Here is a 56,339-nt window from a genome sequence, read left to right as displayed (position 1 = left end):
TGCCGGCGAGGTCGAGCTGACCGGGCCGCTGTCGGTTCAGCAGGTCGTCGCGGCCGCGGAGCTGGCGCAGAAGGCGGAGCTTCTGCGCGGGAAAAGCTGAGGCTTCGCGCTCACGAAAACTCGCTGCCGCGTGCCTTCTCCCCGGCCTCCAGCTGCCGGTAGAAGTAGGTGGTGGTGCAGAGCCCACCCTGCGGCAGCAGCGCATAGCCCGGAATCGCGCCGACGCGTTGCCAGCCGAGCCGCTCGTACAGGCGTTCGGCGGTGTCGCTGGCAGTGTCGAGCACCAGCAGCGACTTGCCGCAGTCGCGCCCCATCTGCTCGGCCGCGCCCATGAGCGCTTCGCCCCAGCCCCGGCATCGCGCGCGCCGGTGCACCAGCATCTTCGACAGGTCCGCGCGGTGCGGCTGGTTGTCCGGCTGCGCCAGCACCAGCTGCACGGTGCCGACGATGCCGTCGGCATCCTCGGCCACCAGCAAGGCGCGTTCGCCCTCGGCGACCTCCTCGGCGACGCGGCGCCAGAACGCCATCGCCTCGGGCAGCGGCAGCGGATGCATGAAGCTCACCGAGGCGCCGCCCTCCACGCAATCGATCAGCAGTTCGGCCAGGGCGCGCAACTGCGCATCGGAGACCGTTTGAAGGCGGCGGATGTTGCGAACGGGGGCATTGGCGTCGGTTGTCATGTCATCTCCAGGCAGAGGGCAGGGTGGCGATCACGACGGCATAGCGCGTGAGGCTGCGCGTCGGGTTGTGGTAGCTCACGGGACGGTCCAGCACGTGGGCCAGGCAGTCGCCGGCCTCGAGCCGATGGACCGCGTCGCCGACCGTGACTTCGATCGTGTTCTCCAGCACCCACACCTGCTGGTGGATGCGGGGTTCGCGGGCGCCGCTCTCGTAGGCCACCCGCGCCTTCGGCGGGAAGGCCACCTCGACGATCTGGATCGGCGACGACCCGCCGGCGGGCGAGACGTTGCGGCGCACGTAGCCCGAATGCGGATCGCGCCACAAGGGTTGGTCGGCCAGCCGCGCGACGGGGTCGTCGCTGGCTTGCGGCGGCTCGAACAGCGAGGCCAGCGCGACGCCGAGGCCGGTGGCGAGCTTCTCGAGCAGCACCGCGGTGGGGCTGCTTTCGCCGCGCTCGATCAGCGAGATCATCGAGCGGCTGACCCCGCAGTGCGCGGCCAGCGCGTCGAGCGACAGGCCGCGCGCCGCGCGCAGTTCGCGAACCCGCGCGGCGATGCGATCGTTCAGGCTGTCCGCTTGTTCCGTCATGTTGGAATTATTGTCTGACATATTGGATGAATCGTCCAGTGCCTCGGCGATCGCGGCTTGGTTAGCATCGTGGCGCGCGGGATGCGATCCCGCCGATGATGGAGAAGGAGATCCCATGCGATACCTGGAACTGCCCGGCGGCGGGCGGATGCCGGCGCTCGGCCTCGGCACCTGGAAGATGGGCGAATCCGCCGGCCGCCGCGTTGCGGAAGTCGCGGCGGTTCGCGCCGCCATCGAAATGGGCTACCGGCTCGTCGACACCGCCGAGATGTACGGCGAAGGCGGCGCCGAGGAGGTGGTCGGGCAGGCCGTGGCCGAGGCGCTGCGCGCGGGCGACGTGAAGCGCGAGGAGCTGTTCATCGTCAGCAAGGTCTATCCGCACAACGCCAGCCGCGCGGGCACGCCGGCGGCCTGCGCGCGCAGCCTCGCGCGGCTGGACCTCGACCACATCGACCTCTACCTGCTGCACTGGCGCGGGGAGCATCCGCTGGTCCAGACCTGCGAGGCGCTGCGCGCGCTGGTGGCGCAGGGGCGCATCCGCCGCTGGGGCGTCAGCAATTTCGACACCGACGACCTGGAGGAACTCGCCGCGCTGGGCAGCGACTGTGCCGCCAACCAGGTCTATTACTCGGCGGCCGAGCGCGGCCCCGAGTTCAGCCTGCTGCCCTGGCAGCGCGCACGCGGCATGCCGCTGATGGCCTACAGCCCGATCGACCAGGGCGCGCTGGCCGCCGATGCCGGCCTGCAGAAGATCGCCCGGCGCCTCGGCATCAGCGCGGCGCAGCTCGCGCTGGCGTGGGTGCTGGCGCAGCCCGGCGTGGCCGCGATTCCGAAGGCGGTGCGCGAGGCCCATCTGCGCGACAACCTCGCGGCGGCCGGACTGACGCTGGGCGCGGACGTGCTGGCCGAGATCGACCGCCTTCATCCTGCCCCGCGGCGCAAGAAGCCGCTGGCGATGATCTGACCCATGAACCTTCAGCTCGGCCTTGTCCTTGCGCTGCTGGCGAGCGCCGTGGCGATGTTCGCGATCGGCCGCCCTCGCACCGACGTGGTCGCGCTTCTCATGATGGCGGCGCTGCCGTTCACCGGCGTGATCAGCATGCAGGAGTCGCTGGCCGGCTTCGCGGACCCCAACATCGTGCTGATCGCGATGCTGTTCGTGATCGGCGAGGGGCTGCTGCGCACCGGGGTCGCGCAGCGGCTCGGCGATCTGCTGGTGGCGCGGGCCGGCGGCAACGAGGCGCGGTTGATCGTGCTGCTGATGGTCATCGTGGCCGGCGTCGGCTCGGTGATGAGCTCGACCGGCGTGGTCGCGATCTTCGTGCCGATCGTGCTGCGCATTGCGCGCAACACCGGCGTGGCGGCCGGGCGGCTGATGATGCCGCTGTCCGTCGCGGCGCTGATCAGCGGCATGATGACCCTGGTGGCGACGGCGCCCAACCTGGTGATTCACGCCGAACTGGTGCGCAAGGGTTTCGAGGGCTTCCACTTCTTCAGCTTCACGCCCTTCGGCGTGCCGGTGCTGCTCGTCGCCATCGCCTACATGCTCGGGGTGCGGCGCTGGCTCGGCGGATCGAAGGCCCCGGCCGGGCCCGCAGGGCAGAGGGCGGGGCTGGGCCAGTGGATCGACGAATACGCGCTGGCCGAGCGCGGGCATCGGTTCCGGGTGCTGCCCGGATCGGCCGCTGTCGGCCATGTCTTCGAAGCGGTCGAGGCGGGCGCCGTCCCGGGCGTGAACCTGCTGGCCATCGAGCGCCAGCGCCGTTTCGCGAAGGACCTGCTGCCCCCCGGAACCCCGATCGAGACCGGCGATGTGCTGTTCCTCGACGTCTCGCGGCCGTCCGCCGATCTCGATGGCCTGAGCCATCGTTTTGCGCTCGAGCGGCTGCCGCTGGCCGGCGCCTACTTCTCCGCGCATGCGCAGGACATCGGCATGGCCGAGGTGCTGATCCCGCCGGGTTCGGGCCTGATCGGCAAGACCGTCGTCGAGGCCCGCCTGCGCGCCAACCACGACGTCTCGGTCATCGGCCTGAAGCATGGCCGCTCGGCCGAGCACGACGACATCCTCGACGAGCCGCTGAAGGCCGGCGACACGCTGCTGGTGGTCGGCATCTGGAATGCGATCCGAAGACTCCGGTCGGACATGCACCTGATCATCTTCAACCTGCCGTCGGAGTTCGACGAAGTGTCGCCCGCCGCCTCGCGCGCGCCGTTCGCATTGCTCGCGCTCGCGCTGGTCGTGGTGCTGATGGTCGGCGGCTGGGTGCCCAACGTGCAGGCGGCGCTGATCGGCTGCCTGCTGATGGGCCTGTGCGGCTGCGTCGACCTGCGCAGCGCCTACCGCGCGATCCACTGGCCGAGCCTGGTGCTGATCGTCGGCATGCTGCCGTTCTCGCTCGCGCTGCAACGCACCGGCGGCGTCGATCTCGCGGCCCAGATGCTGATGGGCATCGTCGGCGACGCCGGACCGCGCACCGTGCTGGCCGTGATCTTCGCGGTCACGGCGGTGCTCGGCATGTTCATCTCCAACACCGCGACCGCGGTGCTGATGGCGCCGGTGGCCCTGGCCATCGCCAAGGAGCTGCAGGCCTCGCCGTATCCGTTCGCGATGACCGTCGCGCTGGCCGCCTCGGCCGCCTTCGTGACGCCGGTCTCGTCGCCCGTGAACACGCTGGTGGTCGGGCCGGGCGACTACAGCTTCATGGATTTCGTGCGCGTCGGCCTGCCGCTGGTGCTGCTGGTGCTGGCCGTGAGCGTCGCGCTGGTGCCATGGCTGCTGCCGTTCTGAAGCCGAGCAGTTAGACTGCGCGCCTTCGGGGAGGGACTCGCTCGCGCCGCGGCGGGTGTCGCCCATGGGCCAGCCGCTTCTGTCCTCCCTGGAAATTCGCAAGAACCAGAGACCCCACGGAGGATTTCCATGTCGATCGGAAACAAGTTTCTTCTCACCGCAGGTGCCATGGCCGCGGCCATGGCGCTGCTCGTCACGCCCGCGCAGGCGCAGCAAAAGTCCGTCGCGGTCACGGCCATCGTCGAACACCCGGCACTCGATTCGATACGCGACGGTGTCAAGGACGCGCTCAAGCAAGCGGGCTTCGAGGCCGGCAAGAACCTCAAGTGGCAATACCAGAGCGCCCAGGGCAACACCGGCACCGCGGCGCAGATCGCGCGCAAGTTCGTCGGCGACCAGCCCGATGCGATCGTCGCCATCGCGACGCCCTCGGCACAGGCCGTGGTGGCAGCGACCAAGACGATGCCCGTCGTGTACTCGGGCGTGACCGACCCGGTGGCGGCCCAGCTCGTGCCGTCGATGAAGCCGAGCGGCAGCAACGTGACCGGCGTGTCGGACATGCTGGCACTCGACAAGCAGGTCGACCTGATCCAGCAGGTGGTGCCGGCCGCCAAGCGGGTCGGCATGGTCTACAACCCGGGCGAGGCCAATTCGGTGGTGGTCGTGAAGGAGTTGAAGGAACTGCTGGCCAAGCGCGGCATGACGCTGGTGGAAGCGGCCGCGCCGCGCACCGTCGACGTCGGCTCGTCGGCGCGCAGCCTGATCGGCAAGGTCGACGTGATCTACACCAACACCGACAACAACGTGGTGTCGGCCTACGAAGCGCTGGTCAAGGTCGGCAACGACGCGAAGATTCCGCTGGTGGCCTCCGACACCGACAGCGTCAAGCGCGGCGCGATCGCGGCTCTGGGCATCAGCTACTACGACCTGGGCGTGCAGACCGGCAAGATCGTGGTGCGGATCCTGAAGGGCGAGGCGCCGGGCGCGATCGCTTCCGAGACCACCGCCAAGCTCGAGCTGTACGTCAACCCGGGTGCGGCTGCCAAGCAGGGCGCCAAGTTGTCGAGCGCGCTCATGGCCTCCGCCGCACACGTGGTGAAGTAGGCCGCTTGCCTCGCACGGCCTGACCCGCCGCCCCGCCGCGCTTCGCAGCGCGCCGGAGGCGGCAGCGGCGGGCCATCAGCCCAACCGACGGCTTCAATTCCATGTCCTTGTATTCATTGTTCGGCGCGCTGGAAATCGGCTTGATTTTCAGCCTGGTGGCCCTCGGTGTCTTCATCTCCTTCCGGCTGCTGCGCTTTCCCGACCTGACGGTCGACGGCAGCTTCCCGCTCGGCGGGGCGGTGGCCGCGGTGCTGATCTCGCACGGCCTCGACCCCTTTTCGGCGACCGCGATCGCCACCGTCGCGGGCGCCTGCGCCGGCCTCGTGACCGGCTGGCTGAATGTGCGGCTGAAGATCATGGATCTGCTGGCCAGCATCCTGGTGATGATCGCGCTGTACTCGATCAACCTGCGCATCATGGGCAAGCCGAATGTGCCGCTGATCACCGAGGCGACCGTGTTCACCGTGCTGCAGCCCGACTGGCTCGCCGACTACATCGCGCGGCCGGTCATCCTGGCCGTGGTGGTGGTGCTGGCCAAGCTGCTGCTGGACTGGTTCTTCACGACCCAGACCGGCCTGGCGATCCGTTCCACCGGCTCCAATCCGCGCATGGCGCGTTCGCAAGGCGTGGCGACCGGCACCATGATCCTGTGCGGCATGGCCTTGTCGAACGCCCTGGTGGCCCTGGGCGGCGCGCTGTTCGCGCAGACCCAGGGCGGCGCCGACATCTCGATGGGCATCGGCACGATCGTGATCGGCCTCGCGGCGGTGATCGTCGGCGAGAGCATCCTGCCGTCTCGCCGGCTGGTGCTGGTGACGCTGGCGGTGATCATCGGCGCCATCGTCTATCGCTTCTTCATCGCGCTGGCGCTCAACAGCGACTTCATCGGCCTGCAGGCGCAGGACCTGAACCTGGTCACTGCGCTGCTGGTGGCCGTCGCCCTCGTGATCCCTCAGTTCAAGCGCCGCTTGATCGGCAGAAAGGCTGGCTGATGCTGCAAGCCAAAGACTTGGAGATGACCTTCAACGCCGGCACGCCGATCGAGACGCGTGCCTTGCGCGGCATGTCGCTCGAGATTCCGGCCGGCCAGTTCGTCACCGTGATCGGTTCCAACGGAGCGGGCAAGTCGACCTTCCTCAACGCGATCTCCGGCGACATGCCGGTGGACAGCGGCCGGATCTCGATCCACGGCGTCGACGTCACGCGGCAACCGGTGTGGCAGCGCGCGAGCCAGGTGGCGCGCGTCTTCCAGGACCCGATGGCGGGCACCTGCGAAGACCTGACCATCGAGGAGAACATGGCGCTCGCGCAGATGCGGGGCGCTCGCCGCGGGCTGGGCCGTGCGGTCCGGGACTCGATGCGGGCCGGCTTCCGGGAGCGGCTGGCCATCCTGGGGCTGGGCCTGGAAAACCGGCTCGGCGACCGCATCGGCCTGCTTTCCGGCGGTCAGCGGCAGGCGGTCAGCCTGCTGATGGCTTCGCTGCAGCCTTCGCGCATCCTGCTGCTCGACGAGCACACGGCCGCGCTCGACCCGCGCACCGCCGATTTCGTGCTGCGCCTCACCGCGCGCATCGTGGCCGAGAACCGGCTGACGACCATGATGGTGACCCACAGCATGCGCCAGGCGCTCGATGTCGGCGACCGCACCGTGATGCTGCACCAGGGGCAGGTGGTGCTCGACGTCAGCGGCGAAGAGCGCAAGGGAATGGATGTGCAGCATCTGCTGGCGATGTTCGAGAAGGTGCGTGGCGAGCAGGTCTCCGACGACGCTCTACTACTGGGTTAGCTCGCCCCCAGGTTGGGCTCACTTCGTGTAGCCCTCCCACCCCCTACCGGGGGCGCAGCCAGCGGCCCGGCGAAGCCGGTTCCGCGACTGCCCACGAACAGGCGCGCTGCGCGCAGCCGAAAACAAGAACAGCGCCATATTCACCGGCCGGCGAAGCCAGGCCCGTTGGTGAAACACCGCGGAACCGGCTTCGCCGGGCCGCTGGTGTTGCCCCCGGTAGGGGGTGGGCGCCCGGACACGAAGTGCCGGGCAACCTGGGGGCGAGCCTAGTGGGGCGAGCCTAATGCGCCTCGGCCTGCTTGGCCGCGGCGACGATCGCCGCCTCGTCATGCCTGGCGCCGTTCAGGAACAGGTTCAACAACACCGCGCAGATCGACGCCAGCAGGATGCCCGACTCCACCAGCGAGTGGATCGCGTGCGGCATCCACTGCTTGAAGTTGGGCGCCAGCAGCGGGATCATGCCGACGCCGATCGACACCGCGACGATCATCGCGTTGTGCCGGTTGGTCTTGAAGTCCACGCCCGAGAGGATACGGATGCCGGTGGCCGCGACCATGCCGAACATCACCAGCCCGGCGCCACCGAGCACCACCGTCGGCAGCGACTCGACCAGTGCCGCCATCTTCGGCAGCAGGCCCAGCACGATCAGGATCACGCCGCCGGCCACGCAGACATAGCGGCTCTTGATGCCCGTGACCGCCACCAGCCCGACGTTCTGAGAGAAGCTGGTGTAGGGGAAGGTGTTGAAGATGCCGCCGATCAAGGTGCCGAGGCCGTCGGTACGCAGGCCGCGCGCCAGGTCCTGCTGGCTGATCTTGCGGTCGGTCATCTCGCCGAGCGCGAGGAACATGCCGGTCGATTCGATCATCACCACGATCATGATCAGCGACATCGTGAGGATCAGCACCGGGTCGAATTTCGGCAGGCCGAAGTGGAAGGGCAGCACGATGTCGAACCACGCGGCATTGCCGACCTTCTCGAAGGTCATGAAGCCGAAGGCGGTGGCGACCACGGCGCCGATCACGATGCCCAGCAGCACCGAGATGTTGGCGATGAAGCCGCGGGCGTACTTGACGATCAGCAGGATCGACACGAGCACCAGCGCCGCGATGGCGAGCCCGCCCAGGTCGGCGTAGCGCGGGTTCGGCACCGAGGGCACGATCGACAGGCCCTTGGGCACCGGCGGCACGGCCGAGCCGGGCGAGGTGACGTCGGCCAGCCACTTGGCATAGACCGGGTCGACCAGCGCCGGCGCGGTCGGCCCGACCGGGTTGCCGAAGATCCAGTTGATGCCCACGCGCATCAGGCTGATGCCGATCACCGCGATGATGGTGCCGGTGACCACCGGCGGGAAGAAGCGCAGCATGCGCGAGACCATCGGCGCGATCAGTATCGAGATGATGCCGGCGCCGATGATGGCGCCGAACAGCAACTGCGCGCCGGCCTGGCCCGGGTTGGCGTTGGCGATCGCGACCATCGGCGCGACCGACGCGAAGGTCACGCCCATCATCATCGGCAGCTTGATGCCGAACCACTGGGTGGCGCCGAGCGACTGGATCAGCGTCGCGATGCCGCAGCAGAACAGGTCGGCCGAGATCAGCAGCGCGACCTCCTGCGGCGTGAGCTTGAGCGCGCGGCCGACGATCAGCGGCACCGCCACGGCACCGGCATACATCACGAGCACGTGCTGCAGGCCGAGGGCCGTGAGCTTGCCCATGGGCAGGCGCTGATCGACGGGATGGATGGCAGGGGAGGCAACAGCCGTCATGACGAGATCTCCTGGGTCGGCGGGAGGAAAGAGGGATGGGCGAGGGCGATGCCATGTCGCGCACCGTCCACTGTTCTGTACGCGAAACTGTATACAAACGAGATGCCGGGCTGTATGGCGGAAAACCCGCGCCCCGCAAGCGGATGCAACTCGCGGGCCGGGCCGCACGCGGACGCGAATGCCGTGTGCAGCGCCGATGCAAAAATGTAGAAAAAAGTTAATGAATCATCTTGTTACTTAGGAAGTAACTAGGCACAATGTATTACATCGATTCGGTGCCGCTCATCCGGCCCCGACAACAGCAACCCGATCCAACGTTGGTAAGCCATGAAGACCCAGAAACAGGCAGTCAGTGAAGGCTATGACGTCGACCTTTCAGGTCCCGGAAGACCGATGGGCGCCAAGGGCAAGTATCCCGACTTCGAGGTCATTCCCTTGCTGACGGAGATGGAGGCGGAGCTCATCCACACGCTGGGCCTCGTGCGCAACCTGCTGCTCGAAGGCACGCCTTCGCCAGCCGCCCGGGAGGGCGTGGTGCTCGCGATCGACGGCCTGCTGGCCGCCGCGCGCTCCTGACCCCTCATCCCGCGAACCCTATTCAGACAGGAGCCACCTCATGAACACCTATCAGACAGTCAGCCAGGCCAGCGGCGTGGCACGCACCCTGAGCAGGAGCGCTGCCTGCACCATCGTCGTGTATCAGGCCGGCGGCAACCGATTCGTCACCGCCCGGCCGTCCGACGCCGTGAGCGGCCTGGTGATCGGCATCTATCAGAACGGCTACCAGGTGCAAGGCGCCCGCCGCACGGGCTGAATCCGGCCCTGCGCGGCGCCGCAATCGCGCCGCCGCCCCCCTCGCTGCTCAACGCCTGCCGAAGGCGCCATGGCGGCCGGTGCCCTGGGCGAAGCGCCCGGCACCCGTCGCGCCCTCCGCAAAGACGATCGGCACGCCGCGCCCCCTCTTGCCTGAGCGCCTTCGCCAGCGACAGCTCCCATCGAGCGCAGGCCGAACTTGGGTCGCTGCGCATGCACTGCTGCGGGAACGCGGCGATCTCGCGCGCCAGCGCCTGCGCCGAGGCCAGGGCATTTCCGGGGCACCACCACGCAACTGACAAGCCGCCGCCTCGGAAGCGGCGACACCGGCTACCTCGTCGAGCGCACGACCGATCCCGACGATTCGGGCAAGGCGCAGGGTGCGGGCGTCGAACCGTGCATGGACACAGCCTTCCGCCTGAATCGATGGATCCGCTGAGAAGGCGCCCTCAAGCCGGGCAAGGAAAAAGGGCCGAAAGGAAGCCTGTTGCGCCGGCTTTTGCAACGTTTTGTGACGGATTGATATTAATAGATTGGTTTGTTGAATTGAAATTGATTGTCTGGATGGCTGTGGGAAATTTCTAAAAAGACAATAAGAAAATTCTGAAATTGAATTGAATATATAGGCGATCCATGTGTGGATTTTTTCGCAAAGAGAGGAAATATGCAATTCTATAAGTGCTGATGTATTCCGCATTGGGTTTGGATGCGACTTAAAATCGAGACGAAAGCGCGGGTTGAATGCTATTTGATTGAGAAGTGGCCCTCGCGCAATAGCCGTCAGACGGCCCAAACTCATAGCAAGGGAATCCAAATGCATACAGTCATCGTGGTCGACGATCACCCGGCCATCCGGCTCGCGGTCCGCTCCGCACTCGAGGCCGGCGGCGACTTCAAGGTCGTCGGCGAGGCCGGCGACGGCCCCACCGCGCTGGCCGCCATTCGCGATCAGCACCCGGACCTGGTCATTCTCGATCTCGATCTGCCTCGGCTCAGCGGCCTGGACCTGCTCGAGCGCGTGCGGAAATCCCAGCCCGAGATCAAGCTGCTGGTGTTGTCCGCGCAGCAGGAATCCGTTTTCGCCGCCCGCACGGTGCAGGCGGGCGCCAATGGCTTCATGAGCAAGAACGAAAACATGACGGCAGTGGTGCAGGCCGCCCAAACGGTGCTCGCCGGCTATAGCCTGTTCCCCTCGTCAGCGCTGTCCCCGCAGGCCCATCTCAATTCGCCGGCCAGCCCCGACGCCTTGATCAAGACCTTGTCCGACCGGGAACTGACGGTGCTGCAATATCTCGCGCGCGGCATGAGCAACAAGGAAATCGCCGAAACACTGCTGATCAGCAACAAGACGATCAGCAGCTACAAGACACGCATCTTCGAGAAGCTCAGAATTTCCACGCTGGTTGAATTGGTCGATTTCACCCGCGCTCATCGTCTTATTTCCTGAGGGGCCGAAATGATCATCGGCCATCCGGAAGGTCACTGCCTCTGGTTCTATGCGTTCGCCGCGGGCTTCGCGTTGTGCCTCGTCCTGACCACGATTCGTACTCGGTCGTTGCGCATCGAGATGGGGCGCCGGCTGGCCGCGAAGGCTGAACTGCACGACCAGGTCGCCTTCCAGCGGGCGACGCTCGAGGGCATCCCCTATGCCATCTGCGTGCGCGACGCCGAGGCGCGGCAGATCTTCTGCAACGCAGCCTACGAAACGCTCTTCGGCACCACGCGCGAGGCGATCGAAGGCAAGACCGTGCGCGAAAGCGGGCTCGACTTCGTCGATCCGGAGCACATGGCCCTGCTTCACGAGCGCTACCTCGACCTGCTCGCCAACCACGGCACCATCAGCGAGGACGTCGACGTGTCTGTCCACGGCCAGACGCGGCGCATTCTTCACTGGGCGGCGCCCATCGCGCTGAAGGAGGGCGCTGCGGCATCCGCGCTGATCGCCGGCGCGATCGACATCACCGAGCGCCAGCACCTGATCGAGCAGATCGAAACGGCCCTGACCCGGGCCGAAGAGGCGAACCGGGCCAAGTCCAACTTCCTCGCCACCATGAGCCATGAGATCCGCACGCCGATGAACGCGGTGCTGGGCCTGCTCGAACTGCTGGTGCGCGAGGGCCGGTTGAACACGAAGGACCGCGATTCGGTCGAGCTGGCCCGCAGCTCGGCGCAATCCCTGCTCGGGCTGATCGACGACATCCTGGATATCTCGAAGATCGAGGCCGGGGGCCTGGAGATCGTGCTGGCGCCGGTACGACTGCGGCCGATCCTCGAAGATGTGGCCAAGGTGTTCTCGGGCATGGCGCGCCAGCGCGGACTGGTCATCGGACTCGACCTGGATGCGGCGGTCGGTGAATGGCATGTGACCGATGCGACGCGCTTCAGGCAGATCGTCAACAACCTGGTCAGCAATGCCATCAAGTACACCGATGCCGGCAGCGTCACGCTGCGCCTGCGCCACGCGAATCGGAGTGGGGACACCGAGTCGGTCGTCCTCGAGGTCGAGGATTCCGGCATCGGCATCGCATCCGAGGATGTCGCGAACCTGTTCCGGCCCTTCTTCCAGGCCGAGGCCGCCGGGCCGCGTGCCGTCAGCGGCACGGGGCTGGGCCTGCCCATCGTGCAGAGGCTGTGCCGGAAGATGGGGGGCACGATCGAGGTTCGCAGCCAGCGCGGGCAGGGAACCTGCGTCCGGGTCGCGTTCGACCTGTCGGTCGTGGCCGCGCCGCTGGCCGCGACGCTGCCGGCGATCCAGGACGACAGCGAGTCCGGGCGCTCCTGGCGCTGGCACGGCAAGGTCCTGGCGGTCGACGACCATCCGGCCAATCGGCTGCTGCTGCGCCGCCAGCTGGATCACCTGGGCCTGGACTGCGAACTGGCCGAAGACGGCGAGACTGCACTGGAACTCTGGCGCGATGGCGGCTTCGACCTCGTCATCACCGATTGTTCGATGCCGGTCATGGACGGCTACGCATTGACTGCGGCCATCCGTGCGCTCGAGCGCGAGCAGCGCCTGCCGCGCTGCCCGGTCCTGGGCTGCACCGCCCATGTGCAGGAAGCGGAGAGGCGCCGCGCCCTCGAAGTGGGGATGGACGAGTGCCTGATGAAGCCCTTCAGCCTCGATGGCCTGTCGGCGGCGCTCCATCGGCATCTGCGCGCGGATCTTGCGGCACCGCCATCCGCGCCGCCGCTGGAAGCCCCGGCCGGGAGACCGTTCGACCCGCTGGCGCTGCGCAGCCTGTCCGACGGCGATGCCCGGGTCGAGGCGAGATTTCTCGAGGCCCTGCTGCGAGCCAACCTCGGCGACCTGCGGCAGCTCGTCGAACACGTCGAGACGGGCGAGCTCCCTGAAGCGGCTTCCATGGCGCACCGGATCAAGGGCGCGGCACGGATGGTCCAGGCCGAGCGGGTGGTCCAGGCGTGCGAAGCGCTCGAGCTCGCGTGCCGCGGCGACCAGCCGTCGTCACTGACCGGTGGCCTGGCCCTGCTGGTGGAGCGCCTGGACGAACTCAATCGGGCGATCGAAGTGCAACTGGCGGATCTGGGGCAGCCCGCCATGCAGGCCCGGACGCATGGCGCAGCAGCTATCAGCTAGCGGTCGGGCCGCGAGAGCCAGTCCACCGTTCCACGCTGCGCCTCAGGGCGCATGAAGCAGCTCCGGGTCCTCCGGATGGCGCCCGAGCTCGCTGCAGCGCCGGACGCCGAGGATGCGGACCGCGCTCGTGCCGCCGGTGGCGTGGGGGAGCCGGGCCACGGCGCCGACGGTCTGGCCGATAAAGCTCAGTCCCAGTGGCGTCAGGACCGAGACGCGGCGCTGCGAGACGTCGGCGTCGCGCGGACAGACCAGCGTGAACTCGCGCACCTCCCTGCCATCCGCCGGCTCGATCTGCAGCGTCCAGTTGAGGCCGGCGATGTCGCTGCGCGTGCACCCGCGGGGGCGCAAGGTGGCCTGCGACAGCAGCGCCAGGGCCTGCTCGCCGGGGTTGAGCTCCACCTCGCCGAGCCGCAGCCAGTGTTCGGCCGCCCGCGACAGGAGCTGGGCTTCGTCCATCGTGAGCAGGCGTGCGTCGCTCATGAGATCCTCCCGACGGCCGGCGCGAGGGCGCGCTCGGCCTCGATCCGCTGCATTGCCGCGGCGCGTGTCGAGGCCTGGAAGTCGTCGGGCACGATCAGGACGTCGCTGCTCGCCCAGCACAGCACGCGCTGCGCCACGCTGCCGAAGACGAAGTCCACGACCGGCGAGTTGCTGCGCTTGCCGACCACCAGCAGATCGGCGCCCACGCAGTCCTGCTGGATCGCGGCCTGCCGGGCGGGGTCGCCGTGGCCGATGGCCGACATCACGCGGTTGCGGCGGGAGTCGAACGAATCGGTGAGCCAGAAGATGCGGTCGCGCGCGTGGCGCATGCATTCGTGCCTGTAGGCCTTGATGGCGTGCTGGGACACCTCGGCGGAGCGCAGCTTCGCCTCGTTGCGGGTGCTGATGGCGTGAAACAGCTCGACCTCGGCGTCGTCGTCCAGCATCCAGGCCAGCTTGACCAGGTTCTTCGATGCCGGCGTGAAGTTCACGGCGACCAGGATCCTGCCGTAGCGTTGCCGCGGTGCCAGCTTGCTGACCAGGATCGGGCAGCGGCAAAGGCGCGCCAGCCGCTCGGCGGTCTGGCCGCGCAGCAACGCGCCGAGCGTGCGTTCGCGGCCATGGCCGAGCACCAGCAGGTCGGCGCAGCTGGCTTCCTGCGCGACATCCGCAAGGCTGTTCGCGCTCCGGCTCACCGTCCGCACGGTGATGGCGAGCCGGCGGCCCAAGTCCTTGGCGGCGTGCGCCAGCCGGCTGGCCGCGTCGACGGGCGCTGCATTGCCATCGGTGGCGAAAACCATGAGCTTGAGCGTGGCGCGGTGCAAGACCGCGAGCTGGGCCGCACGTTCGACGGCCTGGTTGGCTTGCCGCGAAAAGTCGGTGATGGCCAGGATGGATCGGATGTTCATTGCAGGTTTCTCCTCTTCGCGAGTGACAAGCGCGTGCCTCGGCCGGCCCGCGGCCTCCTTGGGAGGGCGGCGAGTGCACGCAGTGACGAAGCGTGGGGGGGCTTCTAGCCGGCGACGGCGCCGCGGTGTTCGGGCTGGAACAGCACGGCGACGATCTCGGCGCTGCCTTCCTCGCCGCTCGGTGTCTGCCAGCGCGCGACCGCCCCGGCCTTCAGCCCGAGCAAGGCGCTGCCGACCGGCGAGAGCACCGAGACGTAGCCGGCGCCAGGCTCGGCGTCGCCGGGATAGCAGACGGTCAGCTGCTGCCGGCGCTGGGTGTGGAGGTCGACGATCTCGACCTGCGAGTACATCGAGACGATGTCCGCGGGAAGGTCGCGGGAGGGAAGGACCTCGGCCGAGCCGATGAGGTCGGCGAGGCCCGGGGGCAGCTGGCCGTTCAGCAGCCTGCTGAGCCGGACGAAGTCATGGTCGGTGAGCGTGCGCTCGCCGTGAATCGTTGCCTGCATGAAACGCACTCCAGTCGAATGCGGCCTGCCCGATCGATCGGGCAGCGGCCACTACCGCGCGAGGCTGGTGCCCGGCGGTCGAAAGGTCTGCGCTGAAAGGGGGAGAGGAGCGGACCGCCGGGCTTAGGAATCTGCGGGCGTCGGCTGGCAACCCGCCGTGCTCGCCAGGAACTGCGCATGCGCGCGGTCCGCCGCAAGGGGCAGGACTGCGAAGGCAGCGTGGTTCTGGAGCAGCGCGGGGGTTGGCATGCGGCCGAGTCTATCGGCGACCCCTGATCGGCTCAAGCAATGGCCTCACGCGCCTTGCCGATATGAGAACGCCGGGCGAATGGCCCGGCGCTGCGCTCAGAGGCTCAGGCCAGCAGGTCGCTCAGGGTCCGCGCGATGACCTTGGTGGCGCGCCGCAGGTCTTCGAGCACCACGCGCTCGTCGTTGCGCTTGGCATGCGACTCGAGAACGGTGCGCGGGCCGGCGCCGTAGATCACGCCGGGGATGCCGGCTTCGCCGTACAGCCGCACATCGGTGTAGAGCGGCGTGCCCATGGCCTTGATCGGCTCGCCGAAGAGCGCCTGGCCGTGCTTCTGGATCGCATCGACCAGCGGCTTGTTGCCGGCCAGCGGCTTCATCGAATTGGCCAGCAGCATGCGCTTGATGTCGACCGTGATGCCGGGCAGCGGTGCCGCGGCATCGGCGATGACCTTGCGGATGCTGGCTTCGACCTCGACCGGGTTCTCCTCGGGGATCATCCGGCGGTCGAGCTTGAAGACCACCTTGCCGGGCACGACGTTGGTGTTGGTGCCGCCCTCGATGCGGCCGACATTGAGGTAGGGGTGAGTGATGCCCTCGACCTTCGACGTCACCTGCTGGTAGAGCGTGTTCTGTGCATAGAGCGCGTTCAGGATGTGGACCGCGCCCTGAAGCGCATCGACGCCGCTGGTCGGGATCGCGGCATGCGCCATCTTGCCGTGCACCGTGACTTCCATCTGCAGGCAGCCGTTGTGCGCCGTGACCACCTCGTAGCTGAAGCCGGCCGCGATCATCAGGTCGGGCTTGGTGAGGCCCTGCTTGAGCAGCCAGCCCGGGCCCAGGATGCCGCCGAATTCCTCGTCGTAGGTGAAGTGCAGTTCGACGCTGCCATGCGCTGGCTTGGCGACGGCCTCGAGCGCACGCACCGCGAAGGTGAAGCTCGCGAAGTCGCTCTTGCTGACCGCGGCGGCGCGGCCGTAGAGGCTGCCGCCGTCGATCTCGCCGCCGTAGGGGTCATGGCTCCAGCCTTCGCCGGGCGGGACCACGTCGCCGTGCGCATTGAGCGCCACCGTGCGTCCACCGTTGCCGTACTTCCGGCGCACGATCAGGTTGGTGATGGATTCGAGGCCGTAGTCCTTCACCTCCTGTTCGGGCACGGCGTGCTTCTCGGCCTCGAAGCCGAAGGCCTGGATCAGCTCCGCCGTGCGCTCGGCGTGCGGTGCGTTGTTGCCGGGCGGCGTGTCGGTGGGCACGCGCACCAGGTCCTGCAGGAAGCGCACCTCCTCGTCGAAGTGGGCGTCGATCCAGGCGTCGAGTTTCTTGTAGTCGGTCATGGTTGGGTTTGCTCGTTGGCGAGGTTGTCCAGCAGGATTTGCAAGGCAAGAACTGCCAGCTGCATGTCGTCGTTGGTGCTCGATTCGAGCGGGTTGTGGCTGATGCCCGAATTGATGCCGCGCACGAAGAGCATGGCTTGCGGCATCACCTCGTGCAGTTTCATCGCGTCGTGGCCGGCGCCGCTCGGCATGCGGAACAGCGGCACGCCGAGCGTGTCGACCGCCTTCTCCCAGCGCTGCTGCCAACCGGGCGCGCTGGGCGCCGCGGCCGCGCGCATCGTTTCCTCGAGCGTGTGGCGCACGCCGCGGCGCTCGCAGATCTCCTTCAGCGCTTCGACGACGTCGGCCGCGAGCGCGTCGCGCTGTTCGTTGTTCGGCGCCCGCAGGTCGAGGCTGAACTTGCAGCGCCCGGGCACCACGTTGATCGAGCCATTCGGCACTTCGAGCATGCCGACCGTGGCGACCGAATCGCCGTCCTTCGCAGCGCGCTGCTCGGCGAACAGGATCAGCTCGGCCACGGCGGCCGCGGCGTCGCGGCGGCGGTCCATGGGGGTGGTGCCCGCGTGGCTCGCCATGCCGATGACCTCGCCGACGTAGCGCACGCTGCCGTTGATCGAGGTCACGATGCCGAGCGGCAGGTCGAGTTCGGTCAGTACCGGGCCCTGTTCGATGTGGACTTCGACGAAACCCAGGTACTTCGAGGGATCGCGCTGCAGCTTCGGGATGTCTTCGTCCTTGAGGCCCGCGTGGCGCCGCGCCTCGCGCATCGTGATGCCGTCGGCGTCCTTCTGGTCGAGCCATGCCGTGTCGAAGTGGCCGATCAGCGCGCCGGAGCCCAGGAAGGTGGCCTTGTAGCGCTGGCCTTCCTCTTCGGCGAAGCCCACCACCTCGAAGGCGAACGGCAGCCGGCGGTTCTGCCGCTTGAGTTCGCGCACGCAGGCCATCGGCACGAAGATGCCGAGCCGGCCGTCGTACTTGCCGCCGTTGCGCACCGTGTCGTAGTGCGAGCCCGTGAGCAGCGCCCGGGCGCCGGGCGTGGCGCCCTCGTAGCGGCCGACCACGTTGCCCACGGCATCGATCTGCACGCTGTCGAAGCCGGCCTCGCGCATGTCCTGGGCGATCTGGGCTGCGCAGGCGCGATGCGCGTCGGTCAGGTAGGTGACCGTGAGCTGGCCCTTCTCGGCGTAGCCCGGGTCGGTGTGGACGGCCAGCTTCTCCTGCCAGTCCCAGACCACGTTGCCGAGCGTCGGGTCGGCATCGAACTTGTCGTCCAGGCGGATCTCCGCGATGCGGTGGATGTTGCGCAGCGCCTCGCCGAGCTCGAAGGCCGGGTGGTGGTGCAGCCGGCGCTCGAAGGTTTCGATGATCTCGCGCTTCAGGAGACCGGTGCCGCGCGGGCCGCGCACCGCGAGGATGAACGGGAAGCCGAACTTGGCGTTGTAGTCGGCGTTGAGCTGCTGGATCCTCGCGAACTCCTCGGGCGTGCAGTCGGTCAGGCCGGCCTTGTTCTGCTCGTTGGTCGATTCGGCGGTCAGGCTCTTGCTGACCATGGCCTTGCCCGCGAGCTCGGGGTGGGCGCGGATCAGGCCGAGCTGCTCTTCGCGCGAGGCGTGGGTCACGGCCTGCACCAGCGCATGCTTGAGGTGCGGGAGCGAGCGGAACGGACGCGATACGAGCGAGCGCGCCGCGATCCAAGGCGAATGCTCGTAGACGCCGTCGAGCAGCGCGACGGCTTGGTCGGCCGATGCCGCATTGAGTTGGTCGATGGTGAGCGCCATGTCAGTTTCCTTGTGAGGCGGCGTAGGGATGCGTCGCTTTCCAGTGCCGCGCGATGTCGAGCCGGGTGCAGATCCAGACGCGGTCGTGCGCGGCGATGTGGTCGAGGAAGCGCTGCAGCGCGACGATGCGCCCGGGCCGCCCCAGCAAGCGGCAGTGCATGCCGATGCTCATCATCTTCGGCGCCTCGTCGCCCTCGGCGTAGAGCGCGTCGAAGCTGTCCTTCATGTACTGGAAGAACGGGTCGGCGTGCGAATAGCCCTGCGGCAGCGCGAAGCGCATGTCGTTGCAGTCGAGCGTGTAGGGCACGATGAGTTGCGGCACCACCTGGCCATCGGTCTTCTGCACCTTCATCCAGAACGGCAGGTCGTCGCCGTAGTAGTCGCTGTCGTATTCGAAGCCGCCGTAGTCGGCCACCAGGCGGCGCGTGCGCGGGCTGTCGCGGCCCGTGTACCAGCCGAGTGCGCGCTGGCCCGTGAGCTTCTCGATGGCCTCCATGCCCAGGCGCATGTGCTCGCGTTCCGTGGCCTCGTCGAGGTTCTGGTAATGGATCCAGCGCCAGCCGTGGCAGGCGATCTCGTGGCCCAGTTCCTTGAAGGCGGCCGCGAGTTCGGGATGGCGTTCGAGCGCCATGCCGACGCCGAACACGGTCAGCGGCAGGCCGCGTTTCTCGAACTCGCGCAGGATGCGCCAGACGCCTGCGCGCGAACCGTATTCGTAGATCCCCTCCATGCTGATGTGGCGTTCGGGGTAGCTCGCGGGGTTGAACATCTCGGACAGGAACTGCTCGGAGCCGGCGTCGCCGTGCAGCACGCAGTTCTCGCCGCCCTCCTCGTAGTTGAGGACGAACTGGACCGCGATGCGGGCGCGGCCGGGCCATTGCGCATGCGGCGGGTTGCGGCCGTAGCCGACGAGGTCGCGCGGGTAGGGCAGGGTAGTGTCGTAGATCATTGCTCGCCCCCAGGTTGCCCGCACTGCGTGTCGGGCGCCCACCCCCTACCGGGGGCGCAGCCAGCGGCCCGGCGAAGCCGGTTCCGCGGCTGCCCACGAACAGGCGCACTACGCGCAGCCGCAGTACAGATCAGCCTGGTTTCCGAATCGGCCGGCGCAGCCAGGCCCGTTGGTGAAACACCGCGGAACCGGCTTCGCCGGGCCACTGGTGTTGCCCCCTTGAGGGGGGAGGCGGCTACACGAAGTGAGCAAGCAACGGGGGTGGGTGTCATGCCAGTGCGAGGGAGATGTCGTGGGTGGGGACCTTGCGGTCGAAAGTGAGGTTGGCCTCGACGTGCTCGAGATGCTCGGTCATGAGTCGCACGGCGCGTTCCTCGTCCTTGGCGGCGAGGGCCTTCACGATGTCGGCGTGCTCGTCGTTCGAGTGCTCGGCCGCGGTTGCGCTCTGGTACATCAGCGTGATCAGTGCGCAGCGCGAGATCAGCTCGCCGAGGATCTGCGCCAGCACCGTGTTGCCCATCAACTCGGCCATGCGCACGTGGAAGTCGCCAAGCAACTCGGTGCGGCCCGAGATGTCCTCGCCCGAGACGGCGGCCTTCTCGAGTGCGACGTGCTCCCTGAGTGCCTTGATCTTGGCCGGCGTGACGTTGCGAACGAAGGCGCGCGTCATCTCGGCCTCGAGCATGCGGCGCACCGCGAACACCTGCTTGGCCTCGTCGACCGCGGGTGCCGCCACGAAGGCGCCGCGCGCCGGCTCGAGCCGGATCAGCTTGTTCTGCGACAGCTGGAACAGCGCCTGCCGCACCAGCGTGCGCGAGACGCCGAAGTGGTCCGCGAGCTTCTGCTCGGCCAGCTTGCTGCCCGGCTGGAGCCTGTGCTCCACAATGGCCTTGGTGAGTGCGTCGACGATCGCGCGGGTGGTGGTCGAGTCCATGTTTTTCATGATAGACCCAAAGCCGATAACTGTATACACTTTTGTCGACCGTAATTTCCCGAATGCACCGAAGGAGAAGATTCATGGGCCTGAGCACTCACGTACTGGACACGATGCACGGCTGCCCGGCCGGCGGCATGGAGGTCGCGCTCTTCACCACCGACGGCACCGCGGAAGACGCGCGCGCCACGCTGGTCAGGCGCTTCACGCTGAACGCGGACGGCCGCAGCGACGGGCCGCTGTATGACAACAGCACGCTGAAGACCGGCACCTACCGGTTGGTGTTCGATGTCGCGGGCTATTTCAAGGCCCGCGGCGTGACGCTGCCCGAGCCGAACTTCCTGAACCGGGTGGCGCTGGATTTCGGCGTCGCGCACACCGACCAGCACTATCACGTGCCCCTGCTGGTGAGTCCGTGGAGCTACTCCACCTACCGCGGGTCATGATGCTCGCCCCCAGGTCGGGCTCACTTCGTGTAGCCCTCCCACCCCCTACCGGGGGCAACACCAGCGGCCCGGCGAAGCCGGTTCCGCGGTGTTTCACCAACGGGCGCGCTGCGCGCGGCCGAGAAAGAAGTGCAGCGCCGGATTTCACGGCCGGCGCAGCCAGGCCTGTTGGTGGGCAGTCGCGGAACCGGCTTCGCCGGGCCGCTGACTGCGCCCCCGGTAGGGGGTGGGCGCCCGGACACGAAGTGCCGGGCAACCTGGGGGCGAGCTACATTTGCCCTTCGCTCAAGGTGTCCAGCTGGAAATGACCGCCTTCGTCCCACAGCCAGGTGTCGGTCCAGGTCACCTTGCCGAGCCGCGAGGCGGCCGGGTAGGGCGCGGCCACGAGCACGGTGCGCTCGATCTCGGCGATCACCTCGGGCGCGTGCGTCGGTGCCCGCATCCAGTGCATCGACAGCACCTTGCCATCCGCATCGAGGTTGACCTGCAGCGTGCCGACCGCGTAGAGCATCGGTGGCAGCTTGCCGCCGTAGATGCGTGCCTTGTTGATCTCGTAGACGTGGCGGGCGGCGTCCTTGCGGTAGTCGCGCGCCGTGGCGGCGCTGGACGCTCGCGGCTTGCCGCGGCTGTTGTCGCCCGGCTCGGGCTTGGCGCTGCTGAGCTGGCCCGGGACGGCACCGCTCGGCGTGGTGCTGCAGCCGGCGAGCCAAAGGCTGGCGAGGAGGGTGGCCGCGAGGGCGAGGCGGCGCGGCAAGGACTGAAAATGCATCGGCCGGTTTATACCGTGCCCGGCCGGGTGCCGCGCAACCGGAGGTATCGTCGGGCCGATCCCATGGAGGTTTCGCAATGAGCGGCGCAGTCGACGAACTGCTCGCGCGCCTGCAGCGCGAAAGCGCAGTGCTGGTGCAGGTCGTTTCGACCGAGGGCTCCGCGCCGCGCGAGGCCGGCACCTGGATGGCGGTCTGGGCCGATGGGCTCACGGCCACCATCGGCGGCGGCCAGCTCGAGTTCCAGGCCATCGACGAGGCGCGGGCCTGGCTGGCCGGCGGCCCGGCCATCGAGGGCGTGCGGCGCTATCCGCTGGGGCCGAGCCTGGGCCAGTGCTGCGGCGGGGTGGTGTTCCTGTCGTACCGCCGCATCGAGGCGGCGGATGCGCAGGCGCTCCAGGCCGAACTGCTTGCACACCTGGAACCCGTGGCGCTGTTCGGCGGCGGCCACGTGGGCGCGGCGCTGGCACGGCTGCTGGCGACCCTGCCGTTCGCGGTGCGCTGGATCGACAGCCGCGACGGCGTGTTCCCGGCCGAACTGCCGGCGCAGATCGAAACCGAGCATTCCGAGCCCGTGCAGCACGCGGTGGGGCAACTCGCGCCGGGCTCGCGCGTGCTGATCATGAGCTTCAGTCATGCCGAAGACCTCGACATCGTGATCGCCTGCCTCAAGCGGCTGCGCGAGCGCGACGACCTGCCCTACATCGGCCTGATCGGCAGCAAGACGAAGTGGGCGACCTTCCGCCATCGGCTGGAGGCACGCGGCTTCACCGCCGAGGAGATGGCCCGCGTGACCTGCCCGATCGGCGTTCCCGGCATCGGCGGCAAGGAGCCCGAGGTGATCGCCGTGGCCGTGGCGGCACAGTTGTTGCAGTCGCTTCCTTCCGCATGAATCGCTCAGGGTTTTCCTGCATGTCCCGTGCCGCAAAACCCCCGAGTCCGCAAGCAAAAGTGTATACACTCCAGTCCACAAGCCGCAGCGGAGCGAGACCTCGACCAGGGTCTGCGTTCGCGGCACTTTCTCTGCTTACAGCGCCCGCAGTGGTGAGCAGGCCGGAACACCGCGGCGCTCCCACGCGCCGACAAGGTTGAGAGCAAATGGAAAGCTATTACCTCGACTGGGCCAACCTGCTACTTCGCTGGGTCCACGTCATCACCGCCGTTGCCTGGATCGGCGCCTCCTTCTACTTCGTGATGCTGGACAACAGCCTGGAGAAGCCGCAAGACCAGGAGTCCCTGGACAAGGGCGTCGGCGGCGAGCAGTGGGCGGTGCATGGCGGCGGCTTCTACAACATGCAGAAGTACGCGCTGGCGCCCAAGCGGCTGCCGGACCACCTGCACTGGTCGTACTGGGAGAGCTACTCGACCTGGCTCACGGGCTTCGCGCTGTTCACGATGTCCTATCTGTGGAACGCGAGCACCTACCTGATCGACAAGTCCAGGATGGACTGGCAGCCGGGCGCCGCGATCGGCGTCGCGCTGGCCTTCTTCGTGGTCTTCTGGATGGTGTACGACGGCATCTGCCAGTTGTTCGGCCGGCGCAAGAACGGCGACACCATCGTCGGCGTGCTGGTCGCCGTCTTCATCGCGTTCGCGACCTGGCTGGCCTGCCAGTGGTTCGCGGGCCGCGCGGCCTTCCTGCTGGTCGGCGCGATGATGGCCACGACCATGAGCGGCAACGTGTTCTTCTGGATCATCCCGGGCCAGCGCAAGAACGTGCAGGCGCTGCGCGAAGGCTTGGCCGTAGACCCGGTGCATGGCCAGCGCGGCAAGCAGCGCAGCGTGCACAACACCTACTTCACGCTGCCGGTGCTGTTCGCGATGCTGAGCAACCACTACAGCTTCACCTACACCCACAAGTACAACTGGATCGTGCTGCTGTTGATCATGCTCGGCGGCGCGGCCATCCGGCAGTTCTTCGTGGTGCGCCATCGCTTCAAGCTCGGCAATGCGCGCAATCCGATTCCGTACGCGTTGTTCGGCATCGCGGTGCTGGGCCTCACCATCGTCTGGATGAGGCCCGAGCCCGCCGCAGCGCCCGCGGCCGTGCAGAAGGTGTCGTTCGGCGAAGTGCAGAAAGTGCTCGAGCAGCGCTGCTACATGTGCCATGGCGCGCAGGTGCAGATGAAGAACGTGCGCCTCGACACGCCGGATCAGGTCGCCGCGCACGCGCAGTCGGTGTACCAGCAGGCGGTGGTGACCAAGATCATGCCGATGAACAACTCGACCGGCATCACGGATGCCGAACGGGCCCTGATCGGCAAGTGGTTCGAAGGCGGGGCAAAAACAAAATAAGCTCGCCCCCAGGTTGGCTCACTGCGTGTAGCCGCCCACCCCCTACCGGGGGCAACACCGGCGGCCCGGCGAAGCCGGTTCCGCGGTGTTTCGCGAAGGGCCCGGCTCGCCTGGCGGCGAGCGGGCGGAGATGGAGACAATGTCCGGGACAAGGTGACGTATGAACACATCGAAGCTGCAGCAAATACCTGACGCGCACTCGGCGCCCCGCGAATTCCTCGCGCACCTCTACCGCGTCGCGGTCGAGCGCGCGCTGCCGCTGGCGAGCATGGGGGCTTACCTGCCCCCGCCGCCGAAGGGGCGCACGCTGGTGCTCGGCGCCGGCAAGGCCGGCGGCTCGATGGCGCAGGCGCTGGAGGCGCTGTGGCCGGCGGAGGCGCCGCTGTCGGGCCTGGTGGTCACGCGCTACGGTCACGTTCCGCCGCGACCCGCGGGGCTGGCCTCCCGGATCGAACTGGTCGAGGCCGCGCATCCGGTGCCCGACCAGGCGGGGCTGGATGCCGCGCAACGGATCCTCGCGCTGACCGAAGGCCTCACGGCCGATGACCTGGTGCTGTGCCTGATTTCGGGCGGCGGCTCGTCGCTGCTCACCCTGCCGGCCGAAGGGCTCACGCTGACTGACAAGCAGCGCATCAACACCCAACTGCTCGAATCGGGCGCCCACATCGGTGAGATGAACTGCGTGCGCAAGCACCTGTCGCGCATCAAGGGCGGGCGGCTCGCCGCCGCCTGCGCGCCGGCGCAGGTCGTGACGCTCACCATCAGCGATGTGCCGGGCGACGATCCGGCTGTGATCGCGAGCGGACCCACCGTGCCCGACGCGAGCAGCTGCGCCGACGCGCTGGCGATCCTCGACCGCTACCGGATCGACGTGCCGGCACCGGTGCGGGCCCGGCTCGAGAGCGGCGCGCTCGAGACGCCCAAGCCCGGCGATGCGGTGTTCGAGGGCCACGTGACGCACGTGATCGCGGCACCCCAGCAATCGCTCGACGCGGCTGCGGCCGCGGCGCGTGCCGGCGGCATCGCAGCGCACGTCCTCAGCGACGAGATGGAAGGCGAATCGCGCGAAGTGGGCAAGGTGCATGGCGCCCTGGCGCGTGCGGTGGCGCTGCGCGGGGCGCCGTTCGCGAAGCCCTGCGTGATCCTGTCGGGCGGCGAAACCACGGTCACGATCCGGCCGCGGCAGCCCGGCCAGGCCAAGGGCCGCGGCGGCCGCGCGGGTGAGTTCTGCATGGGGCTCGCGGGTGCGCTGGCCGGCTGCGAAGGCGTCTGGGCACTGGCCGCCGACACCGACGGCATCGACGGCGTCGAGGACAATGCCGGCGCCCTCGTCACGCCCGACACGCTGCGCCGTGCCGAGGCGGCCGGCGCCAAGCTCGCGAGCCACCTCGACCGCAACGACGCCTACGGCTACTTCGACGCCATCGGCGATCTGCTGGTGACCGGGCCGACCCACACGAACGTCAACGACTTCAGGGCCCTGCTGATCCTGTAGCGGTTGGCCCACAGGCTCGCCGTCGAAGCTGGTGAGAGAATCGGCGACAACGCCGAGCCTCATGAATCCACCCAACGACCTGCGCCCGGCGCCCCGCCCCTTCGAGAGCTGGCAGGTCGAGATCTGGCTTCGGATCCGCAGGCATTTCGTCCTCAAGGTGATCGGCACCACCGCGTTCACCTGGCTCTTCTTCATCGGCTACTTCCATCTGCTGCGCCAACCGGCGAGTCCGGTCGCGGCGATGCCGTTGACCGCGATCGACCGTCTGATCCCGTTCCAGCCGCAGGCGCTCGTCGCCTATTTCTCGCTCTGGTTGTACGTGGGGGTCGCGCCCGGACTCCAGCTCACGTTCAAGGAACTGGTGGTGTACGGGCTGTGGGTCGGCGGGCTGTGCCTGACCGGTCTCGGGTTCTTCTTTTTCTGGCCGACGCAGATCCCGCCGATGACGCTGCCGCCGACGGACTTCCCCGGCTTCGCGATCCTGCAGGGCGTCGACGCCGCGGGCAACGCCTGTCCGTCGATGCACGTGGCGATCGCGATCTTCACGGCCCTCTGGATCGAGCACATCCTGCGCCAGGCAGGCGCGCCGATGGCGCTGCGCGTGATCAACGCACTGTGGTTCGCGGCCATCGCCTGGTCGACGCTGGCGATCAAGCAGCACGTGGTGCTCGACGTGGTGGCCGGCGCACTGCTCGGCGTCGCGTTCGCGCTGCCTTCGCTGCGCTGGCGGCCGCGTGCCGGCGCGATTTTCGCCCGACTGGAGCGGATATCATGAGCCGTCACTGCCCGCGGGCCGGTTCGGCGGCCGTGCCAGGAAGAACTGATTCTCGCGGGACGACATCCACAACAACATTGCCGTTCGCAGGCAGCGCCGACGGCCAGAAATGACGACGGACACCGCACGATGAGTTCGCTGAAGGAATTGCAGGATCTGATTCACGAGAAGTACGGCATCGAAGCGTCGGCACTCGACCCGCATGCCTCGATGCGCGAAAAAGGCTTCGATTCGCTGGCCCTGGCCGAGTTCGTGTTCGCGATCGAAGACCGCTTCTCGATCACGATGCCCGACGACGACCCGAACATCGACACGCTGGCCGCCCTCGCGGCCGTGGTCGACAAGGCCAGGGCGACCCAGACCGCGTGAGCCCGGTTGCCGTCACGGGCCTGGGCGTCGTGGCACCCCACGGCGATGACCACGGCCGCTTGTTCGCGGCGCTGCTGCGGGGCGACTCGGCGCTGGAGCCGGTCTTTCCCGAACTGCCCAAGCCCGCGGTCGCGGCCCGGGCGGCTTTCGATGAATCCCGCTGGTTCACCAAGCTGCAGCTCGCCGGTGTGGACCGCGTGAGCCAGCTCGCGGTGGCCGCCGCCGACCTGGCGATGCGCGACGCCGAGGCGCTCGGCGACCTGGATCCCGAACGCATCGGTGTCTTCGCCGGCTGCGGCATGGGCGGCGCCGCGGCGCTCGAAGCCGCCTACCGCGGCGGCGCACGCGTGCCGCCGCTGACCATCCCGGCTTTCATGCCGAGCGCACCGGCCTCGCACGTGGCGATGCGCCAGCGCGTCCAGGGGCCGGTGTTGACCTATTCGGTGGCTTGCGCCTCCTCGTCGGTGGCCATTGCCGAGGCCGCCAAGGCGGTGCAGCGCGGCGACGTCGACCTGGCGATCGCCGGCGGCAGCGAGGCGCTCGTCGTGCCGGGCGTGGTGCTCGCCTGGCAGGCGATGCACACGCTGGCCAGTGTCAGGCCCGGCGAAGAGGCGACCGCGATCCGGCCCTTCGCGAGCGACCGCAGCGGCTTCGCGCTTGGCGAGGGCGCCGCATTCCTGGTGCTCGAATCGGCCGAGCGCGCCCGCCGGCGCGGCGCGCGGGCCTATGCCGAGCTGGCCGGCTGGGGCCTCAGCTGCGACGCCACGCATCTGACCAAGCCCGATGCCGCCGGCCAGGCGCGCGCACTGCGCCAGGCGCTGCGGCAGGCCGGAATGCAGCCCCGCGACATCGGCTACTGCAATGCCCACGGCACGGCCACGCGCATCGGCGACGCGGTCGAGCGCGACGCGCTGGCCGAGGTCTGGGGCGGGGACCTCGATCGCCTGCGCGTCAGCGCGACCAAGGCGCTGCACGGCCATCTGCTCGGCGCCGCGGGCGCGCTGGAAGCCGTGGTGACGGTGCTGGCCCTCCACCGGCGAGAGCTGCCGCCGAGCATGCATTGCGAGGCGATCGATCCCGCCTGCAGCCTGAACCTGGTGGCACCCGGCCACTCGGCCGCGCCGGAACTGCAAGCCGCCATCAGCAACTCCTTCGCTTTCGGCGGCACGAATTCGGTGCTGTTGTTCAGTCGGGCCTGAACTGAGAGGCGCGTGGGGGCCGTTAAACTCAATTTGGTTTCGCATCCCCCTCACACACGCATTGGAGTCAACATGATCGGACGTTTCGCTGCACTGGCTGTCGCGCTGCTGCTCTCGGCCTGCGCGAGCGTCGGCGGCCCCACGGTCAAGATCGATGTCGATCCGGGCGCCAGCTTTTCGCGCGTGCGCACCTACAGCTGGGTGGCGCGGCCCGACGGCGGCACGCCGCTGATGCAGCAGCGCATCGTCGACGGCATCGATTCCCGGCTGCAGGCGAAGGGCTGGAAGGCGGCGCCCGACGGCGACATCCATGTGTCGGCCCACGTCTCGTCGTCGGAGAAGGAAAGCCTCAACAGCTATTACGCACGGGTCGGCTACGTCGGTTGGGGCGGATTCGGTCCGCCGACACCGAACAGCCCGATGCCGGCCGAGACCTTCGAGGTCGGCACGCTGGTGGTCGACATGGTCAACGCGCAGACCAAGCGGTCGGCCTGGCGCGGCACCGCGAGCGGCACGCTGCACGACGATCCCGCGAAGATGAACGCCTTGCTGCAGACCGCGCTCGACAAGATGTTCGCCGGCTTTCCCGCGAGGTAATCCCACCCCCGAATGCGGCTCACTCCGTGTAGCCGCCTCCCCCTCAAGGGGGCGCGGCCTGCGGCCCGGCGAAGCCGGTTCCGCGACCGCTCACGAACGGAGGAGCCCGGCGCGCCGGGTCCTCGCTGCAGTGAGCTATCCGGTGGTCAATGGTTGTCGCGCGGGATGCCGAAGGTCGCGTGGATCTTCTGGTATTTCACGGCCGGCTTGAGCACCATGCCTTCCGAGAGCTCGTCGACGATGCCGCGCTGGATCTCCTGCCACGGCGTCTGGCTCGCCGGGAACTTGTAGCCGCCGGCCGCGGCCAGTGCGGCGCGTCGCTTGTCGAGCTCCTCGTCGGACACCAGCATGTTCGCGGTGCGCTTCTTGAGGTCGATGCGCACGCGGTCGCCGGTCTTCACCAGCGCCAGCCCGCCGCCGGTCGCGGCCTCGGGCGAGGCATTGAGGATCGAGGGCGAGCCCGAGGTGCCGGACTGGCGTCCGTCGCCGACGCAGGGCAGGGCGGTGATGCCCTTCTTGAGCAGGTACGAAGGCGCGCGCATGTTGACCACTTCGGCCGCGCCGGGATAACCGACCGGGCCGACGCCGCGCATGAACAGCACGCTGTGCGGGCCGATCTTCATCTTCGGATCGTCGATCCGGTGGTGGTAGTCCTCGGGGCCGTCGAAGACCACGGCGGTGCCCTCGAAGGCCATCGGGTCGTTCGGGTCCTCGAGGTAGCGTGCATGGAATTCGGGCGTGATCACGCTGGTCTTCATGATCGCGGAGTCGAACAGGTTGCCCTTGAGGTTCAGGAAGCCGGCGTTCTTCTTCATCGGCTTGGCGTACGGAAAGATCACCTTGCGGTCGCTGGTGAACTTGCCTTCGCAATTCTCGATCAGCGTCTTGCCGTTGGCCGTGAGCGCCGGCTGGATCTTGCCCTTGGCGATCAGCTCGGCGACCACCGCGGGCACGCCGCCGGCATGGTAATAGTCCTCGCCGAGGTACTCGCCCGCGGGCTGCAGGTTGACGATCAGCGGAATCTTGTAGCCGATCTTTTCCCAGTCGTCGGTGGTCAGCTCGACCCCGACGTGGCGCGCGATGGCGTTCAGGTGCACCGGCGCGTTGGTCGAGCCGCCGAGCGCCGAGTTGACGACGATCGCGTTCTCGAAGGCGGCGCGCGTGAGGATGTCGGAAGGCTTCAGGTTCTCGCGCACCATCTCGACGATGCGCTTGCCCGTGAGGTAGGCCATTTCCTGGCGGTCGCGGTAGGGCGCCGGAATCGCGGCGCTGCCCGGCAGCGTCATGCCCAGCGCCTCGGCCAGCGAGTTCATCGTGGAGGCCGTGCCCATCGTGTTGCAGTGGCCGGTCGACGGCGCCGACGAGGCGACCAGCTTCAGAAATTCCTGGTAGCCGATCTCGCCCGCGGCCATCATCTCGCGCGCGCGCCAGACGATCGTTCCCGAGCCCGTGCGTTCGCCCTTGTGCCAGCCGTTGAGCATCGGCCCCGAGTTGAGCGCGATGGCCGGGATGTCGACCGTGGCGGCCGCCATCAGCTGGGCCGGGGTGGTCTTGTCGCAGCCCGTGGTCAGCACCACGCCGTCGATCGGGTAGCCGTACAGCACCTCGACCAGCGAGAGGTATTGCAGGTTGCGGTCGAGCGCCGCGGTGGGGCGCTTGCAGGTTTCCTGGATCGGATGGATCGGGAACTCGAAGGCGATGCCGCCGGCGTCGCGGATGCCCTCGCGCACCCGCTCGGCGAGCACCAGGTGATGGCGGTTGCACGGCGCGATGTCCGAGCCGGTCTGCGCGATGCCGATGATCGGCCGGCCCGACTGCAGCTCGTCGAAGCCGAGGCCGAAGTTCATGGTGCGCTCGAGGTAGAGCGCCGTCATGTCGGCGTTGGCCGGGTTGTCGAACCAGGCCTGCGAGCGCAGCGTGAGCGCCGGCTTGGCCGCGGTCCCGGATTTCTTCTTGGCGGCTGGTTTCATCAGGTCATTCCCTTCAAGGTCTGGTCTGCGTTGGGCAGTGCTGCGCAATCGTCGATGTACTGCCGGACGATATCGGCGAAATTCTCGTGCGGCAGCAGGCCGAGCCGTGCGGCCCGTGCCGCCGTGGCACCGCTGGGCCAGTTGGCGACGATGCCGGCGATGCGCTCGTCGCGTTCGAAGCGCACCAGGGCTCGCACCTTCGGGCCGGCCACCTCCTCGAGCGCGTCGAGCATGTCGGCCACGCGGACGTTGAGGCCCGGCAGGTTGAGCGCGGTGCGGCCACAGAAGGCCTCGCGCGTGGCCTCGTAGACCGCGATCAGGCCGTCGACGGTGCGCGAGGGCGACGACACCGGGTGCGACACCTCGGGCGAGACCGGGCAGATCGATTCGACGCCGGCCAGCGGTTCGCGGATGATGCCGCTGAAGAAGGACGACGCGGCGCCGTTGGGCCGGCCGGGCCGCACGGTGACGGTCATGAGCCGGGCCGCGCGGCCGTCGACGTAGCCCTTGCGCGTGTAGTCGGCGACCAGGTGCTCGCAGATCAGCTTCTGCGTGCCGTAGGACGTCTGCGGCGCCGGCAGCGTGTCGTCGGCCACGAGGGCGGGCAGCGGCACGGCGGGGTCGGGTCCGAAGACCGCGACCGAACTCGAGAACACCAGCCGCGCGACCTTGCCGCCGCCGTTCACATGGGCCCGCAGTGCATCGAGCAATGCCCGCGTGCTGTCGAGGTTCGATCGCAGGCCGAGGTCGAAGTCGAGTTCGCATTCGCCCGACACGGCCGAGGCGAGGTGGAAGATGCCGTCGAAGGCTTCTTCGCGCAGCGCCTCCGTCTGGGCCATCAGCGGGCCGGTGCGGGCCTCGACCCGCGCATCGGCCAGCAGGTCGGCCGGTGGTGGCGCGATGTCGGTCAGCACCATGCGCTCGATGCGCTGGCCGGCGAGCGTGCCGCGCGCGAGCAGGGTGCGTGCGAGGCGCGCGCCGACGAAGCCCCCGCCGCCGGTGATCATCAGTTTCATTGCAGTCTCCTTCAGTGCTTTGCTTTTCGGGTGGGTGCGGAGGCCCCGGCGCGCGCCGCCCGGACGGTGGCCTGGCGGCGCCGGCCGTCGATGACGCCGCCCTCGACCAGCCGCTGCTCTCCGCGGATCAGGTGTTCGTTGGCATGGAGGCGGGCCGCGACCGGGTCGTGGGCCGCGATGGCCTCGAAGATGGCGCGGTGCTCGCGCTGGACCGCGGTCATGAAGTCCGCCCGCCGGGCCTCGTTGCCGCGCGTGATGCGCATGCCTTCGCGCAGGTACTGCTCGAGAAAGCCGAGCAGCAGGCGGAATTGCGGGTTGCCGGTCGACTCGCCGATGACGCGATGGAAGGCCAGGTCCTCGGCGACGCCGTCGCGGCCCTCGGCCACCGCGGTGTCGATGGCCTTGAGGGCGCGGCGCAGCGCCGCGATCTGGCTGCGCGTGGCGCGCTCGGCGGCCAGCGCGGCGATCTCGCCTTCGAGCACCCGCCGCACCTCGACCACGTGGACCACCGACTGCACCGAGGTGAGCACGGCCGGGTCGAAGGCCAGCGCCATGTTGACCGGCCGCGGCGCGACGAACACGCCCGAGCCCTGGCGCGACTGCACCAGGGCCCTGGACTTGAGCTGGTGAACCGCCTCGCGCACCACGGTGCGCGAGACGCCGTGCGCCGAGGCCAATTGCTGCTCGGTCGGCAGCCGGTCGCCCACTTGCAGCGTGCCACCCTCGATCTGCGCGCCCAGCAGCGCCGCCAACCGGTCCGACAGCCGGTCGACGACCAGCGGCTGGGGTTGGGGGGAGGCGGCGTTCCGCACGACGGAGGAGGAAAAAAAGGCGGTTATCAGGTCATCATACAAATATTGCGCGGGTTAATGCCTAACGGTTTGCCCTGATGCGCCGCCGGGTCGCGATGCCAATACTGCGCGCTTGCGGCATGGAGCCCTCCATGGCCCAACGTCGATTCGCGACCTTTCAGGACTTCAGTGCATGGCCAGTGTCACGATCCAGTCAGTCAAGAAGAACTTCGGTGAAGTCGCCATCCTGCATGGGGTGGACATCGACATCCAGGACGGCTCGTTCACGGTGCTGGTGGGGCCTTCGGGCTGCGGCAAGTCGACGCTGCTGCGCATGATCGCCGGGCTCGAGGAGATCAACGGTGGCGAGATCCGCATCGGTGACAAGCGGGTCAACGACCTGCCGCCGAAGGAGCGCGACATCGCGATGGTGTTCCAGAACTACGCGCTCTACCCGCACATGACGGTGCGCGAGAACATGGCTTTCGCACTGGCACTGGCGAAGATGGGCAAGCCGGCCATCGAGGCCAAGGTCCAGCGCGCGGCCGAGATCCTGGCGCTGGCGCCGCTGCTCGACCGCTATCCGCGCCAGCTCTCGGGCGGCCAGCGGCAGCGGGTCGCGATGGGGCGGGCCATCGTGCGCGATCCGCAGGTGTTCCTGTTCGACGAGCCGCTGTCGAACCTCGATGCCAAGCTGCGGGTCGCGATGCGCGGCGAGATCAAGGAACTGCATCAGCGCCTGAAGACCACCTCGATCTACGTCACGCACGACCAGATCGAGGCCATGACCATGGGCGACAAGATCGTCGTCATGCGCGACGGCCGGATCGAGCAGACCGGCAGCCCGCTTGAGCTCTACGACCAGCCGGCCAACCAGTTCGTGGCCGGCTTCATCGGCTCGCCGGCGATGAACTTCCTGCCCGGCACCCTGCACCGCAGCGGCGGCGCGGCCTGGGTCGAGCTGGCCGACGGCACGCAGCTCGATGCGCCGCTGGCGGCCGGCGGCGCCGACGGCCAGCGGGTCGTCTACGGCACCCGGCCCGAGCACCTGACGCTGGCCGACCAGGGCGGCATTCCCGCCCGGGTGGCGGTAATGGAGCCGACCGGCATGGACACTTTCGTCGCCTGCCGCCACGAAGGGGCTGAACTCTCCGCGGTGTTCCGCGAGCGTCACGACTTCGCGCCCGGCACCACGATCCACCTGCAACCCGATCTTCAGCGCGCGCATCTCTTCGACGCCGGCACCGGCCAACGGCTGGTCTCATGAGAACTTGCGGGACAGACCAAGAAACTGCGAAGCAGCTCTTGCTCTGTCCTCGACTGACTGAACCGACATTTCGGCCGTTCAACCACAGGAGACATGAATGAGTGATTTCAATCGCCGCAGGATTCTGAAAAGCTCGGCCGGCATCGCAGCCGCCGCCTCGCTCGGCGTCGGCACCGCGATCTTCTCGCCGCTGGCGAACGCGCAGTCGATCATCTTCAAGCCCGAGAAGGGCGCCAAGCTGCGGGTGCTGCGCTGGAGCCGCTTCGTGCAGGGCGACATCGACGCCTACATGGCCAACGTCAAGCGGTTCAGCGAGGCCACCGGCATCGAGGTGCGGGTCGACAACGAGGGCTGGGAAGACGTGCGGCCCAAGGCGGCGGTGGCGGCCAACACCGGCGCCGGCCCGGACATCATCCTGTCGACCAACGACGACGCCAACCTGTACCCGGACAAGCTGCTCGACGTCACCGACCTGGCGGAATACCTGGGCAAGAAGTACGGCGGCTGGTACGCCGCCGGCGAGCTCTTCATGCGGCCCGACGGCAAGAAGTGGATCGGCCTGCCGCTGGGTGCCTCGGGCTCGCTGATCGTGTATCGCGAAAGCATGGTCAAGGCGGCCGGCTTCGACACCTTCCCGAAGAACAACGAGGACTTCCTCAAGCTCTACAAGGCGCTGAAGGAGAAGGGCACGCCCGGCGGCATGGCGCTCGGCAACGCGACCGGCGACAGCACCTGGACCAACTGGCTGATCTGGTCCTTCGGCGGCAAGCTGGTCGACAAGAACAACAAGGTGGTGATCGACAGCCCCGAGACCCTGAAGGCGCTCGAGTACGTCAAGGAGCTCTATGCCAACTTCATCCCGGGCACCTTGTCGTGGCTCGATCCGAACAACAACAAGGCCTTCCTCGACGGCCAGATCAGCATCACCAACAACGGCATCTCGATCTACTACGCGGCCAAGAACTCGCCCGATCCGAAGGTCAAGGACATGGCCGCCGACATCAACCACGCGGTGTTCCCGGTCGGCCCGGTGGGGGTGCCGACCGAGTCGCACCTGTTCTTCAACCAGATGATCATGAAGTACACGAAGTACCCACAGGCCTCCAAGGAGTTCCTGCGCTTCATGATGGAGCGGCCGCAGTTCGACGACTGGCTCAAGGGCTGCGGCGGCTATGTCGCGCAGCCGCTGCGGGCCTACGAGGCCAGTCCGATCTGGACCTCGGACCCGAAGAACACGCCGTACCGCGACTCGGTCAAGAACCTGCGGCCGGCCGGCTACGACGGCAAGCTCGGCTATGCGTCGGCCGGGGCGGCGGCGGACTTCATCATCCCGAACATGGTGGCCGAAGCCGCCAGCGGGTCGAAGACGCCGAAGGAAGCGGCGGAGCGCGCGCAGAAACGCGCTGAGCGCTATTACAAGGTATGAATCCGGCTCACCCCCAGGTTGGCTCACTGCGTGTAGCCGCCCACCCCCTCGCTGGGGGCAACACCAGCGGCCCGGCAAAGCCGGTTCCGCGGTGTTCCTGGAAGGGTGCACGGGGACCGGGAGGGCTGCGCACGCCATGACACTCCTTGCCCGGCTGCAGAACAGCCGCAACGCCCTCGGCTTCATGTTCATGTTGCCGGCGGCGGTGCTGCTGCTGCTGTTCCTGACCTATCCGCTGGGCCTGGGCACCTGGCTCGGCTTCACCGATGCCAAGGTGGGGCGGCCGGGCGAATGGATCGGGCTCGAGAACTACATCTTTCTCTGGGGCGATGCGGTCACGCGGCTGGCCCTGTTCAATACGCTCTTCTACACGGTGGTTGCGAGCGTGTTCAAGTTCCTGCTCGGCCTGTGGCTGGCGGTGCTGCTCAACAAGAACATCCGCCTGAAGACCTTCTTCCGCGCGGTGATCCTGCTGCCCTACATCGTGCCGACGGCGCTGTCGGCGATCGCCTTCTGGTGGATCTACGACTCGCAGTTTTCGATCATCAGCTGGGGGCTCATGAAGCTGGGGCTGATCGACCACTACATCGACTTCCTCGGCGACCCGTGGAATGCCCGGCTCGCGGTGATCGCGGCCAACGTGTGGCGCGGCGTGCCCTTCGTCGCGATCACGCTGCTGGCCGGCCTGCAGACCATCTCGCCCTCGTACTACGAGGCTTCGGCGATCGACGGCGCGACCCCGTGGCAGCAGTTCCGCCACGTCACGCTGCCGCTCCTGACGCCCATCATCGCGGTCGTGATGACCTTCTCGGTGCTGTTCACATTCACCGACTTCCAGCTGATCTACGTGATCACGCGCGGCGGGCCGCTCAATGCGACGCACCTGATGGCGACGCTGTCGTTCCAGCGCGCGATCTCGGGCGGTGCGCTCGGTGAGGGCGCGGCGATCGCGATCGCGATGGTGCCTTTCCTGCTGGGCTGCATCATGTTCAGCTACTTCGGATTGCAAAGAAGGGCGTGGCAGAAATGAACTCGCCCCCAGGTTGGCTCACTTCGTGTAGCCGCCCACCCCCTTCCGGGGGCAATACCAGCGGCCCGGCAAAGCCGGTTCCGCGGTATTTCCCGCAAAGACACAAGGAGACGCCATGAGCAGGGCCGGCCAGATCGACGTCGTCGGCATGAGCTACCTCGACACCGTGCCGCGCAAGGCGGTCACGGTGTACCTGCCGCTGGTGGTGTTCCTGATCGTGCTGTTGTTTCCGTTCTACTGGATGGCGATCACGGCGGTGAAGCCCGAGGTCGAGCTGCTGTCGCGCGAGGGCAATCCGTTCTGGGTCATCGCGCCGACGCTGGCGCACTTCCACAAGCTGCTGTTCGAGACCGCCTATCCGCAGTGGCTGTGGAACACGGTGCTGGTGTCGGTGGTGTCCACCTTCGGCTCGCTGGTGGTGTCGGTGCTGGCCGCCTATGCGATCGAGCGGCTGCGCTTCAAGGGCTCGCGCCAGACCGGACTGGCGATATTCCTGGCCTACCTGGTGCCGCCGTCGATCCTCTTCATTCCGCTGGCCAACGTGGTCTTCAATCTCGGGCTGTTCGACACCCGCTGGGCCCTGGTGCTGACCTACCCGACCTTCCTGATCCCGTTCTGCACCTGGCTCTTGATGGGCTACTTCCGCTCGATCCCGGCCGAGCTCGAGGAGTGCGCGCTGATCGACGGCGCCAGCCGCTGGCAGATCCTGGTCAAGATCGTGCTGCCGCTCGCGGTGCCGGGCCTGATCTCGGCCGGCATCTTCGCCTTCACGCTGTCGTGGAACGAGTTCATCTACGCGCTGACCTTCGTCTCTTCGTCGGAGATCAAGACGCTGCCGGTCGGCGTCGTGACCGAGCTGGTGCAGGGGGACGTCTACCAGTGGGGGCCGCTGATGGCCGGCGCGTTGCTGGGGTCGCTGCCGGTGGCTTTCATCTACTCGTTCTTCGTCGAGTACTACGTCTCGGGGCTGACCGGGTCGGTCAAGGAGTGAGGCGGCCGGCCGCGGCGGCGGGCGGTAGGCCCCGGGCCGGCCGACGTCACCGGCCGCTTCGCGGCTGCCCTGCGCTGCTCGCGGTACGCGGGGTCTCGCTCAAACTCGCTCCGCTGCGCTCCACTCAAACAGTCGCGAGCCCTGATCCGCGGACCCCGCCTGAAGCGAGCACCGCAAGGGAGCCCGAAGGGCCGGCGCAGTGGGGTCGTCTGGCCCGCACCGCGTGCCGGGCGCGCTTTCAAGCGGAACGAACCCAGCAAGGTCGGTCCTCAGTGGCCTAGATATCCACCTCCACATGCAGCCGCGTACTGCGCGCACCGCGCCGGGTCGCGGTGGCCGAGGGCTCCTGGTCGGTCCGCAGCACGTAGCCCCGCTGCGTGGTCGCACGGCCGAGTGCCGTGACCAGCGTGTCGAGCGGGATGGCGCCCCACTTCTTCTTCAGCGCCATCGCGTGGTCGACCGGGATCACCGCGACGTCGAGCGCCTTCATGCGCTCCAGCCCTTCGGCCCTCAAGGTCGCGTTGTGGCTGCCGTGGTGCCCGACCTTGTAGTACACGGTGCGCGCCAGCAGGTCGGGCCCGGTCACCTCCTTGCCGTCCACCCGCCACTTGCAGTCGTCCCACGACAGCCAATTGCCGACCTGGGCATCGGCGGCGAACAGCAGCACGCCGGCGTCCTCCAGGTCGATCGCCAGCACCAGGCTGGTGTTGTTGGTCATGCTGTCGAGCGCCAGCGCGAGCTCCGAGGCGTCGTCCATCCAGGCGACGTCGATGCGGCGCCAGTCGTCGTCGTTCCAGTAGCGCTGCTGGAAGAAGGGCGTGCTCTGCGCCACCTTGTTCGGAATCCGGGCCGAATTCGAGAACGGCTGCTGCTGCGGGTCGGACAGCGCCTGGCCGACGCTGCGCTCGGCGGCGGCCAGCGCCAGGCCATAGGTCTCGGGCGCGCTGGCGCTCGGCAGCGTCTTCTTCAGCATCTTGATCTCGCGCGGCGGACCCAGCGTGTAGATGCGGGCCCCGAAGTCCGGGAGCGCGACCGGCGCATCCTTGGGGTCGCAATAGCGCGGACGGGCCACCTTGGCGCGCACCAGTTCGAGCGCCGAGGCGGTGGTGATCCGGGCGGCGGCGCCGAAGAAGTCGAGCACCGAGGACAGCAGCCCCGGTTCGCCGCCGCCGTCGACCTGCATCCGCGCGGCGGCGGCCTGCAGCAAGGCCAGGGCGCTGTCGCGCTCGCCGCGCAGCTGGATCGCGTCGGCATCCTTCGGGTCTTCGGTCCAGCCCATCCACACCGCGCCGACCTTGAGCCTGGCGAACGAATCGGCGGCCTGGGCAAAGCCCGACACGTGGTCCCAGTGCTCGTGGGTCACGACCAGCAGGTCGATGCTGCCGCCGGTGGCGGCCAGGATGTCGTCCATGACCTCGGTCATCACGGCGCCGGCGTTCGGCGTGCCGAGGATCACGCCGCAATCGATCAGGATCTGGAAGCGCGCCTTGCGGGCGCCGTACAGCGTCACCAGGTGGCAGTCGCCGAGCCCGTGGCGATAGGTCCGCACCGTGGCGCGCGGCGGCGGCTTCTTCTTTGGCGGGGTCTTCTTCGCGGCGGCCATGGCAGTCCTCATCTCAGTGCGCGCGGTGCAGCAGCGCGAAGGGCTCGGCGTCCTGTGTGGCCAGGCTCGAATAGCTGTTCGACTGTGCGAGTCGGCGGGCTGCCCACAGCGCCTGCTGGGACCCGACCCGCGCCGGCTGGTCGACCCGCTTGCGCACCAGGTAGGTGATGGCGCCCTTGCCGATGTCGAACAGCAGGGTGGCGCCGCCGCGGAACACCATGCCCGAGCCGTCGCTGGCATGCAGGGACTGGGTCAGCTCGATCACCAGTTGGGACAGCAGCTGGCCATCGGGCCCGACGCGGTGCAGGGGGCGGATCGAATGCACTTCGATACCGTGCAGCGAGCAGGGCACGACCGTGCCGTCCGTGCTGACCAGCGAGAAGCGGGCTTGCGCGCTGCGGCGCAGCCCCAGTACCGCGAGCTCGTCGTCGTCGACGACGGCCGGGTCCATCAGCCATCCATGCAGCAGCGCGGCGTTGGCGCGCGCATCCTTCCAGGCTGCTTCGCGATCGACCTGCAGATCCCAGTTCAGCTGCAGCGCGGCCAGCTTCTTCTCCAGGCGCGGAAAGGGTGCCGGCGGCGGTTCCCAGGCGATCGTGTCGACCGACAGCGTGCGCACGTTCTCCGGGTAGATGCCGCGGGCCGCGAAGGCCGAGACGAAGGCGACGCGGTAGCCGAGCGGGTCGTGGTGGATCAGGTCGCGGTCGGCGGTCACCAGGGCACGCAGGTAGTCGCCGAAGGTGATGTCGACCGGCGGGCAGTAGTCGAGCGCGCGGATGCACATGCCGAGGATCTGGCTCGCCACCTTGCTGGCCACCTCGGTGAGCGCGTCGACCAGTTGCGCCGGCAGCGCGCCTTCGGGCAGCAGCTCGGAGCCGTGGGTGGCGAGCCGGATCGGCACCCGCGCGCGCCGCGTGTAGATCTTCAGAAAGGCGTCGAAGACCGCCGACACCAGCACCGCGCCGCGCGCATGCGCCTCGGTCGAGCGCTGGTAGTCGCCCTTGTCGGGCGGCGCCGCGGGCTGCCACACGTTCTGGCCGGTGGCGGGGTCTTTCAGCTCCTTGCCGATCGCCTGGCGCAGGGCGCCGTAGTGGCCGGTGGCGTTGCCGAACTGCACCGCGAGCTTGGCCAGCAGCGTTGGCTGGAACAGGTCGCCGCGTGCGCCGGCCACCGCTTCGCGCAGCGAGTCGCCCATCGAGAAATGCTGGAACAGCGCGACGATGTCGGCGAAGGCCTCGTGGAAGGCCAGCACGTCCGGATTGGTCGCTTCGCGAAAGCGCCGATGCAGACCGTCGAGCAGCGCGTGGGTGGTCTCGTGGGCCACGATGTCGTGCGACAGGGCCGTGAAGACGTACTCCGACGGTGCGCCGGTGAGCGCCGCACTCGACGAGAAGTAGCCCAGCAGCAGGGCCTTGCGCTCGGGGCTGTAGTAGGCGTTCTCGGCCCTGAGCGCATGCGGGTAGATGCGCAGCCGCCGGACGAAGCGTTCGGTGCGCGCGGCGGTCGTCCTCGGCGCCCACAGCGCGACCCGGCCGAGCGCCTTCTCGAAGTGGTCGATGGTGCGCATGGCAACCGCGTAGACCATCTGCTGGTGGAACTGCGGATTGGCCTCCGAGGGCCGCAGCCCGTCGGCCGCCAGCAGCCGCGGATCGTTCAGGTCGACCGGCGCGTAGCAGCAGCCGCTCGCGGGATCGACGTCGACCACCTCGAGGTACGCGCCGACCGGGCCGGGTTGCAGATCGGCTTCCCAGCGCACCGCCGCCACGGTTTCATTGAGGCCGACCGTGTCGAGGTCGCGGCCCAGCGAGGGATCGTAGGCATAGATGCGCAGGCGCCGCGCCGCCGGCGTCGGCGGTGGCGGCGACAACGCATGCGCCAGGTGCAGCGCCTCGATGCGCGTGAGCTGGGGCGCTGGCGGCAGGACCTGCGTGTGCGGATCGGGGCCGCCGCCCGGGAGTGCCTGAAGGGCGGTTCGCAGGGCCCGGGAGGCGCGCGGATGCGTGCGCAGGGCCTCGACGATCGCCATGCGCCGGGCCAGCGTCAGCGAGAGCGGATCGATCGCCGGGTCGGGCAGCAGGCTCTCGATGGCCGCGCTCTGGGACAGCTGCAGCGCCTCCAGCTCCAGCATGGCCCGCGCCGGTGCCGCCTGCGCCTCGAAGCCGAAGCCCGTGAGCACCTTGAACAGCGGAAAAGCGGCGGAGTCGCGCGGCTCCGCCGTCAGCGCCGACCCGGGCGCGGGCTTCCGGCCCAGCGCCTCCTTTGCCTGCAGGCGGCCACGGCCGAGCTTCTCGGGGTCCGACGCGGTGGCGCTGCCGAACAGCGCCAGGCGCGCGGCCTCGACGCGCATCCAGGGCTGCGGGTAGGCCCGGCAGGCGCTGCGGTTCTGCTGCAGCCAGATCGCCGCCGCGGCCGCGATCTGCGGCGTAGCGGCCGAGGTGCCGGCGCCGTCGAGATCGACCACGTCGGCGCAGTCGAACTTGGCCCACGGCACGTTGGGCGTGCTGGCCGCCATGGCGGTGCGCATCTTGCTCGCGGGACCGTAGTTGCCGGCCATCTTCGCGAGCGGCAGGTCGGCGTAGGGCGTCTGGTCGGCCATGGCGCCGCAGGCCGCGATGACGCGGTTGAAGCGGGCCGGGTAGACGATGTGGCGGGTCGGCAGGTTGCCGAAGTTGTTGCCGGCGGCCGTGACCACCAGCACGCCCGCCTCGTACAGCGCATTCACCGCATCGGCCCAGGCGCTGCTGGCGAGGCCGCCCATGCTCATGCTCACGATGTCGACGGCGGTCGCGGGGCTGTCGCACAGCTTGTGGACGTAGTCGAGTGCCTGTGCGATCGCGCTGTTGCGAAACAGCACGACACGGTTGGCGACCCGGATCGGCACCACGTGCGCGAACGGCGCGGCGCCCAGCCTGGGCAGGCCGCCGGCCGGCGCGCCCGCCAGCAGGCTCAGCGTGCCGGTCCCATGGCCCCGGTTGTTGAGCGGACCCGAACTGAGGTCGCTCGCATCGTCCGCGGCCTGGTCATCGACGAAGTTGCGCTGCAGCGCGCGGTCCAGGTGCTGCGGGAGGCTTCGATGGCGGGGATCGAAGCCGGTGTCCAGGTGGGCGATCCGCACCCGCCCGTCCTCGGCAGGCGGGCCCAGTTCCGCCAACGCGGCGGCGAATCCGGCATGGCGGTCGTCCTGGTGCCACAGCGGATCGGGGTCGCCGGGATAGCCGCCGCTGCCGGTCTTCTGGGGCACCGGCTGGCAGGAGGCGGTGAGCGCGATTTCTTCGTCGCGCGGCGAAGCGGTGGTCCAGGATTGCTCGAAATCCGGTTCGGCGAACTCGGGCGCCGCGGCGCCGTCCAGGCCGAGGCCCTGCGCCACCATCGCGTGGCAGGCGTCCCAGGGATGGCCGATGTCCAGCCCCAGCGCCGGCTCGACGATGTGCCAGGCGGCGCCGGCATCGACGCCGAGGCCGGCCGGCCGGCCGATGCTTTCGAACAGCGGGCGCACGTCGAGGCCCACGGTCGCGCCGGACAGCTGCAGCGATGCAGCGCCGCCGGACGAGCGCATCTTCACCAGAAATCGTTGCGCGCGTGCCATGGCACTCCCGGTTGGACTGGAGCGGCTGGTCGCGCCGCGGCTGGCGTCGGTTCTACCCGCATGCGGGGGCGATGCCTTCCACCAAATGGCGGAGCGACGGCCGGGTCGCCGCGGGCGCGGCCGTACGAAAGGCATAGGGGCGCTGGTCACCGACGCCGAGGCGACCGATACTCGCGATCCCGCCGACTTCGAATGCACGCCATGACCGCAGACAGTCTCCGCGACCCGTCCTCCGATCCAGGACCACCGGACGTCGTGCCCGAGGTGGCCATCCCGGGCTTCGAGGCCCGCGATGCCGAGGTCAACGGCACGCGCATCCATTACCGCGTCGGCGGCAAGGGACCGGCCGTCGTGCTGCTGCATGGCTATGCCGAGACCAGCCACATGTGGAATCCGCTGATGCCGCTGCTCGCCCGCGACCACACCGTGATCGTGGCGGACCTGCGCGGCGCGGGCCGGTCGTCGAAGCCCGAGGGCGGCTACGACAAGAAGAACATGGCGGTGGACATCCACGAACTCGTGAAGTCGCTGGGCATCGAGCGGGCGAGCGTCGTGGGCCACGACATCGGCCTGATGGTGGCCTACGCTTACGCGGCGCAGTTTCCCGACCAGACCGAGCGGGTGGTGCTGATGGATGCCTTCCTGCCCGGCATCGGGAGCTGGAAAGACGTCTGGCTGCTGCGCGACCTGTGGCACTTCCACTTCCACGGCGAAACGCCGCTGGCGCTGGTCAAGGGCCGCGAGCGCATCTACTTCGAGCATTTCTGGAACGACTTCGCGGCCGATCGCGCGCGCTCCCTGTCCGAGGCCGACCGGCAGTTCTACGCCGCGGCCTATGCGCAGCCGGGCGGCATGCGCGCGGGCTTCGAGTACTTCAAGAACTTCGAGCGCGACGCCGACGACTTCGCTCGGCTGGCGGCGACGCCGCTGCCCATGCCGATGCTGGTGCTGTCGGGCGAGAAGGCCGGCGGCAGCTTCCTGATCGAGCAGGGCCGGCTGGTCGCCGGCAATGTCCAGGGCGTGGTGGTGAAGGGCGCGGGCCACTGGCTCATGGAAGAGGCGCCGGACCAGGTGATTCCGGCGCTGCTCGAATTCCTAGCGTGACGGACGAATTGGCGCGCGGGATTCACCGGCGCGGAACATGACGGTTGTTACGTGATCCAACAACATGCCGCCTGGCGCGCTGGTGCGCGTTTTCCCGCGGCAGGAGGTGTGTCATGAAGCAACTGAAACATTGGCAGGATGTGGTCAATGCCCTGCTGGGCGTCTGGGTCGTTCTTTCGCCATGGGCTTTGGGCTTCCAGGACACGAGGACAGCCATGGTCAACGCCGTCGTCGTCGGCGTGGCGCTGGTGGCGGCCGCGCTCGGCGCGATGCTGGTGCCGCGCGCCTGGGAAGAGTGGACCGAGTGCGCGCTGGGCGCATGGCTGGTGATCTCGCCCTGGGTGCTGGGCTTCGATGCGATGCGCAATCCGATGCTCGCCGCGGTGTGCAGCGGCCTGGTGATCGTGGTGCTGGCGCTCTGGACGCTGTGGACCGACAAGGACTACAGCGCCGGGTGGCACGGCGCGGCGCATTGAGCTGCCCCCTCGGGGGCAGCGGCCCCATGAACTGAGGGAGCGTGGGGGCGATCAGGCCGGCGCCGGGCCGCCCCAAGGCGGCCTGCGGCCCCCTCGGGGGGCAGCGACCACACGAAGTGAGGGAGCGTGGGGGCTCCGTCACCCCGGCAACGCCGCCTTCGGCCGGTCGCCGCGCGCGTCGCGGCCCGGCCGCAGTTGGCCGGCGAGCGCCACCAGGCCATCGGCCATGCGCCGGTAGCCTTCGCCCGCGCCCATCAGGAAACGGGCGTCGAAGAGGGTCGACAGCAGCTCCAGGTGGTCGACCGTCCGGTCGACATGCCGGACCTTCGGGCCCAGGTTCTCCAGCGCCGCGCGGTAGGCCGCGAGCACGTCGTTCAGCGCCGCCTCGCCGGCCGTGTCCGGTGCCGCGAAGCTGCCGTCGCGCAGCCGTTCGACCAGCACCGCCTCCGGGCTCATGACCACGTCCCAAGGATCGCCGCTCGCGGCACAGAGACGCGACACGGCCTGACCGCATTGCCGGGCCAGGGCCACGCCGGCCGACATCTCATCGGCCTCGTCCCAGCCGTAGAGCGCCACCCGCAGCGCCAGGCCGTGCAAGGCGTCGCAGGGCCTGAAGCCGTCGTCGCCCGCCACCCCCTGCGCCTGCGCGTAGGCCTGCAGACCGGCGCCGGCCGCCTCGGCCATCGCGTCCCGCCACTCGGCTCGCTGGGCCGCGCTGGCGTCGAGGCGCAGCAGCCGCTGCGCGAACACCACGGCCCGGCGCTGGTGGGCGCCGGCCAGCAGGGCGAAGCGGTCGGCGTTGAGGGTTGCCACCGGTCCGGAATGCAAGAGGCCCGCGTTCGACACCAGCTTGTCCAGCGACAGCAGCCGTTCGATGCCGTGTTCGATCAGCGACAGGCCCTCGGGGCCGGACCGCGGGCTGCGCTGCTTGCCGCCTTGCCGATCGGCGCGGATCCGGTGGATGTCCTGCTCGGCGCGCGCCGCACCGAGCTCGATCTCGACCGCGGCCAGCTGCTCGATGTCGCGGATCGGCACCCGGCCCTGCGGGTCGACCGACTGGATCGCGGCCAGCAGCGCCTGCTGCGCCTGCTCGAGGCAGCCGAGGTCGCGCCAGGTGGCGCCGAGCGCGGACTGCAGCGCCGGCAGCCGCAGCCAGGCCGGCGGGCAGCGCTTGTCGCGCGCCTCCTCGATGGCCCTGATGCGGGCCTGCCGGTCGCTCTCGAGCGCGCGGTCGGGCCGGCGCGAGGCCTCCACCCGTGCGCGGGCCAGCTCGTCGAGCATCTCGTCGAGCGAGACGAAGGCGCTGCCGTCCTTCGACGCGCCGGCGGCGCCGTCGGCGTCGGTCTCGGCCCGCCAGAGCGGGTCGCCGTAGGCCTGGAAGGCACCCCAGGTCACGTTGTCGGATCGGGCGGCCCAGAGCGCCTGCCGTGCCTCGAAGACGGCATCGCCGAAGGGCCGCCGGTCCTGCAGCAGGGCCTGGTAGAAGACCTCGCCGAACTGCTGCGCCAGCTGGTCGTCGACCGCCCAGCCGGCCACCACCACGCAGCGCACACCGATGTCCATCAGCTCGCGCGCCACGCTGGCGGCCAGCTTGTTGCCGTCGCGCACCGTGGGCCCGGCCGGAGCGCCGGCGTCGATCTGCCCGAGGTGGCAGCAGTTGAGGAACACCAGCTCCGGCACCGATTCCATGGCCGCGATCTCGGCCGCGGTGATCAGCAGGCCGCCCGAGAGCACCACGCCGCTGCGGCGCAGGCCGTCGGCGTGCAGCTGGTCGAAGACCCCGTGGGCCGACACGTGCAGGATCCGGTAGGGCTTGCGGTAGAGCTTGGCCAGCACGTCGGCGGCCAGGTTGTGGTCCCCGATCGCGCGGCTGACGTCGTAGCCCATGTTGGCGAAGAGCGCGGCGATCGCGGTCGCCTCGACCTCGGCGCCGGCGAGCGCGTCCGGGTCCCTGCGCTCGGGGTTGGCCGGGTCGGGAAAGGCCGCGCCGAAGCCCTGCACCGAGGGGTTGCCGATCACATAGGCGTTGTGCGCCAGGCTCTGGCGCACGTCGCGCCGGAAGGCGGTCGAGGAGAGCTGCCGCACCACCGGCGTGCACAGCGCCAGCGGCAGCAGCGGGCCGTCGCTGCGGGCCTCGGGCGTGAACAGCGGATCGGTCAGCATCAGCTCCCACGGCAGGTTCGCGGTGGCGCCGTCGACCACCAGCACGATGCGCTGCAACTGCCGCGCGGCGTCCTTGAACTCCGGCGGCACGATCAGCTGGAACAGCATGCGGCCGAAGTCGGAGTTCCAGCGGGTCTGGCTGATCTGCTGGCGCACCAGGGTCTCGATCAGGCTCGGCTGGCGCTGTTGCACCACGGTCTCGGCCCGCGCCCGCTGGCCGACGTAGAGGAAGCGCAGCCGGTTGGCGAGCCGGGTCGCGCCCTCGGGCCGCGCGCCGCCGGGCGGGTCGTCGGCGTCGGTCACGATCAGCCGCGGCCAGTAGCTGGCGCCGCGGATGTCGAACAGGCGCTGGCGCAGTCCGATGCCCTGCACCAGCTCGGCGCTGCAGGCGAGCAGCGTGTCCTTGGCGGCGGCCGTGGCCGCGAGCCGCGGCGCCAGCTGCCGCAGTTCGTAGACCGCGGTGATCGCTGTGTCCAGGTAGAGCTCGACGATGTCGAGCCGCGCCACGCGCACCGACAGCCCGGTGGTTCGCTTGAACTTCTCGTTGGCATCGATGACGCCGCGCACCAGCGCCTCGACCGAGGCCGCGATCGTCAGGTTGGCCGAGGAGTTGTAGCCCAGCAGCAGCGTCGCCAGCGGCACCTCGCGGTCCTCGCGGCCCATCACGTCGACCACCTGCAGCAGGTAGCGCAGCACGCCCGCGCGCACCGCGAGCATCAGCGAGTCCTGGCTCAGGCTGCCCTCGTAGCGGCCGAGGCCGGTGACCACCGCGCCGGTGAGCACGCCGCGCCGGCGGTCCAGCGCGCTCGGCGCGCGCAGTACGACGGCGGCGGTGCCCAGCGGCCCGGCGTAGAGGTCGAGTGCCTTGCGCTGGGCCAGCTGGCCGTCCATCAGCTCGGTGTCGATCAGGGCCTCGGTGCCGGCCATCGAGTCGTTCTCGTAGTGGCCGACCAGGATCGGGCAGGCCAGGAAGCGCAGGTCCATGGCCTTCAGGCGAACCTCGAGCCGCAGCCTGGCGCGCGGCTTCATGTCGCTGCCGGGCGTGCCGCCGACCACCGCCGCCGCCAGGTGGATGTCGTCGATCGCGTCCGGTGGCCCCGGGTCGTAGCTGCGAGGGCGTTCGGGGCCGGCTGCGCGCGTGGCCGGCGGATGGCGATCGAGCCGGGCGGTGGTGCCGCCGACCAGCAGCTCGCCGAGGGCCGCGAAGCCGTCGGCGGTCGACAGCAGGTCGCCATGCACCGCCGGCAGGTAGTAGAAGCTGCCGATGTTGCCGATGCGTCCCGAATCCCAGGTCACGGTGCCGTCGCCGCGGGTGGTCGACACCATGCGCAGGCGCCGGCTGCCGCCGCGGTCCTCGAGCCGCAGGCCGCAGGGCGTGTCGGGCGCGATGCCGAAGACGTAGATGGCCTTGGCCTGGTAGTCGGCGGGCAGGCTCGGCACCGCGCCGGTGCCGGCCTTGGCGTCTTCGGTCCACAGCCAGCCGGCCGAGGCCAGCGTGTCGGCATCGGGCTGGCCACAGCGCCGGTCGCCGAACCAGAGGTCGGTGTTGAGGGCCTTGAGCTTCTTCCAGGCCTCGGCGTCCCAGTACTGCTGGGGCTCGCCGCCTTCGGGCTGGCCCTGGAAGGTGTCGACGAAGCCCGGGCTCGGCAGCAGCTGCAGCGCGCCGCGGAAGCCGGCCACGATGTCCAGCACGTCCTGCATGTCGTGGCGGAAGTCGAGCCGCGCCAGCGCGCGCAGCGCATTGCCCTTGCCCAGCAGGTTCTCGACCATCGAATGCGATCCCTGGTGCGGCGTGCCGGCCATCACCAGGCGCGCGCCGTCGCGCCGCATCAGGGTGTCCATGACGTCGCGGCGGCGATAGATGCAGGCCCGAACCACCAGCCCGCCCATGCTGTGCGCGAGCAGGCGTACCGGCTGCGCGGTCTGCTTCAGCAGCAGCTCGAGGAAGGCGCCGAGCCGTTCGCCCAGCACATCGAGGGGCTGGCGCCAGTCGTAGGGAAAGGGCAGCACCCGATGGCTGTCCGCCAGGTGCTCGCAGATGTCGCCATAGGTCCTGCCGAACAGTTCGCCGGCCGTGACCCGCTCGGCGCCGAAGGCGATGCTCCGCAGCGCGCCGGCGGCCAGCAAGAGCGGATCGAGCCAGACCCGCTTGCCGTCGGCATCGAGGCAGGTGCCCATGATGCCCGGCAGCACCACCACCACCGGCCGGTCCGCGACGGCGATGCCGCGCGACTTGCCGATGCCTGCCGCATCGAGGCTGCTGAAGCCGGCCGGGATCGCCCGGAAGGCGTCGAGCGTTTCGGGCTGGTCTTCCACCAGCCAGTCGCGCAGCGCGCTGCGGGTCTCGAGGTTGCTGAAGTAGTTGAAGTGCGAGACGTCGGCGGCGCGGTCGAACAGCACCCGGGCCCGGGTTTTCGCGGCCACGCCGGCCAGCATGGCGGCGGTGTCGACCACCAGGTCGTTGTCGGTGTTCTCGAACAGCAGGAAGTCGGTCAGCAGCACGCCCATGCGCATCAGCAGGTTGCCGCCCTGGATGTCGCCGGCGACCAGCGCCATGCGGATGCCGGGCTGCACCGCCGCGTCGCGCAGCAGCGCGGCCATCGGCGAGTCGGGCAGCATCGCCTCGAGGCCCGGCACCAGGTGCGGGTTGGTGCGGTTCTTCGCGATCTCGATCACCACCCGCTTGAACGCGGAGTACAGCGGGTTGCCGAACAAGTAGGGCACGCGGCCGATCAGCGTCAGCAGGCCTGACAGGAAGACGTCGAAGTTGCCGCTCGCGAGCCGGGTGCCCTGCGCCGGGCTGGCGACGCGCACATAGCGCTCGACCACCAGCGACTTGTCGCGCAGCAGGGCGAACAGCGCGCGCAACTGGTCGCGATGCTCGGCATGCGCGCGGTCCAGCTCCTTGCGCACTGCGGTCTCGCGGCCCTGGGCGTCGCCGACGCCCGGGAAGGCGAAGCTGTAGCTCTCGATGTGCCGGTCGATGTCCTGCAGGCACAGCAGGTCGCCGACCAGGCCGCCGCGCGAATGGGTCACGAGGCTGACGCGGGCGCCGCGCGGCAGGGCGGCGGCGAGTTGCAGCGCGTTCTCGATCGGGCTCTCCGACAGCGTGCGGTGCTCGAAGCCGTAGATGCCGCCCGGGAATCGGCTCTCGAGCCGGGCCCAGAGCCCGCGATCGCTGCGCTGCAGGTCGCCGAAGCTGCCCAGCGTGCTGGAACCGGTGCCGTGGATGAAGACCAGTGCCGGTCGGGGTGTGCCGTCGGCATCGACCATCCGCGCGGTGTCGTCCGCGACACCGCCTTCGAGCGTGCCGCCGCCGTCCTCCCAGCGGTAGAGATGCCCGGCCGGGCGAGCGAGCCGCTCCTCGATCGCCCACATCAGGGCCTTGGTGCCCAGCCAGCTGACGCCGATGCCGTCGAGGCCCGCGGGCTTGTCCTTGCCTTTGGCGGGCATGAGCTCGGCCAGCCGGGCCTGCGCCGCGTCGATCAACGGGTCCCGGCCCACGGCCAGCGCGATCACCTGGCTGACCAGGTTGCCGGCGATGCCGGTGAACACGCCGCGCTCCAGCACCGCGCCCTCGGCGTTCAGGCGGTCGAAGAGGATGCGGCCTGCGGCATCGACCAGGTCCGGCCGGTTGCGCAGCAGTGCTGCCTTCAGGCCCGCGGGGCTGGTGATGAGCGTGCCGCCGTCGGCCAGCTCGATCACCAGCACCTGGTCGCCATCGGTTTCGAGTTCGGCGCTGGCGCCTTCGGGCAGGCCGCGCACCCCGCCGGCGAGGTCGATGCCGGCCTTGGCTTCGAGCAGGCCCGGCGGCAGGAAGGGATCGGGCGTGCGGTCGGCGCCGACGGAGCGATTCGCGGTGGTCGATCGCAGCAAGGAAGGGACCTCGGGCTGGTCGCTCCTGCGTCCGGTGATCTGCAGCACGATCGCTTCGGCCATGGCGTTGCCTCAGCTGAAGATCGCGCGTCCCGTGGATTCGCTGCGGCCCTGGATCTGCGGCTTCTGCGGATAGCGCGTGGAGGGGAGGTCGTCGGCCAGCGCCTTGTGCCACTGGGCATAGCTGGCGCCCGCGGGCAGCGTCCGTAGGGCCTTCAATGCGTAGAAGGTGAAGGCGCCGTTCGGGCGATTCTGGAAGCTGGCGTCGTAGCTGAAGTGGCCTTCGCCTTCCTCGCAGCCGGCCAGCAGCACGTCGCCGACGTCATCTTCCGGTTCCGTCGCGAAGGCCGAGGAGGCGCCGTGCCTGCCCTTCTTCGGCACCGCCGCGCCCTGCGGCCCCGCGGTGGCCAGGCGCGCCTCGGGCATCCAGGTGCGCATCGGCATGAAGCGCGGCATCCGGCCGGCCTCCTGGTCGCCGCTGTCCGGCGGCGCCCGGTTCACGGTGCCCGAGTGGCAGCTGTCGGAGATCAGCACCAGGTGAACGCCGTCTTGGCGGCTCTTGAAGATGGCATGGATCTCGTCGTCGGTCAGCGCGGCGCCGATAGCCCGGATGTCGTGCGGACACAGGGCCTCATCGAGGCCGTCGGCCTCTTCGCCGTCGGTGTCGTACTGGTAGGTGCCGTGGCCCGAATAGGTGATGACCACGACGTCGTCGCCGGCGGCCTGTCCGATCACGCGCCGGAATCCCGCGATCATGCCGGCCTTGGTGGCCTGCTCGTCGAGCAGCTTGCTGACGCTGAAGCCGCGTGCCGACAGTTCGGCGGCCCAGTCGTTGGCATCGTTGACGCAGCCCGCCAGGTCCATGTCGGTGCCGGGATAGTTGTTGATGCCGATGCACAGGGCGAGCTTGGTCATGCGCAGTCTCCGGTCGTCTCCAGGCATTGGACACGCCGCGGCGGCGCAAATCGTCCGCCAAACGAGGTATGGCGCACGCTAGGCCCTGGCTTGTCTACTCGCAGAGCCGCTGGATCTCGGGCGGGATCGGCACTGCACGGATGCCTCCGCCCTCGCGCTTCGCCGCGAAGATGCGCACCTCCTCGCATTCGAGGATCAGGTCCTCGCCGCGTGTCACCCGGTAGGTTTGCACGAAGCTCTTCTCGCGCCACTCGGGGATCGAGACTGCGATCTGCAAGGTGTCGCCATAGCTCGCGCTCTTGACGAAGCGCGTGTGCGTGTCGACCAGGGGCGTGCCGATGACACCGAGGGTCTTGGTGGTCTCTTCCCAGCGCGGCACGCCGCGCTCGGCGAAGAAGTGGCGCGAGGCGGCGTCGATCCAGCGGAAGAAATTCGGGAACCAGACGATGCCGGCGGGGTCGCAGTCGCCGAATTCGACGCGGACCGTGTGAATGACTTCAATGCTCATATCGATGATTGTGCAAAAGGTGCGGCCACTGTCACGACGGCTCAGTCCGCCTGGATGTTGCGGTCCTTGATGAGTTGGCTGAACACGACGGCTTCCTTGTGCGCCACCGACTTGAAGGCCTCGGGCGTCATCGGCGTTGCCTCGCCGCCGAGTTCGCGGAAGCGGTTGCGCACGGCTTCGTTGGCCAGCGCCTTGTTGACTGCCGCGTTCAGTCGAAGCCGTACTTCCGGGGGCGTGGCAGCCGGTGCGAACAGGCCGAACCAGGTGTCGTAGTCCATATTCCTGTAGCCGCGCTCGGCCAGCGTGGGTACCTCGGGGAACAGCGGTGAACGCTGGCCGCTGGCCACCGCCAGCATCTTGAGCTTGCCGGCGCGCACGTTCGCGAACGAGATGCCGGGATCGAAGAAGAAATCGATCTGGTTCGCCAGCAGGTCCTGCAGCGCCGGCGCGGCACCGCGGTAGGGCACGTGCACGGCGTAGATGCCGGCGCTCTGCTTGAAGAGTTCACCCACCAGGTGCGGCGTGCTGCCGGAGCCGGCGGAGCCGAAGGACAGCTTGCCTGGGTTGGCCTTGGCGTAGCGCACGAAGGCATCGACGTCGTTGGCGGCCAGCCCCGGCCGGGTCGTGAGGAAGAGCTGGATGCGGCCGGTGGCGGCGACCGGTGCCAGGTCCTTGTCGGGATCGAAGGGCATCTTGCGGAACAGGAAGGGATTGACCGATTCGATGCCGGTGCTGGTCAGCGCCAGCGTGTAGCCGTCGGCGGGCGACTTGGCCACCGCATCGGCGGCCACGTTGCCGTTGGCGCCGGCACGGCTCTCGACCACCACCGGCTGGCCGAGCGTTTCCGACATCAGCGGAGCGACCGTGCGCGCCATGATGTCGGCCACGCCCCCGGGTGGAAAGCCGACCAGGATCTTCACCGGCTTGCTCGGCCAGGACTGCGCCAGCGCAGCGGCTGGCGCGGCCAGCGCAAGGGCCAGGAAGGCGCAGGCAGGCAGGATGCGGCGCCGGAAGCGGGGTTCGTTTTCTTTCATGGGGAGTCTCCTGTTTGTAGATTTCTGATCAGAGGCCGGCCTGTCCGGCGTCCGGTCGCGTTCAGGTGCGATGGCCCGCCGCGGACTGCGGCGGCCGCTTCATCCAGCGGATCGGCTGCGCCTTGACCGGGCGCGGCGGCGCACCGTGGCGCACCAGCGCGGCATCGAGCGCGTGGCCTGCCTCGTCGGCCAGCGCGGCCTCGCGCGCCGCGGCGATCGCCGCAGCGCGCGCTGAAGGCGAGCCATCGGGCAGCGGTGCCGTCGCCAGGTGGTCGATCACGTGCAGCAGGTTGTTCTTGCCGCGCTCGTTGGTGCTGCCGTAGCCCTTGATGAGGCGGCCGCACAGCGCGATCTCGTGGCCCAGGCGCCAGTCGGTGCGGGTGCCGGCGACCACGGCATCGAGCCAGCGGCCGATCAGCGCCTGCTCCTCGGCGAAGCGGTTGCCGCGCTTGCGCAGCCAGCGCAGCGAGGCCAGCAGGCGCAGCGCGGCCATGCCGAACACCGAATGGCTGCCGACCTTGAGCGGCATCGCCCAGGGCGTCTTGCGGCGCCGGTCCCAGGCGGTCACGCGATGGGCCAGCGAGGCCGGCAGCAGTGCCGCGAACTCGGGCGCACCGGGCTTGAAGTGGTCGTAGACCTTGACGATGTCGTCTTCCGTGGCCTTGACCTCGCCGCGCACGCGCTGCGCCCGGCTGGCGCGGCTCTTGAGCTCGGCCACGCGCACGATGTCGTCGAAGGCCATCCACAGCGCGAGCCAGCGTGCCATCTCGCGCGTGACCGCGAAGCCGTGGGCGCCCGCCGGGTCGGCCGCGCGCTCGGCGGCCAGCACCTGGGCCAGGCGCTGCACGTAGAGCGCGGCGTAGCCGGCGTCCTGGTAGTCGAGCACGCGCGCATGGCCGAGCGCGAGCAGCTCGTGCACCGGCGCGGGAAACTGCGCGGCCACGGCCGGCGGCAGCGGCTGCGGCCGCGCGTCGTCGTTGGCCGTCGTGGCCAACAGGCGCGAGACCAGGGCGGCCTGCTCGCGCGGCGTGTTCACGGTGTCGAAGGCCTTCGCGAAGCCACGCAGGCTGGCGGCGGCCATCCGGCTCGGCTTCTGCGCGGCGTCGCCGCCGCGCACCGCGCGCTCGTAGGCCGCGCGCGGAAAGGGGAACAGCGCGCTGCCCGCGATCGCGCCGAGCATCACGGCGCTGACCACCGTGCCGGCCTCGCGCGCCACCGCGCCCATGTCGAACACGTGGTGCTCGCGGCTGAACGCCTTCACCACATCGAGCAGGCGTGCGGCGTCGGCGCGGCCGTCGCCGGGCTGCATGCGCTCGGCGGTGGTCAGGGTGCGCGACGAGGAGGTGATGACGACGGTGCGCTCGGGCGTGCTCATGCCGTTGCCGATCTGGCGCGTGGTCTCGAGCAGTTCGGAGGACACGAGGGCGTCCAGCGCGCCCGGCACCGGGCTCAGGCTGAACACGGGTTGGCGGCCGCCGAGTTCGGCCAGCGGCACCGGGAAGACCTCGACGTAGTAGGTGGTGGCGCCGGTGCGCTGCGCGACCCCGGGGATCGAGGTGCTCTGCGCCGCATAGCCGGCGTGGCGCGCGGTGTCGACCACCCATTCGGTCAGCACGCCGCCGCCTTCGCCGCCGAGCGCGCAGATCAGCAGGGTGATGGGGCGTTGTTGGTTCGTGTTCATCGTCGTCATGCCGGTTGCAATGCGCGCACGATGGCCCCGCGCAGGCCATGCAGCAGGCGCTCGTGCCACTTCGGGTTCTGCACCACCTCGGCGCGGTAGAAGCTCGGGCACAGCGTGGCGGCATGCGCGTTGGCGCCGCACAGGCCGCAACCGACGCAGCCGTCGATCACGACCGCCACCGGGTCGACCTTGAGCGGATCGGGGTTGTCCTTGATCGTCAGCGTCGGGCAGCCCGAGAGCCGGATGCAGGCGTGGTCGCCGTTGCAGACATCCTCGTCGACGCCGTACTTCACGCGCACCACGCGCTCGCCCCGCTTCAGCAGGCCGGCGATCCAGGGCTTGATGCGGCGTTGCCGTTCGAGCTGGCATTCCCCCTCGGCGATGATCACCTTGAGGCCGTTGAAGTCGCTCGTGAAGGCGTCGTTGAGCGTCTTGCGCATCTTGTCGACGTCGTAGGTGTGGACCGTGCGCAGCCACTGCACGCCCAGGCCCTTCAGCGTGGCTTCGATGGTCTGGTTCTTGTCGACCAGGCTCTGTTGCTTGTCGACCGCACGCTCCTTGATGTCGTCGTCGGGCGTCGAGATGATGTCCTGCGTGCCGGTGGCCGAGGTGTAGCCGTTCTTGAAGATCAGCAGCACCGCGTCGTCGCCGTTGAAGAGCGCGCTCTGCACGCCGGTGAGCAGGCCGTTGTGCCAGAAGCCGCCGTCGCCCATAATCGACAGGGCGCGCCGCTGCATCATCGGCGACACGCCGGCGCGGCTGGCCAGGCTCATGCCGTAGCCGAGGATCGAGTGCCCCATCGAGAAGGGCTCGAAGGTGCCGAAGGCATGGCAGCCGATGTCGGCCGCGATGTGCACCGGGCCGCTGTCCTGCTGCGCCAGCTTGAGCGCCGCGAACACCGGCCGCTCGGGGCAGCCGATGCAGAAGCTCGGCGGCCGGCTGGGCAGCGGGGCGTCGAGCTTCGTCGCCACGGCGGCGCGGCGGTCGTTGTTGCCGGCCAGCCAGGACCTGGCCGAGTCGTGCGCATGGTCGGGCAGGTAGCGCTGCGCGAACTGGGCGAGGCCGGTGGCCAGTACCTCGACACCGTACTCGCCCGCGGCCGGCAGCATGTCGCAGCCGTGCAGCGGCGTCTGGATGTCGCGCCGGCGCAGCAGGGTCGCGATCTCCTGCTCGATGTACTCGGGTTGCCCTTCTTCCACCACCAGCACCGCGCGTTTGCCGATGCAGAATTCCGCGACCTCGTCGGGCACCAGCGGATAGGCGACGTTGAGCACCAGCAGCGGGATGTCGGTGGCACCGAAGGCATCCGCCAGGCCCAACTGCTGCAGGCTGCGGATGAGCGCGTTGTAGAGGCCGCCCTGCACCACGATGCCGAGGTCGGCATGGGTGCCGGGGATCAGCTCGTTGAGCTTGTGTTCCGCGATGTAGCGGCGCGCGGCCGGCAGCCGCTCCTCGCCCTTGAGCTTCTCGTGCCGGAAGGTGACGGGCGGGTGCGCGAGCCGCATGTAGTCGAAGCCGGCCGGCTCCTCGATCAGCGCCCGGGTCGAGACCGGCGGCGGCAGGTTGTCCTTGCATTCGAAGCTGCCGCGGATGTGGCAGGTTCGAATGCGCAGCTCCATCATGCAGGGCATGTTGGAGGTCTCGGAGAGCCGGAAGCCGTGCTCGACCATGTTCACCATCACCCCGAGGTCGGGCCGCGGGTCGAGCAGGCACATGCTGGACTTGAGCGCGTAGGCGTGCGTGCGCTCCTGGATCACCGAAGCGCCTTCGCCGTAGTCCTCGCCGACCACGATCAGCACGCCGCCCTTGACGCCCGGCGACGACAGGTTGGACAGCGCGTCGGCCGCCACGTTGGTGCCGACGATCGACTTCCAGGTCACGGCGCCGCGCAGCGGATAGTGGATCGAGGCGCCGAGCATCGCCGCCGCCGATGCCTCGTTGGAGCAGGCCTCGACGTGCACGCCGAGCTCGTCCATGTAGGGCTTGGCCTGCACCATGACGTCGAGCAGGTGCGAGACCGGCGCGCCCTGGTAGCCGCCGACGTAGGCCACGCCGGACTGCAGCAGTCCCTTGGTGATCGCGAGGATGCCCTCGCCGTGAAAGGTGTCGCCGGCACCGAGGCGCAGCGCCTCGATTTCCTTGCTGAATGAGACTTCCAAGAGACGGGTTCCTATTTGCCGGGGGGCGGGGTGATGGCGCCGGGAAAGCGCGCGATGTAGTAGGCGAGGGTGTCGAGGTCGGCGACGGGAATGCCGCTCAGCGCGGCGCCCATGGCTTGCGTGTAGCCCGGGCGCTTGCCCGAGCTGAATTCGCGCAGCGTCAGCTGCAGGTAGTCCTCCCGTTGCTGTGCGAGGCGCGGCACCTGCTGGCCGCCGCTGAAGTCCGCGCCATGGCAGTTCACGCAGCGATGCGCCTGCGCCAGCGACTGGCCGCGCAGCATGCGCGCCGCATCGCTCGGCGTGGCCGGCGGCGCGGCCGGCACCGCCGGCAGCGTGGCGATGAAGTCCGAGAAGCCGCGCAGGTCGGTGTCGTTCAAGGTCTTGGCGACGGCGGACATGGCTTCATTGGCGCGCCGGCCCTCGCGGAACAGAAAGAGCTGCGTGATCGCGTAGAACGAATGCTGCCCCGCCAGGGCCGGCGTGCCCGGCAGGTCGCTGCGTCCGTTGGCGCCGTGGCAGGCCGCGCACAGCGCCGCGAAGCG

Annotated in this window: 48 protein-coding genes (2 of these 48 cut by a window edge); 24 read left to right on the top strand and 24 right to left on the bottom strand. The window is 69.1% G+C overall.

Features of this window, described 5'->3' with window-relative positions; genetic code table 11:
- A protein-coding gene (locus AC1DYK_RS10810; protein WP_478166289.1) for a hypothetical protein crosses the window boundary here: on the top strand, positions 1–100 show its 3' portion. Its footprint begins 311 nt before the window's first position; 100 of the gene's 411 nt are visible here — the last part of the coding sequence; the start codon falls outside the window, past its left edge; the stop codon is at positions 98–100.
- A gap of 10 nt (positions 101–110) precedes the next feature.
- On the opposite strand, the gene AC1DYK_RS10805 is transcribed toward AC1DYK_RS10810, so the two are convergent.
- Together AC1DYK_RS10805 and AC1DYK_RS10800 are read right to left on the bottom strand one after the other, a co-directional pair.
- Complete coding sequence (locus tag AC1DYK_RS10805; protein WP_478166288.1) at positions 111–680, bottom strand: N-acetyltransferase family protein; 570 nt, start codon at positions 678–680, stop codon at positions 111–113.
- A 1-nt stretch (position 681) separates the two neighbouring features.
- Positions 682–1,269, bottom strand: coding sequence for a helix-turn-helix domain-containing protein (locus AC1DYK_RS10800; RefSeq protein WP_478166287.1), 588 nt, complete (start codon positions 1,267–1,269; stop codon positions 682–684).
- A gap of 115 nt (positions 1,270–1,384) precedes the next feature.
- On the opposite strand from AC1DYK_RS10800, the gene AC1DYK_RS10795 reads away from it, so the two are divergent.
- The 5 genes from AC1DYK_RS10795 to AC1DYK_RS10775 all read left to right on the top strand — a co-directional run bounded on the left by AC1DYK_RS10795 (position 1,385) and on the right by AC1DYK_RS10775 (position 6,947).
- Positions 1,385–2,233 (top strand): aldo/keto reductase, encoded by an 849-nt coding sequence (locus AC1DYK_RS10795; protein ID WP_478166286.1) that lies wholly within the window; start codon positions 1,385–1,387, stop codon positions 2,231–2,233.
- Between the two features lie 3 nt (positions 2,234–2,236).
- Complete coding sequence (locus AC1DYK_RS10790) at positions 2,237–4,057, top strand: SLC13 family permease (protein ID WP_478166285.1); 1,821 nt, start codon at positions 2,237–2,239, stop codon at positions 4,055–4,057.
- A gap of 129 nt (positions 4,058–4,186) precedes the next feature.
- Complete coding sequence (locus tag AC1DYK_RS10785) at positions 4,187–5,161, top strand: ABC transporter substrate-binding protein (protein ID WP_478166284.1); 975 nt, start codon at positions 4,187–4,189, stop codon at positions 5,159–5,161.
- Positions 5,162–5,262: 101 nt separating this feature from the next.
- Positions 5,263–6,153, top strand: coding sequence for an ABC transporter permease (locus tag AC1DYK_RS10780; RefSeq protein WP_478166283.1), 891 nt, complete (start codon positions 5,263–5,265; stop codon positions 6,151–6,153).
- The gene (locus AC1DYK_RS10775) at positions 6,153–6,947 is read left to right on the top strand and encodes an ABC transporter ATP-binding protein (RefSeq protein WP_478166282.1); all 795 of its coding nucleotides are present in this window, start codon (positions 6,153–6,155) and stop codon (positions 6,945–6,947) included. The genes AC1DYK_RS10780 and AC1DYK_RS10775 overlap by 1 nt, the downstream gene beginning before the upstream one ends.
- Before the next feature lie 280 nt (positions 6,948–7,227).
- Here AC1DYK_RS10775 and AC1DYK_RS10770 read toward each other — a convergent pair whose 3' ends face one another.
- Complete coding sequence (locus AC1DYK_RS10770; protein ID WP_478166281.1) at positions 7,228–8,715, bottom strand: nucleobase:cation symporter-2 family protein; 1,488 nt, start codon at positions 8,713–8,715, stop codon at positions 7,228–7,230.
- Positions 8,716–9,042: 327 nt separating this feature from the next.
- On the opposite strand from AC1DYK_RS10770, the gene AC1DYK_RS10765 reads away from it, so the two are divergent.
- Together AC1DYK_RS10765 and AC1DYK_RS10760 are read left to right on the top strand one after the other, a co-directional pair.
- A complete protein-coding gene (locus AC1DYK_RS10765; protein WP_478166280.1) occupies positions 9,043–9,291 on the top strand; it encodes a hypothetical protein in 249 nt (82 codons plus the stop codon).
- A 40-nt stretch (positions 9,292–9,331) separates the two neighbouring features.
- Positions 9,332–9,529: a hypothetical protein gene (locus AC1DYK_RS10760; RefSeq protein WP_478166279.1), complete on the top strand. Its 198-nt coding sequence runs from the start codon at positions 9,332–9,334 to the stop codon at positions 9,527–9,529.
- A 48-nt stretch (positions 9,530–9,577) separates the two neighbouring features.
- On the opposite strand, the gene AC1DYK_RS10755 is transcribed toward AC1DYK_RS10760, so the two are convergent.
- The gene (locus AC1DYK_RS10755; protein ID WP_478166278.1) at positions 9,578–10,348 is read right to left on the bottom strand and encodes a hypothetical protein; all 771 of its coding nucleotides are present in this window, start codon (positions 10,346–10,348) and stop codon (positions 9,578–9,580) included.
- Between the two features lie 9 nt (positions 10,349–10,357).
- Here AC1DYK_RS10755 and AC1DYK_RS10750 point away from each other — a divergent pair, with 9 nt between their 5' ends.
- Together AC1DYK_RS10750 and AC1DYK_RS10745 are read left to right on the top strand one after the other, a co-directional pair.
- The gene (locus AC1DYK_RS10750; protein WP_478166277.1) at positions 10,358–10,975 is read left to right on the top strand and encodes a response regulator; all 618 of its coding nucleotides are present in this window, start codon (positions 10,358–10,360) and stop codon (positions 10,973–10,975) included.
- 9 nt (positions 10,976–10,984) lie between these two features.
- Entirely contained in the window at positions 10,985–13,123 is a 2,139-nt protein-coding gene (locus tag AC1DYK_RS10745; RefSeq protein WP_478166276.1) for an ATP-binding protein, read from the top strand.
- Between the two features lie 42 nt (positions 13,124–13,165).
- On the opposite strand, the gene AC1DYK_RS10740 is transcribed toward AC1DYK_RS10745, so the two are convergent.
- From AC1DYK_RS10740 to AC1DYK_RS10710, 7 genes are all read right to left on the bottom strand, one after another.
- Positions 13,166–13,603, bottom strand: a complete 438-nt coding sequence (locus AC1DYK_RS10740; protein WP_478166275.1) for a GreA/GreB family elongation factor — start codon at positions 13,601–13,603, stop codon at positions 13,166–13,168.
- Positions 13,600–14,511, bottom strand: coding sequence for a universal stress protein (locus tag AC1DYK_RS10735; RefSeq protein ID WP_478166274.1), 912 nt, complete (start codon positions 14,509–14,511; stop codon positions 13,600–13,602). The genes AC1DYK_RS10740 and AC1DYK_RS10735 overlap by 4 nt, the downstream gene beginning before the upstream one ends.
- Positions 14,512–14,615: 104 nt before the next feature.
- A complete protein-coding gene (locus tag AC1DYK_RS10730) occupies positions 14,616–15,017 on the bottom strand; it encodes a GreA/GreB family elongation factor (protein WP_478166273.1) in 402 nt (133 codons plus the stop codon).
- A 353-nt stretch (positions 15,018–15,370) separates the two neighbouring features.
- On the bottom strand, positions 15,371–16,597 hold the full coding sequence (locus AC1DYK_RS10725; protein WP_478166272.1) for a M20 family metallopeptidase: 1,227 nt from the start codon (positions 16,595–16,597) through the stop codon (positions 15,371–15,373).
- Positions 16,594–18,375 carry a 2-oxo-4-hydroxy-4-carboxy-5-ureidoimidazoline decarboxylase gene (gene uraD, locus AC1DYK_RS10720; RefSeq protein WP_478166271.1) on the bottom strand — a complete coding sequence of 594 codons (1,782 nt, stop codon included), beginning with the start codon at positions 18,373–18,375 and terminating at the stop codon, positions 16,594–16,596. Before uraD ends, AC1DYK_RS10725 begins: the two co-directional genes overlap by 4 nt.
- Before the next feature lies 1 nt (position 18,376).
- Positions 18,377–19,324 carry an allantoinase PuuE gene (puuE, locus tag AC1DYK_RS10715; RefSeq protein ID WP_478166270.1) on the bottom strand — a complete coding sequence of 316 codons (948 nt, stop codon included), beginning with the start codon at positions 19,322–19,324 and terminating at the stop codon, positions 18,377–18,379.
- A gap of 268 nt (positions 19,325–19,592) precedes the next feature.
- Complete coding sequence (locus AC1DYK_RS10710; protein ID WP_478166269.1) at positions 19,593–20,267, bottom strand: GntR family transcriptional regulator; 675 nt, start codon at positions 20,265–20,267, stop codon at positions 19,593–19,595.
- A 74-nt stretch (positions 20,268–20,341) separates the two neighbouring features.
- Here AC1DYK_RS10710 and uraH point away from each other — a divergent pair, with 74 nt between their 5' ends.
- Positions 20,342–20,704, top strand: coding sequence for a hydroxyisourate hydrolase (uraH, locus tag AC1DYK_RS10705; RefSeq protein WP_478094940.1), 363 nt, complete (start codon positions 20,342–20,344; stop codon positions 20,702–20,704).
- 268 nt (positions 20,705–20,972) lie between these two features.
- On the opposite strand, the gene AC1DYK_RS10700 is transcribed toward uraH, so the two are convergent.
- Positions 20,973–21,473: a hypothetical protein gene (locus AC1DYK_RS10700; RefSeq protein ID WP_478166268.1), complete on the bottom strand. Its 501-nt coding sequence runs from the start codon at positions 21,471–21,473 to the stop codon at positions 20,973–20,975.
- Between the two features lie 77 nt (positions 21,474–21,550).
- Here AC1DYK_RS10700 and xdhC point away from each other — a divergent pair, with 77 nt between their 5' ends.
- From xdhC to AC1DYK_RS10665, 7 genes are all read left to right on the top strand, one after another.
- Positions 21,551–22,363 carry a xanthine dehydrogenase accessory protein XdhC gene (gene xdhC, locus AC1DYK_RS10695; RefSeq protein WP_478166267.1) on the top strand — a complete coding sequence of 271 codons (813 nt, stop codon included), beginning with the start codon at positions 21,551–21,553 and terminating at the stop codon, positions 22,361–22,363.
- Positions 22,364–22,569: 206 nt separating this feature from the next.
- Entirely contained in the window at positions 22,570–23,766 is a 1,197-nt protein-coding gene (locus tag AC1DYK_RS10690; protein ID WP_478166266.1) for a urate hydroxylase PuuD, read from the top strand.
- A 160-nt stretch (positions 23,767–23,926) separates the two neighbouring features.
- Entirely contained in the window at positions 23,927–25,261 is a 1,335-nt protein-coding gene (locus tag AC1DYK_RS10685; protein ID WP_478166265.1) for a glycerate kinase type-2 family protein, read from the top strand.
- Between the two features lie 61 nt (positions 25,262–25,322).
- Positions 25,323–26,036 carry a phosphatase PAP2 family protein gene (locus tag AC1DYK_RS10680; protein WP_478166264.1) on the top strand — a complete coding sequence of 238 codons (714 nt, stop codon included), beginning with the start codon at positions 25,323–25,325 and terminating at the stop codon, positions 26,034–26,036.
- A gap of 129 nt (positions 26,037–26,165) precedes the next feature.
- Positions 26,166–26,405, top strand: a complete 240-nt coding sequence (locus AC1DYK_RS10675) for an acyl carrier protein (protein WP_478166263.1) — start codon at positions 26,166–26,168, stop codon at positions 26,403–26,405.
- Positions 26,402–27,604, top strand: a complete 1,203-nt coding sequence (locus tag AC1DYK_RS10670; protein ID WP_478166262.1) for a beta-ketoacyl-[acyl-carrier-protein] synthase family protein — start codon at positions 26,402–26,404, stop codon at positions 27,602–27,604. Before AC1DYK_RS10675 ends, AC1DYK_RS10670 begins: the two co-directional genes overlap by 4 nt.
- Positions 27,605–27,676: 72 nt before the next feature.
- Positions 27,677–28,201: a DUF4136 domain-containing protein gene (locus AC1DYK_RS10665; RefSeq protein WP_478166261.1), complete on the top strand. Its 525-nt coding sequence runs from the start codon at positions 27,677–27,679 to the stop codon at positions 28,199–28,201.
- 146 nt (positions 28,202–28,347) lie between these two features.
- Here AC1DYK_RS10665 and AC1DYK_RS10660 read toward each other — a convergent pair whose 3' ends face one another.
- From AC1DYK_RS10660 to AC1DYK_RS10650, 3 genes are read right to left on the bottom strand one after another with little or no spacing between them, the layout of a single operon-like run.
- Positions 28,348–30,171, bottom strand: coding sequence for an IlvD/Edd family dehydratase (locus tag AC1DYK_RS10660; RefSeq protein WP_478166260.1), 1,824 nt, complete (start codon positions 30,169–30,171; stop codon positions 28,348–28,350).
- A complete protein-coding gene (gene denD / locus AC1DYK_RS10655; protein WP_478166259.1) occupies positions 30,171–31,187 on the bottom strand; it encodes a D-erythronate dehydrogenase in 1,017 nt (338 codons plus the stop codon). Before denD ends, AC1DYK_RS10660 begins: the two co-directional genes overlap by 1 nt.
- Positions 31,188–31,198: 11 nt before the next feature.
- Positions 31,199–31,999, bottom strand: coding sequence for a FadR/GntR family transcriptional regulator (locus tag AC1DYK_RS10650; protein WP_478166258.1), 801 nt, complete (start codon positions 31,997–31,999; stop codon positions 31,199–31,201).
- A 172-nt stretch (positions 32,000–32,171) separates the two neighbouring features.
- Between AC1DYK_RS10650 and AC1DYK_RS10645 the strand changes: the two genes are divergently transcribed.
- From AC1DYK_RS10645 to AC1DYK_RS10630, 4 genes are all read left to right on the top strand, one after another.
- On the top strand, positions 32,172–33,245 hold the full coding sequence (locus AC1DYK_RS10645) for an ABC transporter ATP-binding protein (protein ID WP_478166257.1): 1,074 nt from the start codon (positions 32,172–32,174) through the stop codon (positions 33,243–33,245).
- A 97-nt stretch (positions 33,246–33,342) separates the two neighbouring features.
- Positions 33,343–34,671, top strand: coding sequence for an ABC transporter substrate-binding protein (locus tag AC1DYK_RS10640; protein ID WP_478166256.1), 1,329 nt, complete (start codon positions 33,343–33,345; stop codon positions 34,669–34,671).
- A gap of 136 nt (positions 34,672–34,807) precedes the next feature.
- Positions 34,808–35,701, top strand: coding sequence for a carbohydrate ABC transporter permease (locus tag AC1DYK_RS10635; protein ID WP_478166255.1), 894 nt, complete (start codon positions 34,808–34,810; stop codon positions 35,699–35,701).
- Positions 35,702–35,816: 115 nt separating this feature from the next.
- Positions 35,817–36,692: a carbohydrate ABC transporter permease gene (locus tag AC1DYK_RS10630; RefSeq protein WP_478166254.1), complete on the top strand. Its 876-nt coding sequence runs from the start codon at positions 35,817–35,819 to the stop codon at positions 36,690–36,692.
- Positions 36,693–36,969: 277 nt separating this feature from the next.
- Here AC1DYK_RS10630 and AC1DYK_RS10625 read toward each other — a convergent pair whose 3' ends face one another.
- Positions 36,970–38,295, bottom strand: a complete 1,326-nt coding sequence (locus tag AC1DYK_RS10625; RefSeq protein ID WP_478166253.1) for a hypothetical protein — start codon at positions 38,293–38,295, stop codon at positions 36,970–36,972.
- Positions 38,296–38,308: 13 nt separating this feature from the next.
- The gene (locus tag AC1DYK_RS10620) at positions 38,309–41,881 is read right to left on the bottom strand and encodes a S8 family serine peptidase (protein WP_478166252.1); all 3,573 of its coding nucleotides are present in this window, start codon (positions 41,879–41,881) and stop codon (positions 38,309–38,311) included.
- A 201-nt stretch (positions 41,882–42,082) separates the two neighbouring features.
- Here AC1DYK_RS10620 and AC1DYK_RS10615 point away from each other — a divergent pair, with 201 nt between their 5' ends.
- Positions 42,083–42,985, top strand: a complete 903-nt coding sequence (locus AC1DYK_RS10615; protein WP_478166251.1) for an alpha/beta fold hydrolase — start codon at positions 42,083–42,085, stop codon at positions 42,983–42,985.
- Between the two features lie 113 nt (positions 42,986–43,098).
- Complete coding sequence (locus tag AC1DYK_RS10610) at positions 43,099–43,461, top strand: SPW repeat protein (protein ID WP_478166250.1); 363 nt, start codon at positions 43,099–43,101, stop codon at positions 43,459–43,461.
- 138 nt (positions 43,462–43,599) lie between these two features.
- Here the strand turns inward: AC1DYK_RS10610 and AC1DYK_RS10605 are convergent, their stop codons facing one another.
- From AC1DYK_RS10605 to AC1DYK_RS10575, 7 genes are all read right to left on the bottom strand, one after another.
- Positions 43,600–49,563 carry a CHAT domain-containing protein gene (locus tag AC1DYK_RS10605; protein WP_478166249.1) on the bottom strand — a complete coding sequence of 1,988 codons (5,964 nt, stop codon included), beginning with the start codon at positions 49,561–49,563 and terminating at the stop codon, positions 43,600–43,602.
- A gap of 9 nt (positions 49,564–49,572) precedes the next feature.
- Positions 49,573–50,415: a caspase family protein gene (locus tag AC1DYK_RS10600; protein ID WP_478166248.1), complete on the bottom strand. Its 843-nt coding sequence runs from the start codon at positions 50,413–50,415 to the stop codon at positions 49,573–49,575.
- A 94-nt stretch (positions 50,416–50,509) separates the two neighbouring features.
- Entirely contained in the window at positions 50,510–50,923 is a 414-nt protein-coding gene (locus tag AC1DYK_RS10595) for an acyl-CoA thioesterase (protein WP_478166247.1), read from the bottom strand.
- A gap of 41 nt (positions 50,924–50,964) precedes the next feature.
- Positions 50,965–51,957, bottom strand: coding sequence for a tripartite tricarboxylate transporter substrate binding protein (locus AC1DYK_RS10590; protein ID WP_478166246.1), 993 nt, complete (start codon positions 51,955–51,957; stop codon positions 50,965–50,967).
- A 61-nt stretch (positions 51,958–52,018) separates the two neighbouring features.
- Complete coding sequence (locus tag AC1DYK_RS10585; RefSeq protein ID WP_478166245.1) at positions 52,019–53,638, bottom strand: indolepyruvate oxidoreductase subunit beta family protein; 1,620 nt, start codon at positions 53,636–53,638, stop codon at positions 52,019–52,021.
- Positions 53,639–53,643: 5 nt separating this feature from the next.
- On the bottom strand, positions 53,644–55,797 hold the full coding sequence (locus AC1DYK_RS10580) for a thiamine pyrophosphate-dependent enzyme (RefSeq protein WP_478166244.1): 2,154 nt from the start codon (positions 55,795–55,797) through the stop codon (positions 53,644–53,646).
- An 11-nt stretch (positions 55,798–55,808) separates the two neighbouring features.
- Positions 55,809–56,339, bottom strand: the 3' portion of a protein-coding gene (locus AC1DYK_RS10575) for a c-type cytochrome (RefSeq protein WP_478166243.1). Its footprint extends 114 nt past the window's final position; the window shows 531 of its 645 coding nt (coding positions 115–645); its start codon lies off the right edge, out of view; its stop codon occupies positions 55,809–55,811.

The sequence above is a fragment of the Variovorax sp. P2_H12 genome (assembly GCF_056403395.1).
Note: the sequence above shows the minus strand (reverse complement) of the source record. Positions and strands in the feature narration are given on the sequence as shown.

Excerpts from the sequence above, each read along its gene's own strand:
- AC1DYK_RS10805 (WP_478166288.1), bottom strand. The coding sequence starts at position 680 with ATGACAACCGACGCCAATGCCCCCGTTCGCAACATCCGCCGCCTTCAA.
- AC1DYK_RS10800 (WP_478166287.1), bottom strand. The coding sequence starts at position 1,269 with ATGACGGAACAAGCGGACAGCCTGAACGATCGCATCGCCGCGCGGGTT.
- AC1DYK_RS10795 (WP_478166286.1), top strand. The coding sequence starts at position 1,385 with ATGCGATACCTGGAACTGCCCGGCGGCGGGCGGATGCCGGCGCTCGGC.
- AC1DYK_RS10790 (WP_478166285.1), top strand. The coding sequence starts at position 2,237 with ATGAACCTTCAGCTCGGCCTTGTCCTTGCGCTGCTGGCGAGCGCCGTG.
- AC1DYK_RS10785 (WP_478166284.1), top strand. The coding sequence starts at position 4,187 with ATGTCGATCGGAAACAAGTTTCTTCTCACCGCAGGTGCCATGGCCGCG.
- AC1DYK_RS10780 (WP_478166283.1), top strand. The coding sequence starts at position 5,263 with ATGTCCTTGTATTCATTGTTCGGCGCGCTGGAAATCGGCTTGATTTTC.
- AC1DYK_RS10775 (WP_478166282.1), top strand. The coding sequence starts at position 6,153 with ATGCTGCAAGCCAAAGACTTGGAGATGACCTTCAACGCCGGCACGCCG.
- AC1DYK_RS10770 (WP_478166281.1), bottom strand. The coding sequence starts at position 8,715 with ATGACGGCTGTTGCCTCCCCTGCCATCCATCCCGTCGATCAGCGCCTG.
- AC1DYK_RS10765 (WP_478166280.1), top strand. The coding sequence starts at position 9,043 with ATGAAGACCCAGAAACAGGCAGTCAGTGAAGGCTATGACGTCGACCTT.
- AC1DYK_RS10760 (WP_478166279.1), top strand. The coding sequence starts at position 9,332 with ATGAACACCTATCAGACAGTCAGCCAGGCCAGCGGCGTGGCACGCACC.
- AC1DYK_RS10755 (WP_478166278.1), bottom strand. The coding sequence starts at position 10,348 with ATGCATTTGGATTCCCTTGCTATGAGTTTGGGCCGTCTGACGGCTATT.
- AC1DYK_RS10745 (WP_478166276.1), top strand. The coding sequence starts at position 10,985 with ATGATCATCGGCCATCCGGAAGGTCACTGCCTCTGGTTCTATGCGTTC.
- AC1DYK_RS10740 (WP_478166275.1), bottom strand. The coding sequence starts at position 13,603 with ATGAGCGACGCACGCCTGCTCACGATGGACGAAGCCCAGCTCCTGTCG.
- AC1DYK_RS10735 (WP_478166274.1), bottom strand. The coding sequence starts at position 14,511 with ATGAACATCCGATCCATCCTGGCCATCACCGACTTTTCGCGGCAAGCC.
- AC1DYK_RS10730 (WP_478166273.1), bottom strand. The coding sequence starts at position 15,017 with ATGCAGGCAACGATTCACGGCGAGCGCACGCTCACCGACCATGACTTC.
- AC1DYK_RS10725 (WP_478166272.1), bottom strand. The coding sequence starts at position 16,597 with ATGACCGACTACAAGAAACTCGACGCCTGGATCGACGCCCACTTCGAC.
- uraD (WP_478166271.1), bottom strand. The coding sequence starts at position 18,375 with ATGGCGCTCACCATCGACCAACTCAATGCGGCATCGGCCGACCAAGCC.
- puuE (WP_478166270.1), bottom strand. The coding sequence starts at position 19,324 with ATGATCTACGACACTACCCTGCCCTACCCGCGCGACCTCGTCGGCTAC.
- AC1DYK_RS10710 (WP_478166269.1), bottom strand. The coding sequence starts at position 20,267 with ATGAAAAACATGGACTCGACCACCACCCGCGCGATCGTCGACGCACTC.
- uraH (WP_478094940.1), top strand. The coding sequence starts at position 20,342 with ATGGGCCTGAGCACTCACGTACTGGACACGATGCACGGCTGCCCGGCC.
- AC1DYK_RS10700 (WP_478166268.1), bottom strand. The coding sequence starts at position 21,473 with ATGCATTTTCAGTCCTTGCCGCGCCGCCTCGCCCTCGCGGCCACCCTC.
- xdhC (WP_478166267.1), top strand. The coding sequence starts at position 21,551 with ATGAGCGGCGCAGTCGACGAACTGCTCGCGCGCCTGCAGCGCGAAAGC.
- AC1DYK_RS10690 (WP_478166266.1), top strand. The coding sequence starts at position 22,570 with ATGGAAAGCTATTACCTCGACTGGGCCAACCTGCTACTTCGCTGGGTC.
- AC1DYK_RS10685 (WP_478166265.1), top strand. The coding sequence starts at position 23,927 with ATGAACACATCGAAGCTGCAGCAAATACCTGACGCGCACTCGGCGCCC.
- AC1DYK_RS10680 (WP_478166264.1), top strand. The coding sequence starts at position 25,323 with ATGAATCCACCCAACGACCTGCGCCCGGCGCCCCGCCCCTTCGAGAGC.
- AC1DYK_RS10675 (WP_478166263.1), top strand. The coding sequence starts at position 26,166 with ATGAGTTCGCTGAAGGAATTGCAGGATCTGATTCACGAGAAGTACGGC.
- AC1DYK_RS10665 (WP_478166261.1), top strand. The coding sequence starts at position 27,677 with ATGATCGGACGTTTCGCTGCACTGGCTGTCGCGCTGCTGCTCTCGGCC.
- AC1DYK_RS10660 (WP_478166260.1), bottom strand. The coding sequence starts at position 30,171 with ATGAAACCAGCCGCCAAGAAGAAATCCGGGACCGCGGCCAAGCCGGCG.
- denD (WP_478166259.1), bottom strand. The coding sequence starts at position 31,187 with ATGAAACTGATGATCACCGGCGGCGGGGGCTTCGTCGGCGCGCGCCTC.
- AC1DYK_RS10645 (WP_478166257.1), top strand. The coding sequence starts at position 32,172 with ATGGCCAGTGTCACGATCCAGTCAGTCAAGAAGAACTTCGGTGAAGTC.
- AC1DYK_RS10640 (WP_478166256.1), top strand. The coding sequence starts at position 33,343 with ATGAGTGATTTCAATCGCCGCAGGATTCTGAAAAGCTCGGCCGGCATC.
- AC1DYK_RS10635 (WP_478166255.1), top strand. The coding sequence starts at position 34,808 with ATGACACTCCTTGCCCGGCTGCAGAACAGCCGCAACGCCCTCGGCTTC.
- AC1DYK_RS10630 (WP_478166254.1), top strand. The coding sequence starts at position 35,817 with ATGAGCAGGGCCGGCCAGATCGACGTCGTCGGCATGAGCTACCTCGAC.
- AC1DYK_RS10625 (WP_478166253.1), bottom strand. The coding sequence starts at position 38,295 with ATGGCCGCCGCGAAGAAGACCCCGCCAAAGAAGAAGCCGCCGCCGCGC.
- AC1DYK_RS10620 (WP_478166252.1), bottom strand. The coding sequence starts at position 41,881 with ATGGCACGCGCGCAACGATTTCTGGTGAAGATGCGCTCGTCCGGCGGC.
- AC1DYK_RS10615 (WP_478166251.1), top strand. The coding sequence starts at position 42,083 with ATGACCGCAGACAGTCTCCGCGACCCGTCCTCCGATCCAGGACCACCG.
- AC1DYK_RS10610 (WP_478166250.1), top strand. The coding sequence starts at position 43,099 with ATGAAGCAACTGAAACATTGGCAGGATGTGGTCAATGCCCTGCTGGGC.
- AC1DYK_RS10605 (WP_478166249.1), bottom strand. The coding sequence starts at position 49,563 with ATGGCCGAAGCGATCGTGCTGCAGATCACCGGACGCAGGAGCGACCAG.
- AC1DYK_RS10600 (WP_478166248.1), bottom strand. The coding sequence starts at position 50,415 with ATGACCAAGCTCGCCCTGTGCATCGGCATCAACAACTATCCCGGCACC.
- AC1DYK_RS10595 (WP_478166247.1), bottom strand. The coding sequence starts at position 50,923 with ATGAGCATTGAAGTCATTCACACGGTCCGCGTCGAATTCGGCGACTGC.
- AC1DYK_RS10590 (WP_478166246.1), bottom strand. The coding sequence starts at position 51,957 with ATGAAAGAAAACGAACCCCGCTTCCGGCGCCGCATCCTGCCTGCCTGC.
- AC1DYK_RS10585 (WP_478166245.1), bottom strand. The coding sequence starts at position 53,638 with ATGAACACGAACCAACAACGCCCCATCACCCTGCTGATCTGCGCGCTC.